General features: G+C 41.8%; 47 protein-coding genes, 1 other RNA gene and 1 pseudogene (2 of these 49 cut by a window edge). 26 read left to right on the plus strand and 23 right to left on the minus strand.

What is annotated here, in order from left to right; translation table 11 throughout:
- Positions 1-7,606, plus strand: the 3' portion of a protein-coding gene (locus tag DRF63_RS11165; protein WP_472924570.1) for a YadA-like family protein. Its footprint begins 2,741 nt before the window's first position; only the last 7,606 of its 10,347 coding nucleotides appear in the window; its start codon lies beyond the left edge, outside the window; the stop codon is at positions 7,604-7,606.
- A gap of 240 nt (positions 7,607-7,846) precedes the next feature.
- Here the strand turns inward: DRF63_RS11165 and DRF63_RS00555 are convergent, their stop codons facing one another.
- The 7 genes and pseudogenes from DRF63_RS00555 to DRF63_RS00585 all read right to left on the minus strand — a co-directional run bounded on the left by DRF63_RS00555 (position 7,847) and on the right by DRF63_RS00585 (position 17,000).
- A complete protein-coding gene (locus DRF63_RS00555) occupies positions 7,847-9,073 on the minus strand; it encodes a uracil-xanthine permease family protein (protein WP_005595771.1) in 1,227 nt (408 codons plus the stop codon).
- A gap of 158 nt (positions 9,074-9,231) precedes the next feature.
- Positions 9,232-12,860, minus strand: a pseudogene (gene putA, locus DRF63_RS00560) (bifunctional proline dehydrogenase/L-glutamate gamma-semialdehyde dehydrogenase PutA).
- 102 nt (positions 12,861-12,962) lie between these two features.
- Positions 12,963-14,477, minus strand: coding sequence for a sodium/proline symporter PutP (gene putP / locus DRF63_RS00565; RefSeq protein WP_005618712.1), 1,515 nt, complete (start codon positions 14,475-14,477; stop codon positions 12,963-12,965).
- A 574-nt stretch (positions 14,478-15,051) separates the two neighbouring features.
- On the minus strand, positions 15,052-15,837 hold the full coding sequence (locus tag DRF63_RS00570; protein WP_005595781.1) for an IclR family transcriptional regulator: 786 nt from the start codon (positions 15,835-15,837) through the stop codon (positions 15,052-15,054).
- The gene (locus DRF63_RS00575) at positions 15,834-16,409 is read right to left on the minus strand and encodes a 5-formyltetrahydrofolate cyclo-ligase (RefSeq protein ID WP_005595783.1); all 576 of its coding nucleotides are present in this window, start codon (positions 16,407-16,409) and stop codon (positions 15,834-15,836) included. Before DRF63_RS00575 ends, DRF63_RS00570 begins: the two co-directional genes overlap by 4 nt.
- Before the next feature lie 20 nt (positions 16,410-16,429).
- Positions 16,430-16,611, minus strand: a non-coding RNA gene (gene ssrS / locus DRF63_RS00580) — 6S RNA.
- A gap of 68 nt (positions 16,612-16,679) precedes the next feature.
- Positions 16,680-17,000 carry a cell division protein ZapA gene (locus DRF63_RS00585; RefSeq protein WP_005595785.1) on the minus strand — a complete coding sequence of 107 codons (321 nt, stop codon included), beginning with the start codon at positions 16,998-17,000 and terminating at the stop codon, positions 16,680-16,682.
- Between the two features lie 77 nt (positions 17,001-17,077).
- Between DRF63_RS00585 and DRF63_RS00590 the strand changes: the two genes are divergently transcribed.
- The 4 genes from DRF63_RS00590 to DRF63_RS00605 all read left to right on the plus strand — a co-directional run bounded on the left by DRF63_RS00590 (position 17,078) and on the right by DRF63_RS00605 (position 19,921).
- On the plus strand, positions 17,078-17,629 hold the full coding sequence (locus DRF63_RS00590; RefSeq protein ID WP_005595787.1) for a UPF0149 family protein: 552 nt from the start codon (positions 17,078-17,080) through the stop codon (positions 17,627-17,629).
- 105 nt (positions 17,630-17,734) lie between these two features.
- Complete coding sequence (gene hemE / locus DRF63_RS00595; RefSeq protein WP_005595789.1) at positions 17,735-18,799, plus strand: uroporphyrinogen decarboxylase; 1,065 nt, start codon at positions 17,735-17,737, stop codon at positions 18,797-18,799.
- Positions 18,800-18,922: 123 nt separating this feature from the next.
- Entirely contained in the window at positions 18,923-19,513 is a 591-nt protein-coding gene (locus DRF63_RS00600) for a YjaG family protein (RefSeq protein ID WP_043991702.1), read from the plus strand.
- A 135-nt stretch (positions 19,514-19,648) separates the two neighbouring features.
- On the plus strand, positions 19,649-19,921 hold the full coding sequence (locus DRF63_RS00605) for an HU family DNA-binding protein (RefSeq protein WP_005595795.1): 273 nt from the start codon (positions 19,649-19,651) through the stop codon (positions 19,919-19,921).
- 52 nt (positions 19,922-19,973) lie between these two features.
- Here DRF63_RS00605 and DRF63_RS00610 read toward each other — a convergent pair whose 3' ends face one another.
- Positions 19,974-20,825 carry a thymidylate synthase gene (locus tag DRF63_RS00610; RefSeq protein WP_005595797.1) on the minus strand — a complete coding sequence of 284 codons (852 nt, stop codon included), beginning with the start codon at positions 20,823-20,825 and terminating at the stop codon, positions 19,974-19,976.
- 87 nt (positions 20,826-20,912) lie between these two features.
- Between DRF63_RS00610 and DRF63_RS00615 the strand changes: the two genes are divergently transcribed.
- Both DRF63_RS00615 and bioB read left to right on the plus strand, forming a co-directional pair.
- On the plus strand, positions 20,913-21,497 hold the full coding sequence (locus DRF63_RS00615) for a hypothetical protein (RefSeq protein ID WP_005595799.1): 585 nt from the start codon (positions 20,913-20,915) through the stop codon (positions 21,495-21,497).
- 95 nt (positions 21,498-21,592) lie between these two features.
- Positions 21,593-22,603 carry a biotin synthase BioB gene (bioB, locus tag DRF63_RS00620; protein ID WP_005595801.1) on the plus strand — a complete coding sequence of 337 codons (1,011 nt, stop codon included), beginning with the start codon at positions 21,593-21,595 and terminating at the stop codon, positions 22,601-22,603.
- Between the two features lie 63 nt (positions 22,604-22,666).
- Here bioB and cspE read toward each other — a convergent pair whose 3' ends face one another.
- Entirely contained in the window at positions 22,667-22,876 is a 210-nt protein-coding gene (gene cspE, locus DRF63_RS00625; protein ID WP_005595803.1) for a transcription antiterminator/RNA stability regulator CspE, read from the minus strand.
- A 362-nt stretch (positions 22,877-23,238) separates the two neighbouring features.
- Between cspE and proQ the strand changes: the two genes are divergently transcribed.
- The 5 genes from proQ to DRF63_RS00650 all read left to right on the plus strand — a co-directional run bounded on the left by proQ (position 23,239) and on the right by DRF63_RS00650 (position 28,926).
- Complete coding sequence (gene proQ / locus DRF63_RS00630) at positions 23,239-23,787, plus strand: RNA chaperone ProQ (protein WP_005595806.1); 549 nt, start codon at positions 23,239-23,241, stop codon at positions 23,785-23,787.
- Between the two features lie 91 nt (positions 23,788-23,878).
- Positions 23,879-25,891: a carboxy terminal-processing peptidase gene (prc, locus tag DRF63_RS00635; protein WP_005595808.1), complete on the plus strand. Its 2,013-nt coding sequence runs from the start codon at positions 23,879-23,881 to the stop codon at positions 25,889-25,891.
- 96 nt (positions 25,892-25,987) lie between these two features.
- Positions 25,988-27,553, plus strand: a complete 1,566-nt coding sequence (locus DRF63_RS00640) for a L,D-transpeptidase family protein (RefSeq protein WP_005595810.1) — start codon at positions 25,988-25,990, stop codon at positions 27,551-27,553.
- Positions 27,554-27,724: 171 nt separating this feature from the next.
- Positions 27,725-28,279 carry a peptidoglycan L,D-endopeptidase MepK gene (gene mepK, locus DRF63_RS00645; RefSeq protein WP_005595812.1) on the plus strand — a complete coding sequence of 185 codons (555 nt, stop codon included), beginning with the start codon at positions 27,725-27,727 and terminating at the stop codon, positions 28,277-28,279.
- 17 nt (positions 28,280-28,296) lie between these two features.
- A complete protein-coding gene (locus DRF63_RS00650; RefSeq protein WP_005595814.1) occupies positions 28,297-28,926 on the plus strand; it encodes an MBL fold metallo-hydrolase in 630 nt (209 codons plus the stop codon).
- A 2-nt stretch (positions 28,927-28,928) separates the two neighbouring features.
- Here the strand turns inward: DRF63_RS00650 and DRF63_RS00655 are convergent, their stop codons facing one another.
- The 7 genes from DRF63_RS00655 to rsgA all read right to left on the minus strand — a co-directional run bounded on the left by DRF63_RS00655 (position 28,929) and on the right by rsgA (position 33,816).
- Entirely contained in the window at positions 28,929-29,678 is a 750-nt protein-coding gene (locus DRF63_RS00655) for an LPS biosynthesis choline kinase (RefSeq protein WP_005595816.1), read from the minus strand.
- Positions 29,675-30,049: a YcfL family putative periplasmic lipoprotein gene (locus DRF63_RS00660; protein WP_005595819.1), complete on the minus strand. Its 375-nt coding sequence runs from the start codon at positions 30,047-30,049 to the stop codon at positions 29,675-29,677. The genes DRF63_RS00655 and DRF63_RS00660 overlap by 4 nt, the downstream gene beginning before the upstream one ends.
- A gap of 1 nt (position 30,050) precedes the next feature.
- Complete coding sequence (gene hinT / locus DRF63_RS00665; protein WP_005595821.1) at positions 30,051-30,416, minus strand: purine nucleoside phosphoramidase; 366 nt, start codon at positions 30,414-30,416, stop codon at positions 30,051-30,053.
- Positions 30,417-30,487: 71 nt separating this feature from the next.
- On the minus strand, positions 30,488-31,318 hold the full coding sequence (locus DRF63_RS00670) for a metal ABC transporter permease (RefSeq protein ID WP_005595823.1): 831 nt from the start codon (positions 31,316-31,318) through the stop codon (positions 30,488-30,490).
- Positions 31,311-32,165, minus strand: a complete 855-nt coding sequence (locus DRF63_RS00675) for a metal ABC transporter permease (RefSeq protein WP_043991704.1) — start codon at positions 32,163-32,165, stop codon at positions 31,311-31,313. Before DRF63_RS00675 ends, DRF63_RS00670 begins: the two co-directional genes overlap by 8 nt.
- Positions 32,166-32,759 (minus strand): ribonuclease HII, encoded by a 594-nt coding sequence (rnhB, locus tag DRF63_RS00680; RefSeq protein WP_005618717.1) that lies wholly within the window; start codon positions 32,757-32,759, stop codon positions 32,166-32,168.
- A 22-nt stretch (positions 32,760-32,781) separates the two neighbouring features.
- On the minus strand, positions 32,782-33,816 hold the full coding sequence (gene rsgA, locus DRF63_RS00685; RefSeq protein ID WP_005595828.1) for a small ribosomal subunit biogenesis GTPase RsgA: 1,035 nt from the start codon (positions 33,814-33,816) through the stop codon (positions 32,782-32,784).
- Positions 33,817-34,325: 509 nt separating this feature from the next.
- Between rsgA and DRF63_RS00690 the strand changes: the two genes are divergently transcribed.
- From DRF63_RS00690 to DRF63_RS00705, 4 genes are read left to right on the plus strand one after another with little or no spacing between them, the layout of a single operon-like run.
- Positions 34,326-35,216 carry a transcriptional regulator GcvA gene (locus DRF63_RS00690; RefSeq protein WP_005595830.1) on the plus strand — a complete coding sequence of 297 codons (891 nt, stop codon included), beginning with the start codon at positions 34,326-34,328 and terminating at the stop codon, positions 35,214-35,216.
- Complete coding sequence (yjjG, locus tag DRF63_RS00695; RefSeq protein WP_005595831.1) at positions 35,216-35,896, plus strand: pyrimidine 5'-nucleotidase; 681 nt, start codon at positions 35,216-35,218, stop codon at positions 35,894-35,896. Before DRF63_RS00690 ends, yjjG begins: the two co-directional genes overlap by 1 nt.
- Complete coding sequence (gene cysB / locus DRF63_RS00700) at positions 35,896-36,879, plus strand: HTH-type transcriptional regulator CysB (RefSeq protein WP_005595832.1); 984 nt, start codon at positions 35,896-35,898, stop codon at positions 36,877-36,879. Before yjjG ends, cysB begins: the two co-directional genes overlap by 1 nt.
- On the plus strand, positions 36,880-37,524 hold the full coding sequence (locus DRF63_RS00705; protein WP_005595833.1) for a hypothetical protein: 645 nt from the start codon (positions 36,880-36,882) through the stop codon (positions 37,522-37,524). It begins immediately after the preceding gene.
- A gap of 78 nt (positions 37,525-37,602) precedes the next feature.
- Here the strand turns inward: DRF63_RS00705 and ansB are convergent, their stop codons facing one another.
- Entirely contained in the window at positions 37,603-38,652 is a 1,050-nt protein-coding gene (ansB, locus tag DRF63_RS00710) for an L-asparaginase 2 (protein WP_005595834.1), read from the minus strand.
- Between the two features lie 303 nt (positions 38,653-38,955).
- Between ansB and pyrG the strand changes: the two genes are divergently transcribed.
- Together pyrG and DRF63_RS00720 are read left to right on the plus strand one after the other, a co-directional pair.
- A complete protein-coding gene (gene pyrG / locus DRF63_RS00715) occupies positions 38,956-40,593 on the plus strand; it encodes a glutamine hydrolyzing CTP synthase (RefSeq protein ID WP_005595836.1) in 1,638 nt (545 codons plus the stop codon).
- A gap of 99 nt (positions 40,594-40,692) precedes the next feature.
- Positions 40,693-41,199: a DUF2301 domain-containing membrane protein gene (locus DRF63_RS00720; RefSeq protein WP_005595838.1), complete on the plus strand. Its 507-nt coding sequence runs from the start codon at positions 40,693-40,695 to the stop codon at positions 41,197-41,199.
- 45 nt (positions 41,200-41,244) lie between these two features.
- Here the strand turns inward: DRF63_RS00720 and leuD are convergent, their stop codons facing one another.
- Together leuD and leuC are read right to left on the minus strand one after the other, a co-directional pair.
- The gene (leuD, locus tag DRF63_RS00725) at positions 41,245-41,847 is read right to left on the minus strand and encodes a 3-isopropylmalate dehydratase small subunit (RefSeq protein WP_005595839.1); all 603 of its coding nucleotides are present in this window, start codon (positions 41,845-41,847) and stop codon (positions 41,245-41,247) included.
- Positions 41,848-41,857: 10 nt separating this feature from the next.
- Positions 41,858-43,267, minus strand: coding sequence for a 3-isopropylmalate dehydratase large subunit (gene leuC / locus DRF63_RS00730; protein ID WP_005595840.1), 1,410 nt, complete (start codon positions 43,265-43,267; stop codon positions 41,858-41,860).
- A gap of 341 nt (positions 43,268-43,608) precedes the next feature.
- Here leuC and DRF63_RS00735 point away from each other — a divergent pair, with 341 nt between their 5' ends.
- From DRF63_RS00735 to DRF63_RS00750, 4 genes are all read left to right on the plus strand, one after another.
- Positions 43,609-44,724, plus strand: coding sequence for a CdaR family transcriptional regulator (locus tag DRF63_RS00735; protein ID WP_043991706.1), 1,116 nt, complete (start codon positions 43,609-43,611; stop codon positions 44,722-44,724).
- 127 nt (positions 44,725-44,851) lie between these two features.
- Positions 44,852-46,114, plus strand: a complete 1,263-nt coding sequence (locus DRF63_RS00740) for a GntP family permease (protein ID WP_043991707.1) — start codon at positions 44,852-44,854, stop codon at positions 46,112-46,114.
- A 10-nt stretch (positions 46,115-46,124) separates the two neighbouring features.
- Positions 46,125-47,258 carry a glycerate kinase gene (locus tag DRF63_RS00745; protein ID WP_005595849.1) on the plus strand — a complete coding sequence of 378 codons (1,134 nt, stop codon included), beginning with the start codon at positions 46,125-46,127 and terminating at the stop codon, positions 47,256-47,258.
- Positions 47,259-47,276: 18 nt separating this feature from the next.
- On the plus strand, positions 47,277-47,549 hold the full coding sequence (locus tag DRF63_RS00750) for an acylphosphatase (protein ID WP_005595852.1): 273 nt from the start codon (positions 47,277-47,279) through the stop codon (positions 47,547-47,549).
- A 70-nt stretch (positions 47,550-47,619) separates the two neighbouring features.
- Here DRF63_RS00750 and DRF63_RS00755 read toward each other — a convergent pair whose 3' ends face one another.
- From DRF63_RS00755 to dusA, 3 genes are read right to left on the minus strand one after another with little or no spacing between them, the layout of a single operon-like run.
- Complete coding sequence (locus DRF63_RS00755; protein WP_005595853.1) at positions 47,620-49,179, minus strand: DUF2813 domain-containing protein; 1,560 nt, start codon at positions 49,177-49,179, stop codon at positions 47,620-47,622.
- 3 nt (positions 49,180-49,182) lie between these two features.
- A complete protein-coding gene (gene ppnN / locus DRF63_RS00760; protein ID WP_012478293.1) occupies positions 49,183-50,562 on the minus strand; it encodes a nucleotide 5'-monophosphate nucleosidase PpnN in 1,380 nt (459 codons plus the stop codon).
- Between the two features lie 59 nt (positions 50,563-50,621).
- A complete protein-coding gene (gene dusA / locus DRF63_RS00765; RefSeq protein WP_005595856.1) occupies positions 50,622-51,599 on the minus strand; it encodes a tRNA dihydrouridine(20/20a) synthase DusA in 978 nt (325 codons plus the stop codon).
- Between the two features lie 352 nt (positions 51,600-51,951).
- Between dusA and DRF63_RS00770 the strand changes: the two genes are divergently transcribed.
- On the plus strand, positions 51,952-52,929 hold the full coding sequence (locus DRF63_RS00770) for a ribonucleotide-diphosphate reductase subunit beta (RefSeq protein ID WP_005595859.1): 978 nt from the start codon (positions 51,952-51,954) through the stop codon (positions 52,927-52,929).
- Complete coding sequence (locus DRF63_RS00775) at positions 52,916-54,580, plus strand: ribonucleoside-diphosphate reductase subunit alpha (RefSeq protein ID WP_005595861.1); 1,665 nt, start codon at positions 52,916-52,918, stop codon at positions 54,578-54,580. Before DRF63_RS00770 ends, DRF63_RS00775 begins: the two co-directional genes overlap by 14 nt.
- A 134-nt stretch (positions 54,581-54,714) precedes the next feature.
- On the opposite strand, the gene nfuA is transcribed toward DRF63_RS00775, so the two are convergent.
- Positions 54,715-55,314 carry a Fe-S biogenesis protein NfuA gene (nfuA, locus tag DRF63_RS00780; protein WP_005595862.1) on the minus strand — a complete coding sequence of 200 codons (600 nt, stop codon included), beginning with the start codon at positions 55,312-55,314 and terminating at the stop codon, positions 54,715-54,717.
- Positions 55,315-55,768: 454 nt separating this feature from the next.
- Here nfuA and DRF63_RS00785 point away from each other — a divergent pair, with 454 nt between their 5' ends.
- Both DRF63_RS00785 and DRF63_RS00790 read left to right on the plus strand, forming a co-directional pair.
- Positions 55,769-57,118 (plus strand): Na(+)-translocating NADH-quinone reductase subunit A, encoded by a 1,350-nt coding sequence (locus tag DRF63_RS00785; RefSeq protein ID WP_005595863.1) that lies wholly within the window; start codon positions 55,769-55,771, stop codon positions 57,116-57,118.
- 4 nt (positions 57,119-57,122) lie between these two features.
- Positions 57,123-57,671: the 5' end (the start) of an NADH:ubiquinone reductase (Na(+)-transporting) subunit B gene (locus DRF63_RS00790; protein ID WP_005595864.1), read on the plus strand. It continues 684 nt past the right edge of the window; the window shows 549 of its 1,233 coding nt (coding positions 1-549); its start codon is at positions 57,123-57,125; the stop codon falls past the right edge of the window.

The raw sequence follows: 57,671 nt of genomic DNA on the forward strand, positions 1-57,671 counted from the left end.
AAACTTTATTAGCGGTACGAATATTCAATTAACAGGTACTAAAGAGGGTATTACTGTTGCAACGAAAGAAAGTGTTGATTTTACAACCGTAAATGCAACCACTGTGAATGCGACGACGGTAAACGGCGATACGATTAAATCCGGCGATGTAGTGATTACGAAAGACGGTATTAATGCCGGAAATCAAACTATTTCTAACGTGAAAGACGGTACTATTTCTGAAAATAGTAAAGAAGCGGTAAATGGTAGCCAACTTTATACAACTAACCAAAATGTCACTAACAATACTGCCAATATTACGAAGAATGCAACGGATATTGCTAAAGGTACTGTTTATGAAGGTGACCATGCTCAGACAACAACAAATGAATTCAAACGTGCTTTAGGCGAGAAAACTAAAGTTGTTGGTGGTGCGGCTAAAGATGACTTATCAGATAATAACATCGGTGTAGTATCTAATGGTGTAGATACGCTTACAGTTAAATTAGCTAAAACTTTAGAAAATTTAACTAATGCAACTTTTGGTAGTAATAGTGATAAAACCGTAATTGATAAAGATGGCGTAACCATTACTAATGGTACTGAGCCGAATAAAACTGTAAGTTTAACGGAATCAGGCTTAAATAATGGCGGTCAGAAAATTACTAATGTAGCCAAAGGTGAAAAAGATAGTGATGCGGTCAATGTATCTCAATTAAAAGAATATGTTGGAGACAATTCATATAATTGGACTATCTCGGATGGTACTAAAAATGAAGCGGTAGCGGATAATGGAATAGTATCCGTTAAAGGTTCTGCAAATGATAATTCAGCGACGACTCCTGGTATTGTGACTACATTAACCGGTACGGATATTACGGTTGATTTAAGCACTAAAACGAAAGACGATATCAAACAAGGTGTTGATGCGAATACGACAGTGAATACCAAAGGTCTGACCTTTACGGCAGATAACGCAGGTGTTAAAACAGAACGTAAATTAGGCGAAACATTAGCAATTAATGGTGATGCAACGCTAATTAATACGAAAGTTGAAGACGGAAAAGTGTCTGTTACAGCGACAGATAAATTGCAAACGGCGGTAACCAGCGCGGAAAGTGCGTTACAAAGTATCATCACAACAGCGAATGGTGTTGATGCGCAAACAGTTAATAAAAATAGTAATAAAGCTAATTTTACAAATGGTAAAAACATTGTATTAACGCCATCTACTACAGGTATTGAAGTTGCAACGAAAGATGAAGTTGATTTTACGACTGTTAATGCAACGACATTAAACGGTACAACGATTAAGTCTGGTGATGTGGTTATTACGAAAGATGGTATTAATGCCGGAAATCAAACTATTTCTAACGTGAAAGACGGTACTATTTCTGAAAATAGTAAAGAAGCGGTAAATGGTAGCCAACTTTATGCAACTAACCAAAATGTAACTAATAATACCAACAATATTGCGAAAAATACGGCGGATATTGCTAAAGGTACTGTTTATGCTGGTGATGTAGGTAATAGTTTCACTCGCCCATTAGGTGAAACAACCAATGTAAAAGGTGGCGCTACAGATAATCTTTCTGATAATAACATCGGTGTTGTATCAGACGGTAAAGATACATTAACTGTTAAATTGGCTAAAACTTTAACGGATTTAACCAGTGCCGAGTTTGGTGAAAAAGACTCATCGGATAAGACGGTTATCAATAAGGACGGCGTGACGGTTTCATCAGATAAACCTGAGAAAGAAGTTAGCTTAACGGATAAAGGCTTAAACAACGGTAATAACCAAATTACTAATGTGACAAGCGGCTTAGTTAAACGTGACGGTAATCCGGTTGAGTTATCGAAAGCGGAAGGTGATGTATTAACTAATGCAGTTAATGTCGGTGACTTGAAAACAACCGTAACCAACCTTACCGAAGAAGGTAAAGGCGGCGGATTCGGTTTAACGGCGGAAGATAATAAAGACGTTAAAGCGGATTTAGGTAAAACGGTGAAAGTACAAGGTGACGGCAGCGTAAAAACCACTGTCGTAGAGAAAGACGGTCAAAGCGCGCTTCAAGTTGGCTTAACAGAAAATGTGACTGTAGGCGGCCAAGACAAACCGGGTACGATTACCGTTAAAGGTGAGAACGGCAAAGACGGCGTATCGATTAACGGCAAAGACGGTTCAATCGGTTTAACCGGTGCACCGGGCAAAGACGGTCAAGATGCACAAGCGACGATTAAAGTGGTCGATGGCACGAAAGGTCTGGACGGTAATAACGGTAAAGACGGTGAATCAAAAACTCGTATCGTTTACGAAAAACCGAACGGCGGCGGCACGGAAGAAATCGCAACGCTTAACGACGGCTTAAACTTTGTCGGCGATAAAGGTCAAGTTATTCAGAAAAAACTGAACGAAACGTTAGCGATTAAAGGTAACTTAGATGCAGCGGCAGTTGTTACGGATAAGAACTTGCGCGTGGATAACGATAAAGACAAAAATGGTGAGTTAATCATCAAGATGGCGAAGTCTTTAACCGATTTAACCAACGCCACCTTCAGTTCGGATGATAGCAATACGGTGATTGGCGGTAACGGCTTAACGATTACGCCTAAAGCCGGCGATGAAGTCAGCCTAACCGATAAAGGTTTAAACAACGGTAACAACACGATTATAAACGTGGCGCCGGGTGTAAACGGCACGGATGCAGTGAATAAAGACCAATTGGATGGCGTGAATGCGACAGCCAATGCGGGTTGGAACCTCACCACAAACGGCGACAACACTAACGCATCGAATGTTGCGCCGAACAGCACGGTTGATTTAGCGAATACGGACGGCAATATCGTTATCACGAAAGCGGGTAATAACGTTACGTTTGACCTAAATAACAACTTAACCGTAGGCGGTCCGGGTAAAGACGGAAAAGACGGTGTGGACGGACAGCTTGGCGTACAAGGTAAAGACGGTAAAACCGGCGTGACCTTAAACGGCAAAGACGGTTCAATCGGTTTAACCGGTCCTAAAGGTGCTGACGGCAAAGACGGAGCGAATGCGACTATCTCTGTGGTTAATGGTCCGGTAGGTGTAGACGGTACGGACGGTAAAGATGGCAAAGACGGCATGACCCGAATTGTTTATACCGACCCGAAAGGTACGACACACAATGTCTCTACCTTGAACGACGGCTTAAACTTTGCCGGTAACCAAGGCGATACTATTGTTAAGAAACTGAATGAAACCTTAACTGTGAAAGGCGCATTGGCAAATACTGCGGACGCAAGTTCAGAGAACTTACGTGTGGATAGCCAAGACGGTGCATTAGTGGTGAAATTAGCGCAGAACTTAGCAAACTTAACGACTGCGACATTCGGTAATACTGATACGGATAAGACGGTGGTAAGCAAAGACGGCGTGACCATTTCAAACGGTAGCGATAAAGATAAAACCGTCAGCTTAACCGATAAAGGCTTAAACAACGGTAATAACCAAATTACCAATGTGACAAGCGGTTTAACCGACAGTACAGGTCAAAAATCCGATTTAGCGAATGCAACGACGACAAATGCAGTGAATGTGGGTGACTTAAAAGACACCGTAAACAACCTCACTAACGCAACCACCGGCGGCTTTGGCTTGAAAGACGATAATAATACCGAAGTGAAACAAGACTTAGGTAAGACTATCCAAATTAAAGGTAAAGACGGCGTTACGGTAACATCAAATGTTGCGGATAAGTCATTAGAAGTTGCTTTACAAGGTGATGTCACGGTAAACGGTAAGGACGGTAAAGACGGTTCAATCGGCGTGAAAGGCGCAGATGGTAAGGACGGCACTAAAATTACTAAAGATGCGGTGGTGTTTAACGGTGTAGATGGCAAAGACGGTAAAGACGGTCAAGTGTCAATCAAAGTTGAACAAGGCGAGAAAGGCATTGCCGGCAACGATGGTGCAAATGGCACAACTAAAACCCGTATCGTTTACGAAAAACCGAATGGTGATAAAGAGCAAGTGGCAACGCTTAACGACGGCTTAAACTTTGTTGGAGATAAAGGTCAAGTTATTCAGAAAAAACTGAACGAAACGTTAGCGATTAAAGGTAACTTAGATGCGAATGCAACGGTGACTGATAAGAACTTACGCGTGGATAATGACAAAGACCAAAATGGTGAGTTAATCATCAAGATGGCAAAATCTTTAACCGATTTAACCAACGCTACTTTCAGTTCAGGTGATATTAATGCGACTATCGGCGGTAACGGTTTAACGATTACCCCTAAAGGTGGCGATGTTGTTAGCTTAACCGATAAAGGTTTAAACAACGGTAATAACACCATTACGAATGTGGCACCGGGTGTGAACGGTACGGATGCGGTGAATAAAGACCAATTGGATGGCGTAAATGCGACAGCCAATGCGGGTTGGAATCTCACGACAAACGGTGATAACACTAACGCCTCGAATGTTGCACCGAACAGCACAGTTGATTTAGCGAATACGGACGGCAACATCGTTATCACGAAAGCGGGTAATAACGTCACATTTGACTTAAATAACAACTTAACCGTAGGCGGTCCGGGTAAAGACGGAAAAGACGGTGTGGACGGACAGCTTGGCGTACAAGGTAAAGACGGTAAAACCGGCGTGACCTTAAACGGCAAAGACGGCGCAATCGGCATCAACGGTAAAGACGGCTCTAACGGCTCTATCACGGTTAAACAAGGTAAACCGGGTGTAGATGGTAAAGACGGCGAAACGAAAACGCGTATCGTATATGAAACCAAAGACGAAACCGGCAAACCGACAACTGAAGAAGTGGCAACCCTTAACGACGGCTTAAAATTCGTGGGTGATACGGGTGAAGTGATTGCGAAGAAACTGAACGAAACGTTAGCGATTAAAGGTAACTTAACTGCGACGGCAGCCGTTACTGATAAGAACTTACGCGTGGATAACGAAAACGGTCAGCTTATCGTTAAGATGGCGAAATCGTTAACGGATTTAACCAATGCGACATTCGGTTCGGATAACAGCAATACAACTATCGGCGGTAACGGCGTGACAATTACCCCTAAAGGCGGTGATGCAAGCAATACCGTCAGCTTAACCGATAAAGGCTTAAATAACGGTAATAACCAAGTGACGAATGTCAGCACCGGCTTAAAAGACCGTGACGGCAATAACGTAACCTTGGCGAATGCAAGCGGTGACGTACTCAATAACGCAGTGAATGTCGGCGACTTAAAAGATTCGGTGAACAACTTAACCAACGCAACTACCGGCGGTTTTGGTTTAACGGATGAAAAAGGTAATGATGTTAAAGCGGATTTAGGCAAAACTGTGACGGTTCGAGGTGACGGTAGCGTGAAGACGGAAGTTGTTGAGAAAGACGGTAAGAAAGCACTTCAAATCGGCTTAACCAATAACGTCACTGTGGGTAACGATAAAGAACCGGGTACGATTACCGTTAAAGGTGAAAATGGCAAAGACGGTGTTTCTATCAGCGGTAAAGATGGTATCAGCATTAAAGGCGAAAATGGCCAAGATGCAGTATCAATCAATGGTAAAGACGGTAACGGTGCAATTGCAGTTAACGGTAAAGACGGTAAAACCGGTGTTGGTTTAGATGGTGCGAACGGCACAATCGGTATCAACGGTAAAGACGGTTCTAACGGCACCATTACTTTAGCTAAAGGTGAACCGGGTGTTGATGGCAAGGATGGCAAAACCCGTATCGTTTATGAGACTAAAACTCCGGACGGTAAAACGGTGACCGAAGAAGTTGCAACCCTTAAAGATGGCTTAAAATTCGTAGGTAACGACGGTAAAGTAATTACTAAGGAACTTAACGAAACGTTAACCATTAAAGGTAACTTAAGCACTGCGGCAGATGTTACTGATAAGAACTTACGTGTTGATAATGTAGATAACGCACTCATCATTAAGATGGCAAGAACGTTAACGGATTTAACGAACGCAACATTTACTAACGCAGGTGGTGATAAATCAGTAGTTGACGGTAACGGCTTAACGATTACTCCGATAAACGGCGGTAAGACAGTAAGCTTAACCACTAAAGGCTTAGATAACGGCGGTAACAAAGTTATTAACGTTGCAGCAGGTGACGTGAACGCAAACAGTACGGATGCGGTAAACGGTAGCCAATTGTATGCGGTCAGCGAAGTGGCAAATAAAGGTTGGAAAATCCAAACTAACGGTAATGTTTCAACTAACGTTAAACCGGGTGACACAGTAAACTTTGCAGACGGTAAGAACATCGCAATTACTAACGATGGAACTAAAGTCACTGTTGGCCTAGTGAAACAAGTTGATTTAGGTACAGACGGTAGCATCAAAGCCGGCGACACCTTTGTGGACAAGGATGGTGTGAAAGTCGGTGATAAAGTGAGCCTAACCAAAGACGGCTTAACTGCGGGTGATGTGAAAATCTCTGCGGAAACCGGCATTAATGCGGGTAACAAACAAATCACCAATGTGAAAAGTGGTTTGGATGGTAAGAAACTGTCAGAAGCTGAGGGTGATACTTTAACCAATGCAGCGAATATCGGCGACTTACAAACGGCGGTATCGAGCGTAACGGATGCCTCACAAGGCGGCGGTTTTGGATTAGCGGATGACAAAGGTGCGAACGTGACACAAAACTTAGGCAAGACTATTGCGGTGAAAGGTGACGGTAAGAACATCAGTACGGTGGTAAAAGGTGGTGCCTTAACCGTGAACTTGAACAAGGATGTGGATTTGGGTAAAGACGGTAGCGTAACCACGGGCAATACAAAAGTATCTGATAAAGGTGTAAGTTTTGCGGATTCTCTTGTAAACCTAACCTCAAATGGTTTGGATAACGGCGGTAACAAAGTTACTAATGTTAAAGCCGGTGATGTTAATGCAAACAGTACGGATGCTGTAAACGGTAGTCAGTTATATGCAACTAACCAAAATGTGACGAATGTACAAAATGAAGTTGCGAAAGGTTGGAATATTGAAGCTGGCACAGTTGATGGCGGTAAAGTGTTTAATGCATCGAAAACTAAAGTTGCTATGGGTGATACGGTAGGTGTTAAAGCAGGTAAGAACATTGAGATTACTCAAGACGGTTCGAATATTGCTATTGCAACTTCGGCTAACCCGACATTTGAAACCGTAACGACAGAATCTGTGAAAGTAGGCAAAGGTGATAATACCGTAGCTATTGAAACAGTAACGGATAAACATGGTAGTGCCTTGAAAGTATCAGGTGCTGACGGTAAATCCGAAACTCGTATCAATAACGTTGCCGATGGTAAAGCTGATAATGATGCTGTGAACGTACGTCAGTTAAGAGGTGTTGCTCAAAACGTAGCGAACATTGACAATCGTGTATCTAAACTAGATAAACGTGTTCGTGGTATCGGTGCTAATGCGGCAGCCGCTTCATCGTTACCACAAGTTTACATACCGGGTAAATCTATGGTTGCTTTAGCAGGCGGTGCTTATAGCGGTGCATCTGCTGTAGCGGTAGGTTACTCAAGAGCAAGCGATAACGGTAAAGTTATCCTTAAAGTGAACGGTACTGCAAATAGTGCGGGTCACTATTCCGGTGGTGTTGGTGTCGGTTACCAATGGTAATAACCTATAATTGAATGAATAAATGCGACCTTTCGGGGTCGCATTTTTTTATGATATGTAACCTAAAAATTAGGTCTGTATATAAAGAGAGATATGGAAAAGGGTAGAAGAGTTAAATGAATAAGGCTGGATAAATGTTTCCGAATATTTAAAAAAAACGGTCGAATTTCCTAAATCTTTTGCAATTTGCAAGTTTTTAGTGAAATTCGACCGCTTGTTTTAGAATGGAATCGTTAGCAATTATTCCGCTTTTTTAGCCGCTTCTTTTGGAAGAAGTAGGTTCATAATAATTGCAGCGATAGCACATAGGCTGATGCCTTTCAGTGAGAACTCACCGACGTTAATCAACATACCGCCGATACCGAAGGTCATTACCACGGAAACGATACAGAGGTTGCGCGCTTCGCCCATATCTACTTTGGCACGAATTAATGTACTCATACCGACCGCTGCGATAGAACCGAAAACTAACATCATAATACCGCCCATCACTACGCCCGGAATGGTTTGTAAGAATGCACCCACTTTGCCGCAGAATGAAATTGCAATTGCCCAGATCGCGGCAAAAGTCATTACACGCGGATTAAAGTTTTTGGTCAGCATAACCGCACCGGTAACTTCCGCATAGGTAGTATTCGGCGGACCGCCTAAGAATGCGGCGGCAGACGTAGCAACACCATCACCTAATAAGGTACGGTGTAAACCCGGTTTCGTCATAAAATCTTTACCGGTTACCGAGCTGATCGCCATAATGCCGCCGACGTGTTCGACAGCCGGTGCAAGGGCAATTGGTAATAGGTAAAGAATCGCTTCTAACTTAAATTCCGGCGTAGTGAGTTTCGGTAAGCTAAACCAAGCGGCATTAGTTACCGGGCTAAAATCAATGATACCGAACACGAGCGAAAGGATATAACCAACCACAATTCCGAACATAATCGGGACTAATTTCATTAAACCTTTGGCAAATACCGCCACGATAAGCGTGGTGATTAAGGTTGCCATCGAAATCAGTAAGGCGGTATTCGGTTCAATCGTTGTACCTTTGCCTAACGCCATATCAACCGCAGTCGGGGCTAAGCCTAAACCGATAATAATGATTACCGGACCAACCACCACCGGTGGGAAAAGTTTTTCGAGGATATTTGCCCCTTTCCATTTCACTAACGCACTTAATGCAAAATAGACAAAGCCGGTGAATACCAAGCCACCCATAGTGGTTGGGATACCCCATTGCTGTACGCCGTATTGAATCGGTGCGATAAATGCAAAGGAAGATGCAAGGAAAATAGGCACTTGACCTTTAGTACAAAGTTGGAAAAGTAGGGTACCGATACCGGCGGTAAGAAGGGCTGTATTAGGATCTAAGCCGGTAATTAACGGCATTAATACTAAAGCACCAAATGCCACAAATAGCATTTGTAAGCCAACGAACACCTGTTTAGGTGTGCTGATAGTTTGATTTGTCATTTTTGTTTCAACTCTCGGTTTGAATTAACATACGTAAATACTACCTCACGGGATAGTCGGCGCATTATAGCTGAAAAGAAAATGACTTGCTAAACAGAAAATAAAAATCCCCTCAGTTTATTGCTAAGGGGATAAATATTAAGCTGATTTGGATAATGCTAATCCATTTCACTCATAAGCGTTGCATTACCGCCGGCAGCTGCGGTGTTAATGCTGACAGACTTTTCATGTACCAGCGGTAATAGTGAGAGTGCCAAGTCAAGGCTTTCCACATAAGTTAAAATCGCACCGTTACGCTCGGCATAATGTTGGCGTTCTGCTGCAGAAAGCGGCTCAAGTACAATCATCACGCTTAATGCAGGAAGACGATTGAAGTCGTCCGCTACCGTTACGTATTCGGTAAATTGATGTGCATATTCCGCTAACGGTGAATCTTTTTTTATCACCGCTTTGCTGCCGCATACCACAATCGCTATCATTGCTTTGATTTGTTCGAGCAGTGAGCCATTACTTACTGCAATCATTGGGCGAGCTTCAAAGCGTAAATAGTTGTTTTCACCGGTAATACCTTGCATTTTAAACACTTTTGCAAGCGGTGATTTTTGGCGTAAAGTTTGTAAGAGAGCTAACGCTTCGCTTTGTTGTTCACCGCTAAGCGTTTGGCGAACGGCTTGTGCAAGTTTATCCGTTTCTATAACCGTTTCGCCTTCTAAATCCGCAAGCGTCCAAGCTTCGCTTTTTACCAAACGTTGTAAATAAAGCGGTCCGCCGGCTTTTGGCCCTGTACCGGAAAGTCCCATGCCGCCGAACGGTTGTACGCCTACCACCGCACCGACCGTATTACGATTCACATATAAGTTACCGGCGTGTACTTTGTCGAGCCATTGAGTAACGGTCGCATCAATACGGCTATGTAAACCGCTGGTTAAGCCGAAGCCGGTTGAGTTAATGTCATCAATAATTTGTTCGAATTGGTTGGCATTAAAACGAATCACGTGTAGTACCGGGCCAAATACTTCATGTTCGATTTGTGAGATATGATCGATTTCAAGTAAAGTTGGCGGTACGAAAATCCCGTTCTGTTCCACCTCTGTTGCAATCGGCACTTGATAGTACGATTTTGCCACCGCTTTCATTTTTTCAATATGCGCTAGTAAGCGACTTTGTGCCGTGCGATCGATCACCGGACCGACATCGGTATTCAGTAATTGCGGTTTACCGACACGTAATTCCGCCATTGCACCTTTAAGCATCGTGAGAATGTGATCGGCAACATCTTCTTGCAGATAAAGTACACGTAGTGCCGAACAGCGTTGTCCTGCCGAATCAAACGCTGAGTTAAGCACATCCGCCACCACTTGCTCGCTGAGCGCAGAGCTATCCATAATCAAGGCGTTTTGTCCACCGGTTTCCGCAATCAGCGGTACGATTTTGCTTTGTTTTTGCAAATTGCGGTTGATGGTTTTTGCAAATTGCGGTTGATGGTTTTGGCAGTTTCGGTCGAGCCGGTAAAAATCACACCGTCCACTCGGGGAGCGGCAGTCAATCTATTACCGATTTCAGCTCCGCTGCCCGGTAAGCATTGTAAAACGCCTTTTGGAATACCGGCTTGGTAACATAATTCCACTGCATAATGTGCCATTAAGGAAGTTTGTTCCGCCGGTTTTGCCAACACCACATTACCGGCAACTAAAGCGGAAACGACTTCACCGGTAAAAATCGCCAACGGGAAGTTCCACGGGCTAATTGCAACGATAATCCCTCTCGGATTTTGATAAGCCTGCGGGTTGCACTTCACTTCGTTTGCATAATAACGGCAAAAATCGACCGCTTCTCTGACTTCGGCAATTGCATTATTCAGCGTTTTACCCGCTTCTCGCACCGCTAAATCGAATAAAGTCGGCATATTGTGTTCCATTAAATCGGCGAGCTTTTCTAGAATCGCCGCTCTTTGTGCCGGCGGAGTCGCTTGCCAAGTGGTCTGATTTTGTTCGGCAATTACAAAAGCTTTTTCGACATCGGCTTCATTGGCGTAGGTGACTTCTCCGACGATTTGAGTTTGATCAGCCGGATTGTAAATTACTTTTCTCTGCGCACCTTGATAGAATTGCTCGGCAATTTGCGGAACGGCACGGTACTGATTGTGATTCGCCAATTCGTTTAATTGTGCGCTTAATTGTACTAAATGGTGCATATCGCTTAGTTCGTATCCGGCTGAATTTTTACGATCCGTAAATAGATTTAGCGGTAACGGCGTTTTCGGGTGCATCGTTCCTGCAGTAGTACCGGCTTTTGCTACCGGATCTTCAAGTAACTTATCAATACTGACTTTTTCATCGACAATCTGATTTACAAATGAACTGTTTGAACCGTTTTCCAATAAGCGGCGAACCAAATAAGCCAATAAAGTTTGATAAGATCCGACCGGTGCATACACTCGGCATTGAATATTGAGATTTTCTTGACCTACCACTTGATCATAGAGTGTTTCGCCCATGCCGTGTAAACATTGAAATTCAAAGCGTTTACCTTTAGCTAAGTGATAGATAGTGGATAAGGTTTGCGCATTATGGGTGGCAAATTGCGGGAATACCACATCTTGTGCCGCTAATAGCTTTTTCGCACAAGCAATGTAATTCAAATCGGTATGCACTTTGCGCGTGAACACTGGATAGCCGCTTGCTCCTTCCGCTTGAGCCTGTTTGACTTCGGAATCCCAGTAAGCACCTTTTACCAAGCGAATCATCAACTTACGGTTGTTTTCCCTTGCTTTGGCGATTAAATAATCGATAACGGAGCGACAACGTTTTTGGTAGGCTTGCACGACAAAACCTATCCCGTCAAAATCGGCTAATTCGGGTTCGCTCAATAGGCGATCCATTAAATCTAATGAAATTTCTAAACGATTCGCTTCTTCCGCATCAATATTTAAGCCGATGTTATAACGTTTTGCTAACAGAAATAAATCTCGCAAGCGGGGATAAAGTTCATTCATCACACGATCATACTGTGCCAGACTATAACGAGGATGAATCGCCGAAAGTTTAACCGATACGCCGGAAGAATGATAAACGCCTAACCCTTTTGAGGCTACGCCGACCGCATGGATCGAATTCACATAATCTTGATAATAACGTTGTGCGTCTTGCTCGGTAAATGCGGATTCGCCCAACATATCGTAAGTAAAACGGAAACCTTTATTAAAACGCGCTTCGCTATTTTTGAGGGCAAGCTGAATCGTTTCGCCGGTCACAAACTGTTTACCGAGTAAACGCATGGCAAGGTCGATACCTTTGCGAATGACCGGTTCGCCCGCTTTACTAATCAGCTGATTTAGACTACTTGATAATGCTTGCTGATTCAGAGACAGTAATTTGCCGGTAAAGACCAATCCCCATGCGGAGGCATTAACAAATAAGGAAGGGCTGTTTCCGATATGTGATTTCCAGTCGCCTTTGGCGATTTTGTCTTTAATCAGCTTATCTCGGGTCACTTGATCAGGAATACGCAGTAAGGCTTCGGCTAAACACATCAACGCGATACCTTCTTGGCTTGAAAGCGAAAACTCGTGCATCAATGCATCGACACCGCTGGCTTTTTGGCGGTTGGTACGTACTTTTTCGATCAGCTTACGGGCGAGATTTTTGATTTCGGGCTGTAATGTTTCCGTTTCCGCCTCAATTAAGAGCTGCTGAACTAATTCCGCCTCATCAATACGATAATGTCGGCTGATATTTTCACGAAGGACGGCTGAAGAAGGAAGAAGTTGATAAATGTTTGTCGGCATAAAGGACTCCTGTTTCGCTTTAACAAGCGGTCGTTTTTATGAAAAAGTTTGCATTTCGAAAACAAAAAAGCGACTTGCCGTTGCCGGCAAATCGCTTTGTCTTTATTGAAGCTCTGCTAAATAGGCTTTATCCGCACGCTCAAATGTGTCCGTTACCTTTTTGCTCGGCGGCGGAGTAATGAGCGAAACCAAGACAATCGCTAACGTCGCTAGAATGAAGCCCGGAATCATCGAATAGACTTCTGGTAAATTAGCCCAGAGGGTAATGTCTTTCCAGAAGTACACGATTAACGCTCCTACTAACATACCGCTAATTGCCCCGAAGCCGTTCATACGTTTCCAGAATAATGACAGTAATACCACCGGACCGAAAGCACTACCGAAGCCCGCCCAAGCGTCTTTTACTAAGCCGAATACTTGGCTGTTCGGATCTTGTGCGATATAGATTGCTAATGCGGCAACCGCTAACACCATAATGCGACCGAGCCATACTAATTCTTTATCGGTTGCGGACGGGCGAAGGATACCTTTATAGAGATCTTCGGTAATCGCGCTCGAACAAATTAATAACTGTGCCGAGAGGGTACTCATTACCGCCGCTAAAATAGCGGACAGTAAGACGCCTGCAATCCACGGGTTAAACAGTAATTTTGCCAATTCAATAAAGATTTGTTCTTTATTTTGATTAACGACGGTAGCTTGTTCCGGATGAGTAAAGAAATATGCCATACCGAAATAACCGATGCCGATAGCACCCGCTAAACAGATAATCATCCACGTCATACTGATACGGCGAGCTTTCTCAAGCGATTTTACGCTTTCCGCCGCCATAAAACGTACGACGATATGCGGTTGCCCGAAGTAGCCTAAACCCCAAGCCAGTAGGCTTAATACGCCGAGTACGGTCGTACCAGCAAAAATGTCGTTATAATCTTTTTGCGCTAATTCGCCGGCTTTCGCAATCGTTTCTTGCATCACCTCAAAACCGCCTACGTTTATGATGACGAAAACGGGCGTTAAAATTAAAGCGAATAACATTAGCGAAGCTTGAATGGTATCGGTCCAACTTACCGCTAAGAAACCACCGATAAAGGTGTAAAGAATGGTTGCGACCGCACCGTACCAAATCGCATTTTCATAAGGTACGCCGAAAAGGTTTTCAAATACGCGAGCACCGGCAACTACGCCCGAAGCGCAATATACGGCAAAGAAAAGTAAAAAAATGATTGCGGATAAAATTTTGATAATACGCGTTTCGTCATTAAAACGGTTATGAAAATATTCGGGCAACGTAAGCGCATCGCCGCTATGTTCGGTGTGTGAACGTAAACGACCGGCGACCAGTTTCCAGTTAAGATAAGCCCCAATAGTAAGCCCGACAGCTAACCAGCCTTCAATTAAACCGCTTGAATAAACCGCACCGGGTAGCCCCATTAATAACCAACCGGACATATCCGATGCGCCGGCGGATAGGGCGGTGACGAAGCTGCCTAAACGACGACCGCCGAGGATATAGTCGGATAAATTATTTGTAACACGATAGGCGATAAAGCCGATCGCAATCATTCCAATAATATAAATTATGAATGTAATGGTTGTCGGATCGAAGTTGAACATAGTTATTCCTCTTATTCTTTCTATGTTGCTAATTTAATTAACGCTATGCAAAAGTCGTGAATTATAGCAAAAGATAGGATGGAAATGAATTTTTAACAAAATTTCATGCGTTTTTATGCAGTACTTACGAATTAAATCAAATTTTCGGCAAATCGCAGAAGATTTGTTCATTCGGGAACATAGCGGAAAAAATAAGGGAATGCAAATTATTTTTTAATGAAATGTTTAAAATGTTAAATTTTAGTTAAGTATTATTGGGGTATTTTATAAATACCAAAGCAGAAAAAAATAAGTTTTACACAGGCGGAAATTGTCAAGCATCTTTACAAGAAAAATTTTCTGCTTTTTTAACTAAAATAACTGGAAAAAACATAACCAATTGATTTTAAAGGATAAGATATTTTGTATCCAGTTAGCCGAAGAAGCTGATAAAGTCAGATTCCATCTAGGGTTAAGCGATTTTTCAAAAAGAAATCCACAAAGTTATCCACAGGCTTTGTGGATAGAAAAAACACCTGAATATACAATCAGCTCTTCGTTGAGATTTTACTAAAAATGTTGAAAAATGCACCGCTTATTGGAAATTCCAGCCGAGTTCTTCCGAGATCTTATGGGCCGTCGCTTGAATTTCCGCACGTAACGTATCAATCCCGACTTGCATAAGTCTTGCCGTAGAAAGAGAAATGGAGATGGCGTAATTCACACGTCCCTGATGATCAAAAATAGGACAGGCGATACATGAAACGCCCATTTCGTTTTCTTCGTCATCCATCGCAAATTGTTGTCGGCGGATCTTTTCAAGCTCGGCATTCATCGCCGGCACCGTAGTAATCGTATTCGGTGTTAATTGTTGAATGGTATCGTGTTGGATTTCCCAATAATGCGGAATGTATTCCGCTTTATCATAGGCTAAAAATAGTTTTCCCATACCGGAACAATAAAGCTGAAGCCTTTGTCCGATATAGGCACGAGTTTTCATCATACCGGTTGTCGGCTCGAGTTTATAAATCAAGATGGCGTGATTGCCTTCTCGCATAGCGAAATTCACCGTTTCGCCTAACTTTAGGTTAAGCTCCTCCAAATGCGGTGCGGCGATATGTAGGATATTAAGGGAACTGAGCGCGCGCTGACCGATGGCTAAACATTTGGTCGATAAACGATAGCTTCCGGTGGTCGGGGCAGGACGAACGAATCCTTCTTGCTGAAGGCTTTGCAATAAGCGATGAACCGTACTTTTGTTTAAATTCGCCAGTTCGGAAAGTTGAGCTAACGGACAACCGTTCGGGTATTGGGAGAGCAATTCAAGTAATTTAAGACCTCGAACTAATGTTTGACTTCCTGCGGATTCTTTGTCTGTCACTTTATATCTCCTATGATCAAGTGGTTAAGCGGTATATCCCAAGGTTCCGTCGGTAAATTCTCAACAAATTGAAACGGATATGCAAGCCCTACGCTTATCGCTTGCGGAGTTAGGGCAAGCGTTCTGTCATAAAAACCGCCTCCGTAACCTAACCGATTACCGGTTTTATCACAAGCGAGTAACGGTGTAAATATCATCTCGATTTCATTAAGCGGTTTTACTTTACGTACGTCCGGCTTAGGCTGTTGCATACCGAATTTATGCGTGATGAATAGCGTTTCTGCATCATATTGTTGAAAGAACAGATGACCTTTAGCAAACGGATGGAGAATAGGCAGATAGAGCGATTTGTTTTGTTGTTGTAATCGTTCAATCAACGGAAGCGGTGAAATTTCGCTATTAAAAGGCAAATAGAGTGCAATATGTTCGGTGTGATATTGATTGATAAGAGCAAGTGCTTGCGGAATCAGATTAAAAGAAGCGATTGATTGTTGTTCTAAAGCTAATTTAGCTCGTTCGTTCAGAATGGATTGACGAAGTTGTCTGCGAGTTTGTACGGAATGTGATTGCATATTGAGAATACCTTAATGCAAAAGAACCCGAAGTGCCGTTACTTGTGGTGGTCCTTGAACCAGAAGGTTCAAGGGAGTCGAACTTAATTGCCTTTAGGCTTCTTACTCAAGGTAAGCCTGCTCACCGGCATTTAGATGTCCAACTCAAAGTTTCAAATTATCGGCTCAGGGACGTAACGAGTAACGCACACCTCAGGCAAGTCTTATACTAACGGAAATTCACGTTTTTTCCTAGTCTTGAATTGAGAAAAATTCTCAAACGATCAGCTTTTAAACACTTTCTTGATTAATCGCAACGGAACTGCCGGTAAGCAACTTACTCAGAGAGTTATCTAATTGATGAATACAAGATTCCAAAACCGCTTTGTTATTGGCATTCTTTTGTTTTTCTTGTTCAAGTTCATAATTGAGGTTGAGAGCGACAATCGCCAATACTTTTTCCAGCTGAATGATACCGGACTGATCTTTTAACAGTGCAACGCGTTCTTCCAAACGTTGTGCAGAGGCAAGTAAATTTTCTTGTTGATCCGGTGGACAATGTAAACGAAGCACCTGCCCAAAAATTTGAACTTCAATATAATTTGCCGACATAGTCGCGAAATCCTCACAAGTAATATAAATTTTTTGCTATTATGCCATTCTTTAACAGAATCACAAATAAGACAACTATGGCTATTACACAATCAACCGAATTTAATCAATTAATTGCGCAGCTTCAAATCGCCGAAAGCGTCGCGGAAGTGCATGGATTTTTAAGCGGATTAATTGCGGGCGGCGTACAGGACGAATCTTGGAAAACCCTAACGTATCAATTTTTAAATGACGGGCATGCTTTTTCACAAGCTCCTTTAGCGGAGTTGAGTGCCTTTTACCGACAATTGAGCGAAAGTTTTGACGAAGCCAATACCTTATTTTCGCTTTGGACTCCGAATAATGAAGATGGTTTCGCCTTGGCGGACGCTATAGCCGACTGGAGCAGCCAATTCTTATTAGGTTTGGGGCTTGCGCAACCTAAATTAAGCCGTGAAGCGGATGAAATCGGCGAAGCGTTAGATGATTTAGAAGAAATATCCAAATTAGGTTACAATGAAGACGATGATAATAACGAGTTGTTGGAAGCCGGAGAAGAAGTGGTCGAATACCTTAGAGTATTAACGCTTTTCTTACACAGTCATTTTGCCTTAAACGTAAAAACAAGCGAGAAACCTCAACTTCACTAATCCCAACGAGTTATATACAAGCGGTGACTTTCTGGCAAAATTTTGCAAATTTTTTATAAAATTTAACCGCTTGTTTCTACTTTGAATTGATATGCAAGGAATATTATGAACCAATTAAAAAATGATCGTTACTTAAAAGCGTTACTACGTGAACCAGTTGATATGACACCGGTATGGATGATGCGTCAAGCGGGGCGTTATCTACCGGAATATAAAGCGACACGTGCGGAAGCCGGCGATTTTATGGCTTTATGTCGCAATGCAGATTTAGCTTGTGAAGTGACGTTACAGCCGCTACGCCGCTATGCATTGGATGCGGCGATTTTATTCTCCGATATTTTAACCGTTCCGGATGCAATGGGCTTAGGTTTAAGTTTCGGTGCGGGTGAAGGGCCTAAATTTGCTCGCCCGATTGAAAATAAAGCGCAGGTGGACAACTTACCGATTCCGGATCCGGAAAGCGAATTACAATATGTGATGAATGCGGTACGTACTATTCGCCGTGAATTAAAAGGCGAAGTGCCGTTAATCGGTTTTTCAGGCAGCTCGTGGACATTGGCGACTTATATGGTGGAAGGCGGCTCAAGCAAAGCGTTCACCAAAATTAAAAAAATGATGTATGCCGATCCGAAAATTTTACACGCATTATTAGATAAATTAGCCGATAGCGTGATCTTATATCTGAATGCACAAATTAAAGCCGGCGCGCAAGCGGTGATGGTGTTCGATACTTGGGGCGGCGTGTTGGCGCATAACGAATATAAAGAGTTCTCGCTACGTTATATGCACAAAATCGTGGACGGTTTAATTCGTGAAAACGAAGGCAGAAAAGTGCCGGTAACTTTATTTACCAAAGGTGGCGGTTTATGGTTGGAAGCGATTGCGGAAACCGGTTGTGATGCGGTCGGTTTAGACTGGACGGTCGATATTGCCGATGCGCGTCGTCGTGTCGGACATAAAGTGGCGTTACAAGGCAATATGGATCCGAGCGTATTGTATGCGCAGCCGGAGCGTATCGAGCAGGAAGTGAAACAAATCTTAGCCGGTTTCGGTCAAGGCTCCGGTCATGTGTTCAACCTCGGACACGGTATTCATCAAGACGTGCCGGAACAAAGCCCGAAAGTGTTTGTTGATGCGGTTCACGAGTATTCAAAACAATACCATAAGTAATCTTCTAGCCGATTTGGCTTAAACAAGCGGTTAAATTTCCGAAAGATTTTGCAAAAAATGATGAAAATTCGACCGCTTGCGTTAAAGGAAAATTGTCTTTGAATCGAAAAAACAGAGGAAAAAATGAGAAATCCTATTCATAAACGTATGGAACGTTTTGAATCTTGGCAGCATTTAACGTTTATGGCGTGCCTTTGCGAAAGAATGTATCCGAATTACCAACTTTTTTGCGATGTAACGCAACAACCTGAAAAAGCAAAAATTTTTCAAAATATTCTGAACCTTATTTGGGAATTTTTGACAATAAAAGGAGCGAAAATTAATTTTGATAACCAGCTGGAAAAATTAGAAGAAATTATTCCCGATGTGAACGATTACGATTTTTTCGGCGTATTACCCGCTCAAGAAGCGTGTGAAGCGTTATCGGAATTATTACACGGCATTATTGCAGGTTCCAGTTTGGAGCAAGCCGTCCGTATCAGCCAGATCTCTCTCGGCACGGTGGCAAGCTACCTTGAAATGCAAAATGAAAAAGAACTGAATGAGCAAGAATTGAAAAATTCGGAAGAAATTCAAGACGAGTTGGACGTGCAATGGCAAATCTATCGTTTATTGAATGAATGCGAAGCGCGTGACATTGAACTCATTTCAGGGCTGAAAGAAGATATTCGTACTAGCGGAATTAGTAATATTGGGTTAAAATTTAACCAATAAATTAAAATATCGACAATTTTATCACGAATCCCCTTTGCGAAAAGGAAAGTTTCAATTAAGCTAGTAAACGTTTTACGCAACAATTTCGGACGTGTAACGTCATTTAATCTAAAATAAATCTTAGAGGATACAATCATGAACAAAACTGAGTTAATCGATGCAATCGCAGCTGGTGCAGAGTTAAGCAAGAAAGACGCGAAAGCGGCATTAGAAGCGACTTTAAATGCGATCTCTGAAAGCCTAAAAAATGGCGACACCGTTCAGTTAATCGGCTTCGGTACTTTTAAAGTAAACGAGCGTAATGCACGTACGGGTCGTAACCCGCGTACCGGCGAAGAAATCAAAATCGCAGCATCTAAAGTGCCGGCGTTTGTTGCAGGTAAAGCATTAAAAGATTTAGTAAAATAATTCTTTGCAAAGTTTTTAAAGCCTAGATTCATTCTAGGCTTTTTTGTTTCTCTTATACCGAGAACGGATATTGGATTGCCGGATGATATTCGTAACTTTCGACTTTAAAATCATCGAGCGTTACCCAAGTTTCTAAATCCTCTAATGATTTAATTGCCGGATTAATCCAAAGTTTAGGAGAAGCCAGCGGCTTTCTTTTCAATTGTACGTCACGCATCAATTCAAATTGGTCTTCATAAATATGCGCATTTACGATTTTATGAAACGCTTGTCCGGCTTTATGTCCGGTAATTTGCGCCATTAAAGCCAAGAAGGTATAGCATTGGATCATATTCCAATTGAGCCCAAGCGGTACATCGGCGGAACGTTGCGTACTGTTTAAATAAAGCGTGCCGTCTAAAAGCGAGAAATGATGGCTATATAAGCAGGGACGTAAACAGCCCATATGGAATACGCCCGGATGATAAAAGGTATAAATTTCGCCGCGATTATCCACTCCCTTTTTTAAATCATCGACAATCTGGCGCAATAAATCGACGGAACCTCCGTCCGCTTTCGGGAAGTTACGTCCGACCGCGCCGTAAACCAAACCCATATCATCTTCGCCTTTACGATACGGATTGGCTAACCAAGCCGAGTTTTGATTTGCATTGGCATCCCATGATTTTGTTCCCAGTTTGCGGAAATCGGCGGCATTATCATAGCCTCGAATATAACCCAATAATTCCGCAATCGCCGCTTTCCAAAAACTTCTTCTTGTTGTAACAAGCGGAAACTCTCCGGTTGCAACATTGTAGGTTAAATCGGCATTAATTACGGTTAAACAACGCTTACCAGTACGTTCGTTCTCTACCCATTTTCCTTCGTTTACGATACGATGGCATAAATCTAAATACTGTTTCATGGTGACCTCTTAAAAAAACTTAAGTAATTTTGCCATTTATTCGGTAAAATGGATAATAAATTTTTATAAAGCGATAAGGAGTGCGATATGAAAAAACTGATGAAACCGATTTTTGTCTGCTTAACCTTGGCGGTTCTGACCGCTTGTTCGAGTAAAAGTAGTTGGACTCGTTTAAACGATTCGGAAGTAGATCAAAAATCCTATGCGATAGCTTATGGCGCAACGGCACAAACTTACGCGGATCGAGTAAATGAAAGTTATGATATCGATTCATTTATGAACGGTGTTGATGATTGGTATAACAAAAAAGTTAATCTGCCGGTAGAACAAATTCGAGCAATGATTTTGAATCGCTTAATGGATCATAATATTTACGCTTATTATAGCGGTGTGCTTTATGCTGCGGATTTACAAGGCAATTTTAATCATTTGGATCCAAGTTGTTGGGATTTGGTACAAACGCCGAGTATGACGCAAGGTATCCACGATGCAATGCTTGATATTCAAAAAAATAAGGTACGTGGCGACGAATATATTAAAAACGGAGTGGAACAAATTCTTCATCTTTGCGTGAAAACGATGGTGGAAGACGAGCATAAGCAGGAAGTTAATTCAAAAGCTAAAGGCAAAAAATCGGCGAAAGCGGCTCAGAAACAGAAATCGGCTAAATAACGTCAGTTAATGTATTGTATAAGCGGTCTATTTTTCTCAATAAATTGTAAGATTTTGAGAAAATACGACCGCTTCGGTTTATTTAAGGAGATGACATGACAACCTATAATTTGCGTTTAAAAGCAAAAAGTGAACTTACCCCCCACCCTACGGCACAATATTGGCGTAAATGCCAAGTCGAAGAATTATTCGAAATGCCTTTTATGGAACTTATTTTTAAAGCGGCACAAGTCCATAGAGAGCATTTTGATCCGCAAGCGATTCAATTATCGACGTTACTTTCGATTAAAACCGGAGGATGTCCGGAAGAATGCGAATATTGTCCTCAGTCCGCTCGCTATGATACCGGGCTTGAAAAGCAAGTGATGATGGATGTGGAAGAAATTGTCGAGAAAGCCAAAATAGCCAAAGCGAGAGGCGCGAGCCGTTTTTGTATGGGCGCCGCTTGGCGTGGACCGAAGCCGAAAGACATTAAAGTGGTGTCTGAAATTATCGGTGTGGTAAAAGCGTTAGGTCTAGAGACTTGCGGTACTTTCGGTTTACTGGAAGACGGGATGGCGGAAGATTTAAAACAAGCCGGATTAGACTATTACAATCACAATTTGGATACCGATCCGGAACGCTATAATAAAATCGTACATACGCGTAATCATGATGATCGGATGGATACGCTCGGTAAAGTGCGTCATGCCGGTTTAAAAGTATGCTGCGGCGGAATTGTCGGGATGAACGAAACTCGTCCGGAACGTGCCGGACTTATCGCAAGTTTAGCGAATCTCGATCCGCAACCGGAAAGCGTACCGATTAACCAATTAATTAAAGTCGAAGGTACGCCGTTGGAAAATGCCGAGGATCTGGATTGGACCGAATTTGTCAGAACGATTGCGGTTGCGCGTATTACTATGCCGAAAAGCTATGTGCGTTTATCGGCAGGTCGAACCTCAATGCCGGAAGCAATGCAAACGTTATGTTTTATGGCGGGAGCGAATTCGATTTTCTATGGTGAGAAGTTATTGACAACTTGCAATCCGGAAGAAGACTCCGACCGCTTGTTAATGGATAAATTGGATTTGTATCCGCTGGCGTATGAGCCTAGCGACGCTTAGTCCGAAGGAATGAAAAAAGCCAGCATTTGCTGGCTTTTAGATTCTTTATATACACGTTTAAAATTAAAGTGTTTTTACGTTTACCGCTGAAGGACCGCGCTCTGAATCTTGAACTTCAAATTCAACTTTTGCACCTTCTTCTAACGTACGGAAGTTTGAACCAACGATACCTGAGAAGTGAACGAAAATATCTTTACCGCCTTGATCCGGAGTGATAAAACCGAAACCTTTAGTTGAATTGAACCATTTAACGATACCTGTTGCTTTAGACATAGGATTTTCCTTATAAAAATTTGATGAAAAGAATTGCTGCACGTTTGTTTGGAGATTAGAGATTTATTCGCGAAGAACTCTCAGAAAATCAGAAGATTTATAGAAAGGAAAACATCGATAAAGCAATCGTACTCAAGAACGCTACGAGAAGCGTTTTCGATTAGAACATTAAAAAAACATTAAAGCAAATATTTTTTGAACTTATTTATCGGAATTGAAACATAGAAATATATGAACGTAACAAAATAGCGTAATGACTTGATTTTATATAGACGGGAATCCGTAAATAAAATATAGTAGCGGGCTAAGACTCTGTATTGGGTCGGCATCTATTTGGACTTAAATTTAAAGAGAAAAACAATATGTCAGAACAACAAGTAAAAATTCAAAATGGCAATAAAACTAATCCTAGCGTAAAAGAAGTGATTACGTATTTAGCGGAGAAGTTTCCACTTTGTTTTAGTGTTGAAGGAGAAGCAAAGCCACTCAAAGTCGGACTTTTCCAAGATTTGGCCGAAGCGCTGGCTAATGACGAAAAAGTCAGTAAAACATTACTGCGTCAGGCGTTACGTACTTATACGATGAGTTGGCGTTATTTGGCTTGTTGTAAAGCAAATGTCCAACGTGTCGGTTTACAAGGCGAAGAAGCCGGTATTGTGGATGAAGCGCAAGCAGAGCATGCGGCACAAACTTTAACGGTTGCCAAAGAAGCTTATGCGGCTCGTAAAGCGGAACAGCGAAAAGAGCAACGCAAAGAATTCTTTAAGAAAAAAGCTCAAGAAGAGAAAGCGAAGAAAAATGCTGCAAATCAAGTGAAGAAGACTCCTCGAGTTGCGAAAGAAGCTTCTGTAAAAGCGACCGCCGAGAGTTTAGCGGCATTAACAAGCAAATTTGGTAAGGGAAATAAATAATTTGCAGGTCTAGCGGTCGGTTTATTGTCGTTTTACAATACGTAACGTTTTTTTGACCGCTTGCATATCTTTATAATGAATCAGGATTTTTATGAAAATAAATCAACTTAGCCGTCTTATTGCTATTTGTTTCGGGACTATCGTAAGCAGTGCATTTGCGGTAGAACCGCAAATTCAAGAGAGTGCGTTAGTAACCCCGAAACCGACGGAACAACACAGCCTTTCAACTAAACGTGTTACAGCGCGTTTGACACAATCTCACTACCATAAGTTTAAATTAGACGATGAGTTTGCGGATAAGATTTTTAACCGATATATGGATTGGTTAGACGGAGCGCATAATACTTTTTTACAATCCGATATTGATGAGATGCGCGCCAAATATGCGGCGAAATTAGATGATGAGCTGTATGAAGGTAAGTTGGATTCCGCATTTGAAATCTATGATTTAATGACCAAACGTCGTTATGGACGTTATAAGTATGCGTTGTCTTTATTAGATAAAGAGCCGAATTTAAAAGGGTCGGATCAAATCGAAAATGATCGTGAAAAGGCGGCGTTTCCCGCAACGGTTGAAGAAGCCAATCAGCTATGGGAACAACGTGTTAAAAACGATGTAATTAATCTCTATCTTAAAGATAAAAAATGGCCTGAAATTAAGAAAACGTTAATTAAACGCTATAATTTAGCAATCAAACGTTTGACGCAAATTAAAGCGGACGATGTATTGCAAACGTATTTAAATGCGTTCGCACGTGAAATTGATCCGCACACAAGTTATCTTTCGCCTCGTGCGGCAAAAGCATTCCAAGAAAGTATGAATTTGTCTTTGGAAGGTATCGGTGCGACGCTTGCTATGGAAGACGACGTAACCACGATTAAATCTCTCGTGCCGGGTGCGCCTGCCGCTCGTAGTAAAAAACTGGTGGTCGGCGATAAGATCGTAGGTGTCGGTCAGGATAACGATGAGATTGAAGATGTTATCGGCTGGCGTTTAGATGATGTTGTCGATAAGATCAAAGGTAAAAAAGGTACTAAAGTCCGTTTAGAAATTGAACCGGAAAAAGGCGGTAAAACGAAAGTTATCACTTTGGTTCGAGATAAAGTCCGTTTAGAAGACAGTGCGGCGAAATTAACCGTTGATAAAATTAACGGTAAAAATGTCGCGGTAATTAAAATTTCAACGTTTTACATCGGTTTGACCAATGATGTGCGTAAATTATTAGATGAAATGAAAACTAAAAAAGTGGACGGTTTAATTATCGATTTACGTGAAAACGGCGGCGGTTCTCTGACGGAAGTTGTTGAATTAACCGGACTCTTTATTAAAGACGGGCCGGTTGTTCAGGTTCGAGATGCGTTCAACCGTATTAAAGTGCATGAAGATCCGGAAGCGGATAAATCGCTTTATGACGGTAAGATCATGGTTATGATTAACCGCCACAGCGCGTCGGCATCCGAAATTTTTGCTGCGGCGATGCAAGATTACAATCGTGCAATTATCGTAGGGCAACAAACCTTCGGTAAAGGTACGGTTCAACAAAGTCGTTCGTTAAATTTTGTATATGACTTGGATCAGGAACCGTTAGGCTTTATTCAATACACAATCCAAAAATTCTATCGTATTGACGGCGGCAGCACTCAATTGAAAGGCGTCGAAGCGGATATTAAATTCCCTGAAATTATTAATGCGGAGAAAACCGGCGAAAGTTTTGAAGATAATGCTTTACCTTGGGATAAAATTCCTGCGGCAAGCTATCAAGAAGCCGGACATGCAAGAGATGCGGTTTCCGCATTAACTGCTAAGCATGAAGAACGTATTGCGAAAGAACCTGAGTTTATTACGTTAAACGAAGATATTGCAATCCGTAAAGAAAGAGGCGCTCGCAAGTATTCGTCACTGAATCTGGAAGAGCGTTTGAAAGAAGATCGTGCCGACGAAGCGAAACGTCTGAAAGATCTGAATGCACGCTTTGCAAGGGAAGGGAAAAAAGCGATTAAGAATATTGACGCCTTACCGAAAGACTATGAAGCGCCGGACTTTTTCTTAAAAGAAGCTGAAAAAATGATGGTTGATTGGTTAGAAATTGATAAGAAGTCATAAAATAGCTTATAATGTATTAAATTAGCTGCCGCTTAATGAAAGTTAGGCGGTTTGTTTTTATTGATATTTTATAATCTCGGAGCTAAGGATTTTTATATGAGTAAGGCGAAAACCTTCAAATTACTGCCGTTAGTAATGCTTTCAAGTGTCGTTTTAGCCGAAACTAATGCAACTCATCTTCAGGCTGCATCAACAGAAAACGCAACGGTTAATCATGCGACATCGGATGCAATTTTACCCCAGCTAAGTTTTAGCGCTCAGCAGGCTAGAGCGGCTGAACTTGCAAAACGTGCGGATTATGTTTTTGAGCAAGAGCAGATTCGTTTGGAAGAAGAACGTAAATTGCAAGAAGCGGTGTTGAAAGTAAAGCAAACGGTCGGAGATAATCAGTTATTACTAACTAAATCGGTTGCTAAAATTTATTTGGATAACGATTATGCAAGTATGTGGAATGACAAGCATGCGGAGAAGCAATTCCTCAAGGAATACGCATTATTTGCCGCAAGCGGCGTATCAAGCAAATCGGCCAAAGCATTACAACAGATTTTAAATCATCCGGAAGGTTTGGGCAGAGATATCTTATTAACCGACGGTTTCTTAGATTATCTCTATTACAATAAAAACGTGTATAAAAATGCGAATCAATGGTTATACAACCTTGGCAGCTATAGCCCTAAATCACCTAGCTCGGAACAAATAAATCAATGGGTGGAATCGACTAAGAACGGTGATTCGGCTCAGTTCGTGGCAAATTTAGTGCCTCGTAATCATATTTATCAAGAAACGGTGCAACGCGTCTTAGCGATGTCTGCCGGCGGTAATACGGAGAAAGTAGCAAAAGCAAAGAAAACAAAAACGCCTGAGCTGGCAACGGCAACCGGTAACGATACGTTCTATAAATTAGCGTTAAATGCGCAAAGATTACGTATTATTCCGAGTTTTAATAACGGTATCTTTGTTAATATCCCCAGTTATCAACTATTTTACTTCCGTGACGGTCAGCTTGCATTACAATCAAAAGTGATTGTCGGTCGCGATGATCGCCGTACGCCGGTTATGTATAGTAAGCTTAGTAACGTAGTGGTTAATCCGCCTTGGAATATTCCGCCGACAATTTTAAATAAAGATATTGTGCCGAAATTGGCTAAAAATCCGGGATTCGCAGATGCCGCAGGTTATGAAATTTTTGACGGAAAAGGCAATAAAATTAATCCTCGCAGCGTGAATTGGGCACAATATGTGAACAGCAAAAATCTTCCTTACCGTATTCGCCAAAAAGCCGGTGATGACAGTGCATTAGGTCGTTTTAAATTTAATATGCCGAGTTCGGATGCGATTTATTTACACGATACGCCGAATCGCGGCTTATTCGGTAAAACGGATCGCGCGTTAAGTTCCGGTTGCGTACGTGTGGAACGTTCGGATGATCTGGCAAGTATTTTGCTGAAAGAAGCCGGTTGGAGTATGGATAAAAAACAAAAAGTATTGGCAAGTCAGAAAACCACTTCGGCTAATATTCGTTCGGACAATCCGGTTTATTTATACTATGTTACCGCATGGGTAGAGAACGGTAAGGTATATACGTTACCTGATATCTATAAATTTGATACCTCTATTCCGAAAAATGCGGTGAATTGGAGTAAAGTTAAAAGTGTGATCTAATTCACAAATATAAAAATTTCCGAGAAGTTTTACTTGCTTCTCGGAACTTTCTTTTTTAGATTAAACCTAATGGGCTTATTACTTAATAAGCCTTTATTTATGGTCGATAGTAAATAATTTGTGATAAATCATTTACTATCAATCATTACTCGTGAATAATGAGGAATAGCAATGAATCAAATCAATGTTCAACGCCGTAAGTGGTTATCGCTCGGCGGTCTTGTTTTAGGAGCAAGTTTATTGCCAAGCAAAGTAATGGCGCTTCTTTCCACTCCTACTCCGTTAGCGTTACGTTTTCGTAATATCAATACGGGCGATACGTATGCGGCAACATTCAGTAACGGTTCTCTTTCAAGCGGCGATTTAGGGAAATTAAATTACCTTATGCGTGATCGTCATACCAATCAAGTTAAACGAATCGACCCGATGTTATTCGTGAAATTAAATCAAATTCAGCAGCGTTTAGGTTTCCGTAATGCGGAAGTATTAGTGCTAAGTGGTTATCGTTCCGCACAAACCAATGCAAGAATGCATAGAACGCGACGCGGCGTAGCAAGTAACAGTTATCATATTCGCGGACAAGCGGTTGATTTTAGAATCTCCGGTGTTCCTTTGGCAAAATTAAAAGCGGCTGCGGAAAGTTTGCATAATGGCGGTGTCGGTTATTATCCTCGCAGTAATTTCGTTCATGTAGATACCGGCCCTGTTCGTACGTGGCGCGGTTAGGTAAGCGGTCTAATTTTATGTTTAATTTACAAATTATCCCGGTCAGTGCGTTTCAGCAAAATTGTAGCGTTATTTGGGATGATAATAAGAATGCCGCAATTATTGATGCGGGTGACGATGCGGATAAAATCATTCAGTTTGTCGAATCACAAAATTTAAAAGTACAAAAGCTATTACTTACCCACGGTCACTTAGATCATATTATGGCGGTTGAAAAAGTCAGAGATCACTTCGGTGTGGAAGTATATGGCTCTCATATTGATGATAAACCGTTATTTGAACAATTGCCGCAAATGTGCGAAATGTTCGGTATTCCGCCGGTTAAAGCGTTTTTACCGGATCATTGGTTAAGTGAAGATGATAGGGTGGAAGTCGGTGCATTACGATTCTCCGTCCGTCATTTACCGGGACACGCACCGGGGCATATCGGTTTCTTTGATTTTGAAAACAAAATCGCTTTTAGCGGCGATGTGTTATTTAAAGACAGTATTGGACGAACCGATCTTTATCTCGGAAATTTAGATGTGTTACTCAACACGATCCGCACTAAGATGTTCGATTTGGACGATGATTTTATTGTAGTTGCGGGTCATGGTCCTCATACTACAATTGGGCGTGAGAAACAGCATAATCCGTTCTTAAAATAGTTTTATGGCTCGAGAATCGTAAACCATAATTGATTTAACTGATAAATGGCAGAATGATATTCTGCCATTTTTCGTTTAAATTTCCCTTCATTGAATTGTGTTTCTTGCAGATATATACGGAGAAACTCGGTCTGTTGCTGTTGGTTGATTGCAGGATTGGCACTGAAAAGCATCGCAATCTCTAATGCAGGATCCGACACGGCACTATATTCCCAGTCAATCAAATACAAGCGGTCATTTTTTTCAATAAAATTACCTAAATGCAAATCATGGTGGCAGATTGCTAATGTGAAAGGTTGAATCGTTTGAAATGGAGGGCGAAATCTCAATGTCGCTTGTTTTGTAACAGGGAGTTTTTGCCATAAAAATTGACAACGCTTGGCAAGATCGAGCTTTGGTAATGATTCGGTAATTGGAAAAAGATGTAATTCGGCAAGTTGCAATGCCAGTTTGTTTAATAATGATGAACTGAAACAGTTAGCTGTATTACCTTCAATCCAAGTCAATAAACTGGAATTTTCATTGTGGTAATAGACTTTTGGAGTGAAAGTCAAGCGTGTTAGATAGTGTAAAATTTGTGCTTCTTGAGCGTAATTGATCCCGAAAGCTGTCGCTCGATCATTTTGTTGGCGTAAAACAAATCGCTCGCCGGAGGCGAGCTGAATCTGTTGGCTGCAAGCGGTCAAACCTGCTAAATTTTTGCAAAAAACGACCGCTTGTTGTTGGCTTTCAAGCCAATCAAGTGTATTCATCGGTTACCACGTAAATAGATACGATAATTGCTGCTTTCAGCGGTTGGTTTTTCAAGTGAAAGTGTTTGTGACTGTTTACCATTTAGCCATAAACTCAACCAAGGTTGCATCGATATATTGTTATTGGTTTGTGTAATGCCTTGATTATCATACCAAAACAATTTATAGGATAAGTTAAGCGGATACTCAGTTAAATTCGTAACGGAAACTTTTTCACTTTTCGCATCAATTTCAATCTGTGTCGCAATTTGAGCTTCAACATTTACAATCGGAGCGGATTTCCCTTTGATATAACTTTGCGGATTACTGCCGCAAGCGGTTAAAAAAAGCGAAAAAACTGCCAATGACCAATAAGATTTTAACTGTTTCATACTATTTGTTGTTTAACATTTTGCCTAAAGGCTCGCCGCCGACTAAATGCATGTGGATATGGAATACTTCCTGACCGCCGTGTACGTTACAGTTCACAATTAAACGATAACCGTCTTCAGCAATGCCTTCTTCTTTAGCAATTTTTGCCGCCACAGTAAATAAACGACCTAATGCTAATTCGTCTTCTGCTTCAACGTGGTTTACGGTCGGGATTAATTTATTCGGCACGATAAGAATGTGAGTCGGTGCTTGTGGGGAAATATCACGGAATGCAGTCACTAGTTCATCTTGATAAACAATTGCCGCCGGGATTTCTTTGCGAATAATTTTACCGAAAATTGTTTCTTCAAATGTGGTGTTTGACATAGGTATTCCTTATGAGAGTGTTGTTTAGAAATAATAATTCTCTAATTTTTTGGCAAATTTTGCAAAAAATTTTACCGCTTGCGCTTTTGAAAGTGCTTGCTAATTAGCACAATCACAAAAACAATCGATTGAATTAGAATAATTGTCGGGCCGGTAGCCGCATCAATATGATAACTCAAGATCGTACCTAAAGCGGATGAACTTATCGCAATCGTCATCGCTATTGCTAACATATAGTCGAATCGGTTTGATAATTGGTAGGCGGTAATTCCGGGAGCAATGAGCATTGCAACGACTAAAATCACACCGACAACCTGCATTGCACTAATGATGGTTAAGGCTAACAGTGCAAGTAAGCCGTAATGTAACCGTTTTACCGGTAAACCGATAACTTTGGCATGATTACTATCAAAGCAATAGAGCAAGAAATCTTTACGTTTAAAGATAATAACGCTGAAAGTTAGCGTGCAAATGATGATAGTTTGAATTAATTCGTTTTGAGTTACCCCGAGCAAATTACCGAATAACAAGTGAGTGAGATGTTGGTCGCTCGGCAAGGCGGTAAATAGCACGATACCAAGCGCAAATAAGCCGGAAAACATAATGCCCATAATGGTATCTTCTTTTAAACGAGAATTCTCTTTGAGATAGCCGACGGAAATCGCACAAAATAATCCGGAAGTAAATGCCCCTATAGCTAAAGGTAAACCGAGTAAGCTGGATATTACCACTCCCGGCAATACTGCATGAGAAATTGCATCGCCCATAAGCGACCAGCCTTTTAAAATCAAATAACAAGACAATACCGCGCAAACGGAAGCGACTAATACCGCAGTAAACAAAGCGGTTTGCATAAATTCAAATGCAAAAGGCTCAACGAACCATAGCACTAACTCATTCATTGATTGCCCCCAAACGCTTACTTTTTTGGCTAATCAAACCGTATTTAGGCGCAAAGCAAAAAGCCAATAAAAAGATACAGGTCTGTAAGCAAACAATCACACCGCCGGTCGCACCGTTTAAAAAGTAACTGAGATAGGCACCGATGCCACTGCTGAGGCTACCGATAAGAATGGCGATAATAACTAAACGAGGGAATTTGTCTGTCAGTAAGTATGCTGTTGCGCCCGGGGTAACAACCATTGCAATTACTAAAATTGCGCCGACCGTTTGCAATGCGACCACGACACAAGCACTTAATAAGGTGAAGAATAAAATTTTGTAGCGAAGAGGAGAGAGCCCTACAGACAACGCATGATGTTCATCAAAAAAAGTCAGTAGTAGATCTTTCCAGAAAAAGATAAGACCAAGCAGCGATAACCCGATAATGATCGCAACTTGCCATAGATCTTCGTCTGCAATGCCGAGGATGTTGCCCATTACAATCGCATTAACATCAACTGAGGTTGGGTTAAGCGATACAATAAACATGCCTAGTGCAAAAAATGTGGTAAAGATAAAGCCGATAACCGCATCTTCTTTTATTCGAGTAATACTTTTTACCCATAAAATAGCAAGAGCGGCGAGAATACCGGAAAAAAATGCGCCGAAAGCATAAGGGAGTTTTAACGCATAAGCGATGGCAATGCCCGGCACTACGGCATGTGAAAGGGCGTCACCGATTAAAGACCAACCTTTTAACATTAAAAAGGCGGAGAGAAAGGCACAAACCACACCAACGCCCATACTGACGAAAATCGCTTTTTGCATATAGTTATATTGGAAGGGTTCGAGTAGTAGTTCTAGCATTTATAAACCTAAGATTTTCTTCACCGGGGCGAAGCTCTTTCGGTGAAAAGGGGTTGCCCCGAATTGTTCCAGTTTTTCAAAATGTAGTTTAGTCGGATAGCCTTTATGCTTTGCAAAGCCGTATTCCGGATATTGCACATCTAATTCAGCCATTTCCTGATCTCGGGCAACTTTGGCTAAAATGGAAGCTGCGCTGATCTCGGCAACTAAACTATCTCCTTTTATGACCGCTTGTGCCGGCATCGGTAAAGTTGGAATACGGTTGCCGTCCACCAACACGAAATCGGGCTGAATATTGAGTCCGGCAACCGCCCGCTGCATAGCGAGCATTGTTGCGTGCAAGATATTCAACCGATCGATTTCTTCCGGTTCGGCACGCCCTAAAGACCAACAAAGCGCTTTTGCTTTAATTTCCTCCGCTAAAAGCAAACGCTTCTTCTCCGACAGTTTTTTAGAGTCGGCTAATCCTTCAATCGGATTATTCGGAGCTAAAATCACGGCAGCGGTGACCACCGCACCGACTAACGGGCCTCTACCGACTTCGTCCACACCTGCGATCAAGTGGGCATTAGGATAAATGAAATTTGTACTCATTGCTATTGATTCTTATTTAATTTTATTCTTCCGTTCTAAAATGACGCTGACTTTTGGTTTCATCACGGCTTTCAATTAATCGATGATAGTTTTCGAAACGAATTGCATTAATTTCACCTTTTTCGACCGCTTCTCTCACCGCACAGCCCGGATCCGATTTATGTTTGCAATCTCGGAATTTACATGTGCCTAATACCGATTGAAATTCACGGTAACCAAGCGTGATTTGTTCCGGCTCTAAATGCCATAAACCGAATTCACGAATCCCCGGCGAGTCAATTAAATTACCCCCTTGCGGTAAATGGTATAAGCGAGAAGATGTGGTCGTATGCTGACCTAATCCCGAAATATCGCTTACCGCACCGGTCAAAGCATTAACCTCCGGTAATAATTGGTTGATTAGGCTTGATTTTCCTACCCCGGATTGTCCGACGAAAATTGAAGTGCCGCGTGATAAATAGCGGTCTAATTTTTCCATATTTTCACCGGTATCGGCAGACAGACAAAGGGTTTCATAACCGATATTTTCATAAATGGCTAATTGCTTTTGCACTTCTTGTCGTTCGGATTCCGAAAGCAAATCAATTTTATTTAGCACAATAAGCGCAGGAATTTTAGCGGTTTCACAAATCACTAAGTAGCGATCAATAATATTAAGCGAAAGTGTGGGTAATACGGCGGAAACAATAATGATTTGATCGATATTTGCCGCCATCACTTTGATACCGTCATAATAATCGGGACGGCTCAATTCATTTTTACGCGGATAAATTGCTTCAATCACACCGCTAATGCCTTGTAACTGCTCGTTGCCTTTTCGCCAAGACACCTGATCGCCGACCACCACGTTTTTTAAAGTACGGCGAAGATTACAACGATAAATTTCACCTTGTTCGGTTTCTACATCGGCGTGTTTGGCATGGCGAGTAACCACAATACCTTGTTGAACTTCGCCTAGCATTTCGTTTTGCCATTCCAATTCGGGTTTTGCGATTTTTTTATGATGATTCGATTTGATTCTGCGTTGTTGGTTTTGGGTCAGTCTGCGTTTACTCAAAGGATTTCTCTTAGATGATCGAAATAAGTTGAAAGGATACTATAAATCGCTTTGTTTATGTAGTATCGGAAGAATGAAGTTATCGAAGCTGACGGATAAAAAATGCTATCATTTATACGCACAGATAAGAAATTTTAATGAAAATAGCGCTCTGATACTGGCGGGATTTATTCATTCTGATACAATAGAAAGGCTCTAAACGAAAAAAACCGTCCAAAATGGACGGTTATAAACCAAAAAGGTTCAAAATATACAGGAAGTGAAACGAGTAACTTGATGTTACTCCAGTCTAGTTTCCTAGACCAATATGCAAACACAACATCATACTTAAAAATCTGAAATAGCTGAATTTACCGTAATAAACCGGAAACTTAAGCTATCACTATCCGTCTAAGTACGGCGCGCATTATAGTGATGTTCGACCAGTATGACAAACTAAAAAATTTAATTTTATCTATCAAAAAAAATAATGTAGTCACATTCCGTTTATTAACCAAGAATAATTATCTATGAATAAAAGACTTCCCCCTCTCAACGCGTTAAAAGCATTTGAATCTGCCGCGCGCCATTTGAATTTTACTAAGGCGGCGGACGACTTATTTGTAACGCAAGCCGCAGTCAGTCACCAAATCAAGTTATTGGAAGACTTTCTGGGCGTTTCGCTTTTCCATCGAAGAAACCGCTTGCTGGAGCTTACCGAAATCGGTGCGCAATATTTTGAAGAAATTCAACCGCTTCTCGAACAGATTGCAGTGGCGACCGAAAAGGTTAAATTAAAAAACAGCCGACAAATTTTATCGATCAGTACCACGCCGTCATTTGGTATGCATTGGTTGGTACCTCGTTTAAACAAGTTTCATAAAAAATATCCGGATATCGAAGTGCGTTTAACCACCGCTTCTCAAGATGAAGGCTTATTAGGCAAAGATATTGATGTCGCGATTTATTACGGTTCGGGCAATTGGCAAAATCTGGAAGCGATTGAACTCGTTCAAGCGCGTATCATGATTTTAGCCTCGCCGGAATATTTGCGAGATCATCCGATTACCAAACCTGAAGATTTAGAAGGTAAAAATTTAATTCACGTTTGTTCGCATACCAAATGGAAGCAAATGGCGGAGCATCTTAATTTAAATAATTTAGAAGTCGAATCAGGCCCGATGTATTCGAATACTTCAATGGGAATGCAAGCGGCGAAACACGGTCAGGGCGTTGTGGTGGCAAATAGAATACTCGCGCAAAATGCCATAGAAGAAGGTTCGGTAATCGAGGCTTTCACGACGGACGTTTATGACGAGAAGGCGTTTTACGTGGTTTATCCTCCGCAAATGGCAGAGATTGCGAAAGTTAAACATTTTGTCGAGTGGATTACGCATGAAATCAAAGGAAGTTATAAATAATGAAGTATGATTGGGTTTTATTTGACGCTGACGAAACGCTTTTTTCGTTTAATTCGTACTTAGGTTTAACCTCTATGCTGAAGCGGTACGGTATTGAATTTACGCGAGAAGACTATGAAGCGTTTCAGGCGGTCAATAAACCGCTTTGGGTGGCTTATCAGAATAATGAAATTACCGCTCAAGACATTCAAACCCGCCGTTTTGCCAAATTATCGGCGCAAACCGGCATAGACGCATTGCAACTTAATCAAGAGCTAATGGCGGAAATGGCATTGGTCAGTAAACCGTTGGACGGTGTAATGGCTATGTTGGAACAGCTATACGGTAAAGTAAAGATGGGGATTATCACTAACGGCTTTACCGAATTACAGCAAAAGCGATTAGCGAATACGCATACCGAGAAATTTTTTGAGATTGTCGTCGTATCGGAACAAATCGGTGCAGCCAAGCCGGATCGACAGGTGTTCGATTACGCTTTTACTTTGATGGAACAGGAAGACAAAACCAAAGTGTTAATGGTTGGTGATACGCTTGCATCAGACGTTTTAGGCGGTAATAATGCGGGTATCGATACCTGTTGGTTTAATCATTCGAAAAGTAAGAATGAAACACAGATTCGCCCGACTTATGAAATTAGCTCAATGGATCAGCTTATTGAGATTGTTAAAGGAACCGAATAATGAAATTACAGCAATTACGCTACATCGTTGAAATTGTAAATCAAAATCTGAATATTACCGAAGCGGCGGAAACACTTTACACTTCTCAACCGGGCATTAGTAAGCAGGTACGTCTATTGGAAAGCGAACTCGGAATTAATATTTTCGAACGAAACGGTAAGCATATTAAAGGATTAACGCCGGCGGGAGAAAAAATTGTCGCGATTGCCCGCGAATTACTGGTAAAAGCGCAGAGTATTAAATCGGTGGCGGAAGAACAGACTCGTCCGAATCGAGGCGTCTTACGCATTGCAACGCCGAATACGCAAGCGCGCTATGTTTTGCCGCCGATTATTGAGAAATTCAAAGCGAAGTATCCGGAGGTCAGCCTACAATTACATCAAGGTTCGCCAAGTCAAATTTACGATGCCTTAATGGCGGGCGAAGTGGATCTGGCGATTACGACCGAAGCGCAGCATTTATTTGAAGATGCGATCTTATTGCCGTGTTATTTATGGAATCGTTCCGTCATTGTGAAGCCGGATCATCCGTTAGTAAAATTTGTGAACCAAAGCGAGAATTTAACGGTCGAAGAACTCGGTAAATATGATTTGATTACTTATACTTTCGGCTTTACCGGACAATCCGATCTCGACCATGCGTTTAATAAAGAAGGTATCTTACCGCATATCGTGTTTACCGCGACGGATGCCGACGTCATTAAAACTTACGTGCGTTTAGGCTTAGGGGTCGGGATTATGGCGTCAATGGCGCATACGCCCGCGGACAGTGATTTGGTGGCGATTGATGCAAGTCATTTATTCCAATCGAGTATGACGCAAATCGCATTTAAACGCGGCACTTTCTTACGTAATTATATGTATGATTTTATTAACTATTTCTCGCCGCATTTAACAAAGATGCAAGTAGAGAAAGCGGAACAATTAAGAGAGAGCAATGCTATTCTTCGTTTGTTCGAAAGCACTAAATTAGAGGAAAAATAGATGGGATTTATTAAAAAAATCGCACTTTCGTTTGTTGCAATTTTTGCATTAATTTCAACCACTTGGGCGGATGATTTTAATATAAAATATAGTTCTAATTACCTAATGCCGGCTTATGTGCATTTTAAAAACGGCGGCGGTCAATATTCGATTCAATCGAAAATTAACGTGCCGTTATATAACATTGTTTTTTCAGCGAAAGGCACGGAGCGTAACGGTCAATTTAATATGTTGAGCTATCGCGATACGCGTAACGGCAAAACTTACGCCTTAGCTGAAATTGATTCCAGTACGGTGAAGTACGGCAAAGCGAAAGATCCGTTAAAACAAGAGGCATTAACTATGCCGACATTCGATTTATTTACCACCGCATTTCAGTTAAGTTATTACGATCAATTACCGACAAGTTTCCAAACGACCAACGGTAAGAAATTATATCCGACACCGAATGTAAAATTGCATAAAGTACAAAAAGCGGTAACGGTAAAAGGTCAAACTTATCAAGAAATTACTTATAGTTTTAAAACCAGTGATCACAAAGCGATTACCGTGAAAAAATACGTAGGTGAAAAATTCCCTCGTTATATTTCATATAATCGTGACGGTGATAACTACGAGCTAACCTTTGATAGCTTTGTAAAATAGGCGACGGTTACAAAAAGACAAGCGGTCTATTTTTCGCAATTTTTTGCAAGAAATAGACCGCTTGTTTATAAGCGAAAACTAGAAGTCTTCAAAATATTGTTGAATCGTATTAATGTCTTTGGTTTGGGTTAAGGCAAGTTGTAATAATACACGTGCTTTTTGCGGGTTGAGCGTACCGGATGCCACAAAACCGTATTTAGAATCGTCCACTTCCGCATCACGAGTGGTATAGCCGGTCGGCACTCGTGAAGAGCGAACCACCGCAACACCGTTTTTCGCCGCTTGTTCCAGTAACGCTAAATTCGCCGCATTCATATTACCGTTACCGACACCGGCAACCACAATCCCTTGATAGCCCGCATCCAATAAGGCTTTAAGCGGCTCGGTCGGCATATTTGAATAAGCGTAGATAATACCGACTTTCGGCAGTTCATTGAGCTTATCAACCGTAAACGGGGTATTTAACGTGTGTTTACTTTCCGGCGCACGTTCGTAATCGACTTTGCTGTTATGAATATAGCCGAGCGTACCGAAGTTCGGCGAACTGAATGTTTGCACGGCGGTAGTACTGGTTTTTGTCACGTCTCTCGCACCCAGTACCACATCATTCATTGCGACTAACACACCACGTTTTGCCGATTTTTTATCTTTCGCTACTACAATTGAATTATATAAATTCAGCGGGCCGTCCGCACTTTTCTCCGTTGCCGGACGCATTGCGCCGACCAACACCACCGGTTTATCGCATTTTACCGTCATATCGAGGAAATAAGCGGTTTCTTCCATCGTATCCGTGCCGTGAGTAATGACAAAACCGTCCGTATTAGCGCACTGACTATTTACGGTTTTGGCTAATTTCAGCCACACTTCGTCACTCATATCTTGTGAACCGATTTTGACTACCTGTTCGCCTTTAATATTAGCGAGCGTTTTCATTTCCGGTACGGCTTCAATTAAGGTATCAATGTTCAATTGTCCTGCTTGGTAAGCCGAACTCACCGCACTTTGTCCGCTGCCGGCAATCGTTCCGCCGGTTGCCAATATCGTGATATTCGGTAACTCCGCGGCATACACACTCGAAATTGCCATAGAAAGAACAGCAGATAAAGCAAGTTTTTTGAGTTTCATATAAGCTCCTTAAGATTTGAGAAAGATAAAATAATTATCCCATGGAACGCAGAACGGATAGAAACACTTGCCTCTTATTCTTTGATCTTGTTCACAAAATTTATCCGTAAAAGAAGCGGGTGAATTTTTCGTTTTATTGCGAAACAAAGTTGTAAAAAATTGGTTAAATTTGACCGCTTGTTGATTTTTCCGATAGCCAAAAAATACGTTTTACTATATACTAGGCTCCCGTCCTGATAGTTTTTATTTACTATCCATTCCGAATTTCTTATCTATTTAACTGATTAATCAAAGGCAGACAAAATGGCAACGAATTATATTTTCGTGACGGGCGGTGTTGTTTCATCTTTAGGCAAAGGTATTGCCGCTGCATCTCTCGCATCAATTCTCGAAGCTCGTGGTTTAAACGTAACCATTATGAAGCTGGATCCTTATATCAATGTCGATCCGGGTACAATGAGCCCGACGCAACACGGTGAAGTTTTCGTTACGCAAGACGGTGCGGAAACCGATTTAGACTTAGGTCACTATGAGCGTTTTATTCGTTCTAAAATGAGCAAAGCGAACAACTTTACCAGCGGTAAAATTTACTCCGAAGTATTACGCAAAGAACGCCGCGGCGATTATTTAGGTGCGACTATCCAAGTAATCCCGCACATCACTAACGAAATTAAAGAACGTGTGATTGAAGGCGGTAAAGGTCGTGATGTGGTGATCGTGGAAGTCGGCGGTACGGTAGGCGATATTGAATCATTACCGTTCTTAGAAGCGTTACGTCAGTTAGCGGTGGATGTCGGTCGTGAAAAAACCTTATTTATGCACTTAACCTTAGTGCCATACATCCCAACTGCCGGCGAAGTGAAAACCAAACCAACGCAACACTCGGTAAAAGAATTACTTTCAATCGGTATTCAACCGGACGTGTTAATTTGCCGTTCGGATCGTGCGATTCCAAGCAACGAGCGTAAAAAAATCGCATTATTCTGTAACGTGCCGGAACGTGCGGTAATTTCCTTAAAAGACGTGGATTCGATTTACCGTATTCCTGAATTACTCAAATCACAAGGTTTGGATACTTTTGTTTGCGATCGTTTCCGCTTAGATTGTCCGGAAGCGGATTTAAGCGAATGGGAACAAGTGCTTTATCGCCAAGCGAACCCGACCGGTGAAGTGACTATCGGTATGGTAGGTAAATATGTGGAATTACCGGATGCGTATAAATCGGTAAACGAAGCGTTAAAACACGCCGGTTTAACCAATCGCTTAACGGTCAATATCAAGTATATTGATTCGCAAGATATCGAAACCAAAGGCGTTGAATTACTCCATGGCTTAGATGCGATTTTAGTGCCGGGCGGTTTCGGCTACCGTGGCGTAGAAGGTAAAATCCGTACCGCACAATATGCGCGTGAAAACAAAATCCCTTATTTAGGTATTTGTTTAGGTATGCAAATCGCACTGATCGAATATGCACGTAACGTAGCAGGTTTAACCCAAGCAAATTCATCCGAGTTTGATAAAGATTGTCCGCAACCGGTAGTGGGTTTAATTACCGAATGGCAGGATGAGTCGGGTAATGTGGAAACACGTTCCGATGAGTCGGATTTAGGCGGCACAATGCGTTTAGGCGCACAACAATGTCACTTAATCGAAGGCACTAAAGCACGTGAAGTTTATGGTGCGGAAACGATTGTTGAGCGTCACCGTCACCGTTATGAAGTAAACAATACTTTATTACCGCAAATCGAAGCGGCAGGCTTAAAAGTGAGCGGTTTATCGGCAGACCGTAAATTAGTGGAAATTATTGAAATTCCAAACCACCCTTGGTTTATTGCGGCGCAGTTCCACCCGGAATTTACTTCGACACCGCGTGACGGTCATCCGTTATTTGCCGGATTTGTAAAAGCGGCGAAAGACTATCAAGATAGCCATAAAGCGTAATCAACTATTGCTATAAAGTGAGGCGAGTTTTATACTCGCCTTATTTTTTACAAAAAATAACCAAAATTTAACCGCTTGATTACATAAAAGGAGAAAATTATGGCAGATCCGCATATTAAATCCCCAATGGATTTTTGGGATTACTTTACGGTAATTATGTATCGTTTAGGTTTTGTAGTCGCGAGTATTATGGTCTTGTTACTGCCTTACCAAACGGAATGGGCTTCGTTCGGCTTGTTAATCGCCGGTACGATGTTAGCTTCTTCACTTCATCTTTATCTTAAGCGATTCCGCCTTATTTTTCAGTTTGTCGCATGGATAGGGTTGCTTTGCCAAATCTTCGGTTTGCCGATATTTGCCTTGGGCGCAATGCTGTTGGTTGTCGGTGGGCTGAGTTACAAAGAATATTTCTGTTTTAGAGTATTCGGTTTAAATGCTCAACCGTTATTAGTCGCCGTCATTTGGTTGGCCATTCTGTTAGATCAAATGCTCTTACTCCAAATTTCAAGCGGCATTAGCGGCATATTGTTAGTGGTATTAAGTATTCAGAAGTGGCGAATGCCGTTACATTTCGATATCGGCGATAAGACGAAATTTGAGGTTTAATCATAAAAAAACGGCGTTTAAGCCGTTTTTTTATCTCAATTACTCTTAACGTAAAAATGCCGGAATCTTACTTTCGTAAGCAGTGATGGCATCTTCGTGTTGTAGGGTTAAACCGATATTATCCAAACCGTTTAGTAAACAGTGACGGCGGAATTCATCTAGTTCAAAACGATAAATTTTGTCACCGACCGTTACCGTCATTGCTTCTAAATCAATATGGATTTGTTTGCCTTCGTTCGCCCATACCCATTGGAAAATTTCTTCCACTTCTTCTTCGCTTAAGCGAATCGGAAGCATATGATTGTTTAAGCTATTGTTATAGAAAATGTCCGCAAAGCTCGGGGCAATCATCACTTTGAAACCGTAATCGGCTAACGCCCAAGGTGCATGTTCACGAGAAGAGCCGCAGCCTAAATTTTTACGAGCCAGTAAAATGGTCGCGCCTTGATATTGCGGGAAATTTAATACGAAATCCGGATTTAATTGGGTTTCTTCCGCATCTAAATAACGCCATTCGTGGAATAAATGCTTACCGAAGCCGACACGAGTAATCGCTTGTAAGAACTGTTTTGGAATGATTGCGTCAGTATCCACATTCGCTGCATCAAGCGGAACGACTAAACCTGAGTGTTGTTTTAATCCTGCCATTTTTTTATCCTTAATTTAATTCCACGTGACGAATATCGACAAATTTACCGAACATTGCCGCCGCTGCCGCCATTGCCGGGCTAACCAAGTGGGTACGACCGTTACGACCTTGGCGACCTTCAAAGTTACGGTTAGAGGTTGAAGCACAACGTTCCCATTCGCCTAAACGGTCATCATTCATACCTAAACACATTGAACAGCCCGGATTACGCCATTCTGCGCCAGCCTCGATAAAGATCTTATCTAAGCCTTCTTTTTCCGCCTGTTCTTTTACTAAGCCAGAACCCGGTACAACTAGCACACGTTTTACGTTATCCGCTTTTTTACGGCCTTTCATTACTGCCGCCGCTGCACGTAAGTCTTCAATACGAGAGTTAGTACAAGAGCCGATAAATACTTGATCCACAGGGATGTTTTTCATATCGGTATTAGCGTCTAAACCGATATAGGCAAGCGCTTTTTCCGCTGAAGCTTTAGTGACCGGATCCGCCATTTCTTGTGGATTCGGTACCACTTGGTCAATACCGATGACTTGTCCCGGATTGGTTCCCCAAGTGACTTGCGGCGCAATATCTTTCGCTTCTAATACAACGACTGAATCAAAGACCGCATCATCGTCGGATTTTAAGGTTTTCCAATATTCAACCGCATCGTCCCAATCTTTGCCTTTCGGTGCGTGCGGACGATCTTTTAAGTAAGCGAAGGTGGTTTCGTCCGGTGCGACTAAACCGGCTTTAGCGCCGAATTCGATCGCCATATTACATACCGTCATACGGCCTTCCATCGATAAATCACGAATCGCTTCACCGCAGAATTCCACCACATGACCGGTACCGCCCGCCATAGTTGTTTTACCGATGATTGCCAGCACGATATCTTTGGCGGTAATGCCTGGGTTCACTTTGCCGCGAACTTCCACTTTCATACTTTTCGCACGCTCTTGTTTTAAGGTTTGCGTTGCAAGCACGTGTTCCACTTCCGATGTACCGATACCAAACGCAAGCGCACCGAAAGCACCGTGTGTTGCGGTGTGTGAGTCACCGCAGACAATCGTCATACCCGGTAGGGTTAAACCTTGCTCCGGCCCCATAACGTGTACGATACCTTGTTCTTTGGTTTGCATATCGAATAACGAAATCCCGTTCGCTTCACAGTTTTTCGCTAATTCTAAAACTTGGATTTTCGCCTGACCTTCTAATTTATTGACGTCACGCACTTGGGTTGAGATGCTGTGATCCATTGTACCGAACGTTTTACCGATTTGGCGTACTTGACGACCGGCGACACGTAAACCGTCAAACGCTTGCGGGCTGGTAACTTCGTGAATTAAGTGACGGTTGATATAAAGAATCGGCGTTTCGCCTGCGGCTTCATATACAACGTGGGCATCAAATAGTTTTTCGTATAATGTTTTTGCCATAATATTGTCCAACTCTGAAAGGATATTGTGAATGCATATAATAGGCGGTGAAATTTGCAAAATTTTTTGTAAAAATGACCGCTTGTGTAATGTTGATAACGAATATAACTGCTAAAAAATATAATGTAAAATGCTATTTTTATAAAAAATTAAGATTTTTATTCTGTTTAATAAGCTGATTAATGCTTGTTTTTATATATATATAGCATATTGTTCCGTTTTTTCTTTAAAGTATAGAGGCTTATCTATCGTTTTCGTTGTTTTCCAGCGCGATACCCTAAATGCTATTTTAACGGACTCGGTTACACTAAAAAGTAATTCATATCGAAAGAAGGTTAGTTATGATATTAAAGCTTGATATACCCACCGCCCAAACGATTGTAAAACGCACTATGCAAATTATTCCCAATTCCGTAAATGTTATGGATGAAGAAGGAATCATTATTGCTTCGGGGGATCCTTCTCGGTTAGGCGAACGCCATACCGGTGCGGTGATTGCTTTGCGTAAGAAACAATCGGTTGAAATTGATGAAAATTTAGCAAAACAATGGAATTACGAAGCGAGAGAGGGATTGAATCTCCCCATCGCTTATTTAGGTAAAACCGTTGGGGTAATCGGTATATCCGGCAAGCCGAATGAAGTTCGGCAGTACGGCGAGTTAGTGAAAATGGCGGCGGAATTGATCGTAGAGAAGTCGGTTTTACTGGCGAAAGAGCGTTGGCAACAACGCTACAAAGAAGAATTTATTCGTCAGTTATTACGAGGAGCATTAAGCGAAGCGGAAATTACGCAGCAAGCGGTCTTTTTTAAACTGGATTCGACCAAGCCGTTAGTGGCAATGATAATTAAAATGGAGCAACCGGATGCCGAAAAACTGCAGTTATTGCTAAATCATTTGGAACTGAATTCTAAACATATTGCTTTGGCGGTAATGGATTTGGATAAGCTGGTCTTACTGAAAACGGAAGAAGAATTTCAGCGTTTATCTAAAGATCGGGGTTTATTATCTTTATTGCCGGAACATAACCGCAATCAAGAATATAAAATTGTGGTCGGAGCAAAGGTCACGCATTTTCATCAGGCGAGTTTTTCTTATCAATCGGCATTACATACCTTATCTTATGCGGAACAATTACGTTTGAAGAAGCAAATCTTACTTTTTTCCGATTATAAATTACCTGCCTTATTGGCTGATTTCGCCAAAACATGGCAAAGCGAAGAATTGCTCTCGCCGTTTAAGATCTTGTTAGCGCAAGACGGCAAAGCGACGTTATTTAAAAGTCTGCAACAATATTTTTTGTCAAATTGTGATCTGGCTCACGCTTCGGAAAAATTGTTTATTCATCCGAATACGCTACGTTATCGTTTAGAAAAAATTGAGCAAATAACATCCTTATCTTTCAATAAGATAGAAGACAAATTTATTCTTTATTTAGGCGCTTCCCTGTTAAAATAATTTGTATTTTTATCTAAAAAGATGCAAATATTTTATTTGTTTTTTGTTCTTTTTAATAACGACTTTTGGGGTGAAATTTAGATAATAAGTGCCATTCGTTGGTTCATCTCTCTTATAGGGGCTTATTATGGTAACAGTAACAGCAATTGGAGCAGTCGTTGCCCTTTCCGTGGCAATCGTTCTCATCTTGAAAAAAGTACCGCCGGCATACGGAATGTTAATCGGCGCATTAGTCGGCGGTTTAATCGGCGGGGCGGATCTGTCGCAAACCGTGAGCTTAATGATCGGCGGAGCGCAAGGAATTACCACGGCGGTAATGCGTATCTTAGCTGCGGGTGTATTAGCCGGTGTATTAATTGAATCCGGTGCAGCAAGTACCATCGCCGAAACCATCGTGAAAAAATTAGGCGAAACCCGTGCGTTACTTGCTTTAGTGCTTTCCACTATGATTTTAACCGCGGTTGGGGTATTTGTGGATGTGGCGGTTATTACCGTTTCACCTATTGCATTAGCATTAGCGAAACGTAGTGATTTATCTAAGCCGGCAATCTTATTAGCGATGATTGGCGGTGGTAAAGCCGGTAATATTATGTCGCCGAACCCAAATGCGATTGCCGCTTCAGACGCTTTCCATCTACCGCTTACTTCTGTGATGGCGGCAGGTATCATTCCGGCTATCTTCGGCATTATTCTGACCTATTTCTTAGCAAAACGCCTTATCAACAAAGGTTCAAAAGTGGCGGACGGCGAAGTTTCTGCAAATAGTTCGCAAAATTTACCCGCTTTCCTACCGGCAATTGCCGCACCGCTTTGTGCAATTATTTTATTAGCATTGCGTCCTATCGCCGATATTAAAGTTGATCCATTGATCGCATTACCACTTGGCGGCTTAGTCGGTGCATTGGCTATGGGCAAATTAAAACAAGTGAATCAATTTGCCACTTCAGGTTTATTAAAAATGTCACCGGTTGCCGTGATGTTATTAGGTACTGGGGCATTAGCCGGCATTATTGCCAATTCGGGTTTAAAAGATGTGTTAATTGAAGCGCTTACCGCTTCGGGCTTACCATCCTATTTACTTGCACCGATTTCAGGGGCTTTAATGTCATTGGCTACAGCTTCAACCACAGCCGGTACGGTGGTTGCTTCAAATGTATTTAGTGCGACTTTAATCGAATTAGGCGTAAGTGCATTAGCAAGCGCGGCAATGATTCATTCCGGTGCGACAGTTCTTGACCATATGCCGCACGGATCTTTCTTCCATGCTACCGGTGGTAGTGTCAATATGGATATAAAAGAACGTTTAAAATTGATTCCGTATGAAACAGCGGTCGGTTTAATTATGGCTATCGTTTCAACCTTGGTGTTTGGTGTGTTTAAATTATTCTAAGAGGTAAAATATGAAAATTGTTATTGCTCCCGATTCATTTAAAGAAAGTCTTACGGCGCTTGAAGTGGCACAATCTATCGAAGGCGGTTTCAGACGTATTTTCCCTGATGCGCAATACATCAAAGTGCCAATGGCGGACGGCGGTGAAGGTTCGGTTCAGTCATTAATTGATGCGACTAAAGGTGAGTTGTTAGAAGTTGAAGTGACTGCGCCGCTCGGTAATAAAGTGACCGGTTTTTTAGGCATTTCCGGCGATAAACAGACCGCTTTTATTGAAATGGCGGCGGCTTCCGGTTTACATCTGGTGCCTTTTGAACAACGTAATCCGCTGAAAACCACCAGTTTCGGTACCGGTGAATTAATCAAAAAAGCGTTGGATTTGGGCGTGAATAAAATTCTGTTAGGTATTGGCGGTAGTGCGACCAATGACGGCGGTGTCGGTATGTTGCAAGCGCTCGGTGCTTCTTTCAAAAATGCAGCCGGTGAGGAAATTGGTTTTGGGGGCGAACAGCTACAACAAATCAGCCGAATTTCGTTAGAAAATTTAGAGCCTCGTTTACAAAGTGTTGAGTTTGAAGTGGCGTGTGATGTAAATAACCCGTTATGCGGTGAGCGTGGCGCTTCGGCAGTATTTGGTCCACAAAAAGGTGCAACGCCGGAGATGGTGCAAACTTTGGATAATGCGTTGGCGCATTTTGCGGATGTCGCATTAGCTCAACAGGGGATTGCGATTGCTAATCATGCCGGCGCCGGTGCGGCAGGCGGTATGGGCGGCGGTTTATTATTACTGCCGAATGTGCAGCTTAAAGCAGGCGTACAAATCATTATCGAAGCGACTCGTCTGGCGGAGCATATCCGAGATGCGGATTTAGTGATTACCGGCGAGGGGCGTATGGACGCACAAAGTATTGCCGGTAAAACACCGGTCGGTGTGGCAAAAACAGCAAAACAATTTAATGTGCCGGTAATTGCGATTGTCGGTTGCTTACGAGAAGATTACAATGTGGTTTATCAGCACGGCATTGATGCGGTATTCCCGATTATTCGTCAATTAAATTCACTTGAAGAAACTTTAAAACAAGGACGAGAAAATTTGGAGTCCAGCGCAGAAAATGTCGCTCGTTTAATTAAACTGAAAATGTAGAAATTGACGGAGGGCTTTATGCAACAGAAGCTATTTATTGTGACAGGACACGTCCAAGGTGTCGGCTTTCGATTCTTCACGCTACAAGAGGCAGGAAAAATCGGCATTAAAGGTTATGTGAAAAATCGCCCTGAAGGTTCGGTGGAAGTGGTTGCCGTTGGTAGCGATGCGCAAATGGCAGCTTTCAGAAACTGGTTACAAAAAGGCCCTCCGACATCGGTTGTATGTAATTTGATTGAACAGAGTTATCAAGGCTCGGAACAATTCGAACACTTTGAAATTCGACGTTAGTCATAGCGGGGTTTGAATCAGACCAGCGGTTAAATTTGCAAAAAATCTTGTAAATTTAACCGCTTGTGATTTATTGCTCTTTGATAAGTTGCAAGACTTTAATAAACAGCTTTTTAAATAAGCGAGGGATCGCTTGATTGCCTCGTTGTTTGATTTCGCTTGAAATCGCAATTGCCAAATCCGGTTTGGAGGTGTACTGAATCGCGCGTTTGATAATGGTTTTTGTCGGGTATTTGTGATCTCTCGGTTGCCAACGAGCAAGATGTACAAAGACTTCTCTAAGTCCTTCGTGATAGAAAAAATGCTCGATATCTTGGCGTGGGATCACGGTCAAACGTTTGCTCGGGTGTTCGTCTTCCTGTAGCATACTTTTGGCAATATCGGCATATTTTTCGCCCGCTTGATCGCCGTCGGTCAGCACATACCATTCAATGCCCATCGCTTTGGCGTATTTAATTAACGGACGTAAGCCGCATTGGGCAAATTCCACAATCCGAATCCCTTCCATTTCCAAATTAATATCCAGTAAATTCGCCAGCTCGGTTAGAATCCAAACTTCCGTTTCGCCTTCGACTAAAATCCACGCACGAGAAAATAATGCTAAACCTCGATTGTAGTGAATGTGGAAGGTCAATTTGCGCAGATCTTCTTTGCCTAATGAACTGCGTGCAAGCGAATAGGCTTCGGTTCGATCCCGATAACGTACTAAGCGGCTAATTTCGCGCAGCGGTACCTGCGAGAGCAATTCCATCGAATTGGTAGTGGTAATGCGTTGTACCGGCAGATAAGTGACCAGTTCCCAAAAGATAGCAATCATACGAGGATGTAAACGAGCTTCGAGATCTTCAAATAAGATAATCGGCGTTTTAATTTGATTATGCTTTTGATTAAGCACAAAGAGCGAAGAAAGCTGCGTGCGAACTTGTTGTATCAGCTGTTGATCGTTATTCTGTTTTAAACGTTGGCACAGCGATTTGACTTTATTCCATAATTGGCTGGTATCCAACATTGAATTCGGATGATGTTTATTGGTATGCGTACTTAAAAAGTAATATTTTAATAGGAATGAAAGCGCTCTAAGCTCATCCGCCAGCTCACTTTGCGCCAAATTATCCGATTGAGAGAGTGCCTCTAAATTTGCAAATTTGTTTAAGCGCGCATCACGGAAACGATAGACCGGCGTATGGCTAATGACCGAACGCACCACTTGTTGCAGATTATCAATGTCTAATCGAACGCCTTGGCTGTCTAAAAACTGATATTCCGTTTTTACGCCCTGATCGGTAAGCGTACCGCTAATTTGCAGATAAACGTGCTGTAATCCGGCATCGTTTAAATGAAAAATATCGTAATAATGATTTTCTTCATTTTGCCCGAAGGTCTCGTTTTCCTCTTCACAGAAAGTAAAGCACAATTTTATCGGTTGTGCTTGTTGATGATCCCTTAAATGAAAATCCTGTTCGCTAAATTGGTAAAGTTCGTCTTTAACGTTAAAAATATGGCTTAACGCATCCAGCAAACTGGATTTCCCCCACGCATTTTCGCCAATCAAGACCATATTCGGGCGTAGCGTGAGAGAAAGATGATTAATGCCGCGAAAACCCGAAATTTCAATTTGTTGTAAATACATATCCTATTTCTCCGTATTCGGCAGAATTTGGTAGCATGGTTTATAAGCTTCTCCGGTCGGCAATTTCATTCGGTGTTGAGTAATAAACGTTTGTAACAAGCGGTCGATTTTATCCAATAATTTGCGATCGCCTTGTAATTGGAACGGGCCGAATTGTTCGATCAAATCTTGTGTTGCCGGTTTGATATTACCCGCCACAATACCGGAAAACGCTCGGCGTAAATTCGCCGCAAGCCGTTCGGTCGGCTGATCAAAATGTAAATTCAAATCGCTCATATTTTGATGGGTCGGCTCAAACGGATGGGTAAATTCATCGGAAATATGCAAAGACCAGTTAAAGCTATACGAATCGGCAAGCTCTAAGCGTTGTTGTTTGATTTCTTTCATCGCTTTCGCCATTCTTTGTGCGACCAATATCGGATCATCGATGATAATTTCATACATTTGTTGCGCTTCTTTACCTAAGGTTTCACCGATGAATCGGTCGATAGCGGTAAAATAGTCGGCACTTTCTTTCGGTGCGGTAAGAATAACCGGCAGTTTTTGCGCTTTATTCGCCGGATTCAGTTTCACGCCTAAAATATAGAGTAACTCTTCTAATGTGCCGGGACCTCCGGGGAAGATCACAATACCGTGTCCCATACGCACAAATGCTTCCAGACGTTTTTCGATATCTGGCATAATGATTAATTCGGTTACGATCGGATTCGGCGGTTCGGAAGCAATAATCGACGGCTCGGTGATACCGATAAAGCGACTGTGTTTATAACGTTGATTGGCATGACCGATGGTCGCCCCTTTCATCGGTGCTTCCATTACGCCGGTGCCGCAACCGGTAACGATATTAAATTGGCGTAATCCGAGTTCGGTGCCGACCGCACGACAATATTGATATTCGGTTTGGTTAATCGAGTGTCCGCCCCAGCAAACAATCAGATTCGGATCCGATCCGATTTCCAACGCTTTGGCGTTGCGTAAAATCGAAAACACAAGATTAGTAATATATTTATTATCTTCCTGCGGCGAAGTATGTTGCCCGATGTATTGGTAAAGCGCATTGACAAACACAATATCGCGTAACACCGCAAATAAATGGTATTGAATATTGACGATCATTTTGCCATCGACAAAGGCGGATTTCGGCGGGTTATGCAATTCAAGCGATACGCCTTTTTCTTTAGTAAGCAAGTTAATGTCGAAGTCGGGATATTGATTAAGAAGTGCGCGACTATCGTCGGTTACCGCACCTGAGTTCAGTACGGCAAGAGAGCAGTTTCGATAGAGTGAATAGAGATTGCCTTGCGCATTTTTGGTGAGTAATTCCATCTCTAAGTGAGATAGTTGGTCAAGGCTACCTTTTGGATTGACGCAATGAACGGTCATAAGTTTTCCCTTAAATCCAAATAAAAACATTATCTGAATTTAAGGGGGAAATAGCAAATTTAATTACTTTCTTGTACAAAGCTAAGCGCTTGTTCCACCACTTCAACGCCGGCGCCTTGTTTAGTCGCATTTTCGCTTAAATGACGACGCCACTGACGAGCGCCTTTACAGTTTTGGAATGCGCCTAACATATGACGAACGATATGATTTAAATAAACCCCTTTTTGTGTTTGCGCTGCAATATAAGGGAGCATTTTTTCCACCGCTTCACGGGCGGTGACAAGCGGTTGATTTTCACCGAAAATTTGCGAATCGATTTCACCTAATAGTGACGGATTCTGATAGGCTTCACGCCCCACCATTACGCCATCGACAAATGCTAAGTGCCGTTTGATTTCTTCAATAGTTTTAATCCCGCCGTTAATTGAAATATTCAAATGCGGAAAATCACGTTTCAGTTGATAGACACACTCATAATCAAGCGGTGGAATTTCACGATTTTGTTTCGGACTTAAACCGGACAACCACGCTTTGCGAGCATGAACGATGAAATCGTTGCTATACGGCTGTACTTTCTCAATAAAATCACATAAAAATTCGTAACTGTCCAAGTCATCAATACCGATACGATGTTTAACCGTCACTGGAATTTGCACCGCATCTTGCATCGCTTTGATACAGTCGGCAACCAAATCGGCTTTTGCCATTAAACAAGCGCCGAACATCCCGTTTTGCACACGGTCGGAAGGGCAACCGACGTTTAAATTGATTTCGGCATAGCCGCGTTCTTCAACTAATTTGGCACAATGCGCAAGCTGTGCCGGATCGCTACCGCCGAGCTGTAACGCAACCGGATTTTCACTCGGATCGTATTCAAGTAGATCGTATTTGGCGTGAATGATCGCCGGCGCGGTGATCATTTCGGTATAAAGCAAAGCGTGTCGGCTGAATTGACGATGGAAGTAGCGACAATGACGAGTGGTCCAATCCAGCATTGGCGCAACGGAAAAACGTCCGCGATAAAATTGATTTTGCATAAGATTATTCATAAATAAAAATAACAAGCGGTGGAATTTAGCCGATTTTTGGTAAATTTGGGGCTAAATTTGACCGCTTGTATAGAGTTCAAAATTTTATTTATCATACTATAAAATACGGGCGAATTCACGGTTTTTAGGCATTACAAAATATTTGATTATAATTAATACGATACAATATCTAGTATATTTTTAGCGGTAAAACACTAGATATGGGTTTGTAAATTAATAAAACTTTTTTCCTTTATAAATCAAGAAACTAACTAAAAAGAGAGTTTGTCAAGACTTGTGATTATAAAAATTTTTGCCTAAAATCCACGCCCATTACAACTTAGAATCGAGTCAAGGAATTATGTCTAGAAATCTCTTTGAAAAACGCTTGAATATCAAGCCGTATGAATACCCCGAATTATTGGAATTTAAAGATGCTATTCGCCATTCCTATTGGCTACATACGGAATTTAATTTTACCGGTGATATTCAGAACTACCGTATCGATATCAATGATCACGAACGTCACGTATTGACTCGAGCGATGTTGGCGATTTCCCAAGTGGAAGTGAACGTAAAACGCTTCTGGGGTGAGTTGTATCGTTATTTTCCGAAACCGGAAATGGATGATGTCGGCGGTACTTTCGCCGAATCGGAAGTTCGTCATAAAGACGCCTACTCGTTTTTATTAGAAAAATTAGGCCTAAACGAAATGTTTAGCCAAATCCAAGATATTGAACCGTTAATGAACCGCATCCGTTATATGGAATCGTTCATGAAGGATAAAGATGCGGGTAAAGGCGAATTCGTACTTTCACTCGTTTTATTCTCACTTTTCGTAGAACATATTTCCTTATTCGGTCAGTTCTTGATCATGATGTCGTTCAATAAGCATAAAAACCTGTTTAAAGGGATTTCGAATGCGGTTGAAGCGACCTCAAAAGAAGAAGAAATTCACGGTAAATTCGGTATTGTGTTATACGAAATTTTACGCGAAGAACACAGCGAACTGTTCACACCGGAATTTTTTGAAGATTTAAAAACCTTATCAAGCCAAGCATTTGAAGCGGAATGCGGGATTTTAGATTGGATTTTTGAAGAGGGCGATTTAAGTTTTATCAGCCGTGAAGAAGTAGAAAACTACATTCGTAGCCGTTATAACAACTCGTTAATGACGCTCGGTTTAGAACCGCCGTACGATGTAAATCCAGAATTATTAAAAGAAACCGAGTGGTTTGATATTGAAATTCTATCGACGAAAGAAACGGATTTCTTTAACAAACGTAGTACCGATTACAGCAAAAAAATGAAGCAGATTACCGCAGATGACTTATTCTAATTCTCGTCCTGATTTTGAATGGCTGAACGAAGACAGCCGCTTATTTTTACAACGTGGTTATTTACTTGAAGGAACAACCGCATTAGATCGTATCCGTTTTATCGCAGAACACGCCGAGCGTAAGCTAGGTATTGAAGGCTATGCGGATAAATTTTATCACTATATGGGACGCGGTTATTTCTCGCTTTCCTCACCGATTTGGTCGAACTTCGGTTTAGATCGCGGGTTACCGATTTCTTGCTTCGGTAGTTATATCGGCGACTCAATTCATGAAATTATGGTCACGACCGCCGAAGTCGGTATGATGAGTAAAATCGGCGGCGGTACGTCGGCTTATTTCGGTGATATTCGTCCGCGCGGTTCGGCGATCAGAAATAACGGTAAATCGGACGGTTCGTTTAACTTTAGTAAACTATTTGATACCGTTATTGATGTTATTTCTCAAGGTACTTCTCGTAAAGGTCAATTTGCCGGTTATATCGATATCGAACACGGCGATATTGACGAATGGCTAGATATTCATACCGAAGGTAATCCGATCCAATTAATGTACTACGGCGTATGTGTCGGTCATGATTGGTTGGAGTCAATGAAAGCGGGCGATCCGTATAAACGCCAGCTTTGGGCGAAATTGTTACAACGTAAAACCGAAACGGGTATTCCGTATTTATTCTTTAAAGATAATGCGAATGCCGGCCGTCCGGACGTTTATAAAGATAAAAATATGACGGTACACGCTTCTAATTTATGTACCGAAATTATGTTGCCGTCAAGCTCGGACGAAAGTTTCGTTTGTTGTTTATCTTCAATGAACCTGCTTTATTTTGATGAGTGGAAAGATACCGATGCACCGGAAGTATTAACTTACTTCTTAGACGTGGTAATGAGCGAGTTTATCGAGAAAAGTAAAGATATGCCGTTCTTAGAGCGTGCGAATCGCTTTGCGACTCGTCACCGCGCGTTAGGTTTGGGCGTATTGGGCTGGCACAGTTATTTACAATCGCATAATATTGCGTTTGACAGCTTCCAAGCGATGCAGAAAAACAATTTAATCTTTAAAACGCTGCAAGAGAAAACCTTAAAGGCTTCGCAAGAATTAGCGAAACGTTTCGGTGAACCGGAACTTTTAAAAGGTTATGGTCGTCGTAATACCACTCTAATGAGTATCGCACCGACTAAATCAAGCAGTTTTATTTTAGGTAGCGTATCGCCGTCGGTCGAGCCGTTTAAATCTAACTACTATGTAAAAGATTTAGCGAAAATCAAAACCGTGTATAAAAACCCGTTCTTAGAGAAATTACTTCAGGAAAAAGGTTTGGATACGGAAGAAATTTGGGAATCGATTTTACATAATGACGGCTCCGTACAGCATTTGGAACAATTAACCGACGAAGAAAAAGAAGTATTTAAAACTTTCTCTGAAATCAGTCAGTTAAGCGTGATTCAGCAAGCGGCACAACGTCAGAAATATATCGACCAAGGTCAAAGTATTAATATTATGGTTCATCCGGCAACACCGGCACGTGATTTAAACCAATTATACTTAACCGCAGAAGAACTCGGTTTAAAATCAATTTATTACCAATACTCAATGAGTGCGGCGCAAGTCTTTAACCGTAACTTATTAAGCTGTTCTAGCTGTGAAGGTTAATTAGAAGCATTAAAAACACCACCGAAAGGTGGTGTTTTTATATCTGTCTTTAGCATTTGATAACCTGTCGGTTTGCCCGATTAAAAAAAGCACGAGTAAATTACTCGTGCTTTCCATTTATAACTTATCTAGGCTTAGTAGTAAGAATGTTCGCCGCGTTGATGTTCGGTTACATCTTTTACGCCCGCCAATTCATCATGGAACATTGCTAACAATTGTTTCTCAATCCCTTCTTTTAAAGTGACGTCCACCATTGAACAGCCGTTACAACCGCCGCCGAATTGCAGAATCGCATATTTATCTTCGGTTACTTCGATTAATGTCACTCGACCGCCGTGGCTTGCCAATTGCGGATTTACTTGAGTTTGAATGACATAATCCAAACGTTCGATGAAAGGGGCGTCATCGGCAACTTTACGCATTTTCGCATTCGGCGCTTTTAAGGTAAGCTGCGATCCCATCGGATCCGTTACATAATCAATTTCGGCTTCATCTAAAAACGGTAAGCTGATTTCATCGACAAAAGCGGAGAAACCGTTGTATTCGAACTGAGTATCGGTTTCTTCAACCGCATTCGGCGGGCAATAAGATACGCCGCATTCGGCATTAGGCGTACCCGGATTTACTACAAAGATACGAATGTTGGTATTTTCTTCCTGTTGCTCTAAAAGACGGCGAAAATGTGTTTGCGCCGCTCCCGAAATTGAAATATGAATAGTTTCTTGTTGTTCCATTAGTTTTGTTCCAAGTGTAATAAATTAATTGACTAAATTTATCGGACATTCTACGCCTTACAGGCGGTTTTTTCTACTCAAAATTTTACAAATCCGAATTGTTACAAATTTTGCAAAAAGTTCATAAAAACGTACCGCTTATGAAAGCGAAAGGTTTAACTCTTAAGGGGTAATTGTTAAAAAACTGAGTAATAAATATTGATTTATTTCAAATTTTCAAGGGCTAGAGGATAAAAAAACCGTGTTTTTGTGGAAAGTGAGCCGATATTTAGGGTAAAATAGCTTGTTTATTTTATCTTGTGAAAAAATACAGGAAAAATCAGATTTGAGAACTTTATGTAGCTTCGGAAATAAGTGGGGGAATTCGTTTATTTCTATCTAAGTTACGGCTCAAGAGAAGCGATTGCGATTTTCGCAATCATATTTTTAACCCAACAAAAGTAGTGCAAATAATATGATTACAATCAAGAAAGGCTTGGATTTACCTATCGCAGGTACACCGGCACAAGTAATCCATAACGGCAATACCGTTAATGAAGTTGCGATGCTTGGCGAAGAATATGTGGGTATGCGTCCTTCAATGAAAGTTCGTGAAGGCGATGTAGTGAAAAAAGGTCAAGTTCTTTTTGAAGATAAAAAGAATCCGGGCGTTGTATTTACTGCTCCTGCAAGCGGTACCGTGGTTACTATTAACCGCGGTGAAAAGCGTGTTCTTCAGTCGGTCGTGATTAAAGTTGAGGGTGATGAGCAAATTACCTTTACTCGCTATGAAGCTGCGCAATTAGCGTCGCTATCAGCCGAGCAAGTGAAACAAAATCTTATCGAATCGGGTTTATGGACTGCATTCCGTACTCGTCCGTTCAGTAAGGTTCCCGCATTGGACGCGATTCCGTCATCAATCTTTGTCAATGCAATGGATACCAATCCGTTAGCGGCGGATCCGGAAGTGGTTTTAAAAGAGTACGAAACCGATTTTAAAGACGGTTTAACTGTTTTAACCCGTTTATTTAACGGTCAAAAACCGGTTTACTTATGTAAAGACGCGGACAGCAATATCCCGTTAAGTCCGGCGATTGAAGGTATCACAATTAAGTCGTTTAGCGGTGTTCATCCTGCCGGTTTAGTCGGTACGCATATCCACTTTGTTGATCCCGTAGGGGCGACCAAACAAGTTTGGCACTTAAATTATCAAGATGTGATTGCTATCGGTAAATTATTTACTACAGGCGAACTCTTTACCGACCGTATTATTTCGCTTGCCGGTCCGCAAGTGAAAAATCCTCGTTTAGTACGTACGCGTCTTGGTGCGAATCTTTCCCAATTAACCGCAAATGAGTTAAATGCCGGTGAAAACCGTGTGATTTCAGGTTCGGTATTGAGCGGTGCGACTGCGGCGGGTCCGGTTGATTACTTAGGCCGTTACGCATTACAAGTATCCGTACTGGCGGAAGGTCGTGAGAAAGAGTTATTCGGTTGGATTATGCCGGGTTCGGATAAATTCTCCATTACCCGTACCGTGTTAGGCCACTTCGGTAAAAAATTATTTAACTTCACTACGGCAGTTCACGGCGGTGAACGTGCAATGGTGCCAATCGGTGCGTATGAGCGTGTAATGCCGTTAGATATTATTCCTACGTTATTACTTCGTGATTTAGCTGCCGGCGATACCGATTCTGCACAAAACTTAGGTTGTTTAGAGCTGGATGAAGAAGATTTGGCATTATGTACTTATGTTTGCCCGGGTAAAAATAACTACGGTCCGATGTTACGTGCTGCGTTAGAGAAGATCGAGAAGGAAGGTTAAGAAAATGGGTTTAAAAAATCTTTTTGAAAAGATGGAACCTGCGTTTCACAAAGGTGGAAAATATGAGAAATGGTACACGCTTTTTGAAGCGACATATACCATTCTCTATACACCAGGTACAGTGACTCGTAAAGATTCACACGTACGTGATGCGTTAGATTCTAAACGTATGATGATTATCGTATGGTTAGCGTTATTCCCGGCAATGTTCTGGGGGATGTATAACGTTGGCCATCAAGCGTTATTAGCAACAAATCATTTAGGTACATTAGCTGATACGATTGCAAATAACTGGCATTATGGCTTTGCTGATGCGTTAGGTGCAACGTTAACGGCTGATGCAGGTTGGTGCAGTAAAATGTTCCTTGGTGCAACTTATTTCCTTCCAATCTACTTAACCATTTTCTTAGTAGGTGGTTTCTGGGAAGTTGTATTTGCCATGGTGCGTAAGCATGAAATTAACGAAGGTTTCTTTGTTACTTCTATCTTATTAGCCTTAATTGTTCCGCCGACTCTACCATTATGGCAAGCAGCACTTGCTGCAACATTTGGT

Origin of the sequence: Actinobacillus pleuropneumoniae (genome assembly GCF_003290385.1) — a bacterium.
GTDB lineage: Bacteria > Pseudomonadota > Gammaproteobacteria > Enterobacterales > Pasteurellaceae > Actinobacillus > Actinobacillus lignieresii.

Bases quoted from the DNA above. Each gene is read 5' to 3' on its own strand.
- DRF63_RS00575 (WP_005595783.1), bottom strand. From the start codon at position 16,409: ATGCAATCACATTCCGTACAAACTCGCAGACAACTTCGTCAATCCATT.
- DRF63_RS00670 (WP_005595823.1), bottom strand. From the start codon at position 31,318: ATGAATGAGTTAGTGCTATGGTTCGTTGAGCCTTTTGCATTTGAATTT.
- DRF63_RS00770 (WP_005595859.1), top strand. From the start codon at position 51,952: ATGTCTAGAAATCTCTTTGAAAAACGCTTGAATATCAAGCCGTATGAA.
- cysB (WP_005595832.1), top strand. From the start codon at position 35,896: ATGAAATTACAGCAATTACGCTACATCGTTGAAATTGTAAATCAAAAT.
- DRF63_RS00745 (WP_005595849.1), top strand. From the start codon at position 46,125: ATGAAAATTGTTATTGCTCCCGATTCATTTAAAGAAAGTCTTACGGCG.
- DRF63_RS00655 (WP_005595816.1), bottom strand. From the start codon at position 29,678: ATGAATACACTTGATTGGCTTGAAAGCCAACAACAAGCGGTCGTTTTT.
- DRF63_RS00735 (WP_043991706.1), top strand. From the start codon at position 43,609: ATGATATTAAAGCTTGATATACCCACCGCCCAAACGATTGTAAAACGC.
- DRF63_RS00750 (WP_005595852.1), top strand. From the start codon at position 47,277: ATGCAACAGAAGCTATTTATTGTGACAGGACACGTCCAAGGTGTCGGC.
- pyrG (WP_005595836.1), top strand. From the start codon at position 38,956: ATGGCAACGAATTATATTTTCGTGACGGGCGGTGTTGTTTCATCTTTA.
- mepK (WP_005595812.1), top strand. From the start codon at position 27,725: ATGAATCAAATCAATGTTCAACGCCGTAAGTGGTTATCGCTCGGCGGT.
- leuC (WP_005595840.1), bottom strand. From the start codon at position 43,267: ATGGCAAAAACATTATACGAAAAACTATTTGATGCCCACGTTGTATAT.
- DRF63_RS00600 (WP_043991702.1), top strand. From the start codon at position 18,923: ATGAGAAATCCTATTCATAAACGTATGGAACGTTTTGAATCTTGGCAG.
- hinT (WP_005595821.1), bottom strand. From the start codon at position 30,416: ATGTCAAACACCACATTTGAAGAAACAATTTTCGGTAAAATTATTCGC.
- DRF63_RS00555 (WP_005595771.1), bottom strand. From the start codon at position 9,073: ATGACAAATCAAACTATCAGCACACCTAAACAGGTGTTCGTTGGCTTA.
- DRF63_RS00640 (WP_005595810.1), top strand. From the start codon at position 25,988: ATGAGTAAGGCGAAAACCTTCAAATTACTGCCGTTAGTAATGCTTTCA.
- DRF63_RS00610 (WP_005595797.1), bottom strand. From the start codon at position 20,825: ATGAAACAGTATTTAGATTTATGCCATCGTATCGTAAACGAAGGAAAA.
- DRF63_RS00605 (WP_005595795.1), top strand. From the start codon at position 19,649: ATGAACAAAACTGAGTTAATCGATGCAATCGCAGCTGGTGCAGAGTTA.
- cspE (WP_005595803.1), bottom strand. From the start codon at position 22,876: ATGTCTAAAGCAACAGGTATCGTTAAATGGTTCAATTCAACTAAAGGT.
- ansB (WP_005595834.1), bottom strand. From the start codon at position 38,652: ATGAAACTCAAAAAACTTGCTTTATCTGCTGTTCTTTCTATGGCAATT.
- bioB (WP_005595801.1), top strand. From the start codon at position 21,593: ATGACAACCTATAATTTGCGTTTAAAAGCAAAAAGTGAACTTACCCCC.
- prc (WP_005595808.1), top strand. From the start codon at position 23,879: ATGAAAATAAATCAACTTAGCCGTCTTATTGCTATTTGTTTCGGGACT.
- proQ (WP_005595806.1), top strand. From the start codon at position 23,239: ATGTCAGAACAACAAGTAAAAATTCAAAATGGCAATAAAACTAATCCT.
- rnhB (WP_005618717.1), bottom strand. From the start codon at position 32,759: ATGAGTACAAATTTCATTTATCCTAATGCCCACTTGATCGCAGGTGTG.
- DRF63_RS00720 (WP_005595838.1), top strand. From the start codon at position 40,693: ATGGCAGATCCGCATATTAAATCCCCAATGGATTTTTGGGATTACTTT.
- hemE (WP_005595789.1), top strand. From the start codon at position 17,735: ATGAACCAATTAAAAAATGATCGTTACTTAAAAGCGTTACTACGTGAA.
- DRF63_RS00675 (WP_043991704.1), bottom strand. From the start codon at position 32,165: ATGCTAGAACTACTACTCGAACCCTTCCAATATAACTATATGCAAAAA.
- DRF63_RS00785 (WP_005595863.1), top strand. From the start codon at position 55,769: ATGATTACAATCAAGAAAGGCTTGGATTTACCTATCGCAGGTACACCG.
- leuD (WP_005595839.1), bottom strand. From the start codon at position 41,847: ATGGCAGGATTAAAACAACACTCAGGTTTAGTCGTTCCGCTTGATGCA.
- yjjG (WP_005595831.1), top strand. From the start codon at position 35,216: ATGAAGTATGATTGGGTTTTATTTGACGCTGACGAAACGCTTTTTTCG.
- DRF63_RS00660 (WP_005595819.1), bottom strand. From the start codon at position 30,049: ATGAAACAGTTAAAATCTTATTGGTCATTGGCAGTTTTTTCGCTTTTT.
- DRF63_RS00650 (WP_005595814.1), top strand. From the start codon at position 28,297: ATGTTTAATTTACAAATTATCCCGGTCAGTGCGTTTCAGCAAAATTGT.
- DRF63_RS00775 (WP_005595861.1), top strand. From the start codon at position 52,916: ATGACTTATTCTAATTCTCGTCCTGATTTTGAATGGCTGAACGAAGAC.
- DRF63_RS00740 (WP_043991707.1), top strand. From the start codon at position 44,852: ATGGTAACAGTAACAGCAATTGGAGCAGTCGTTGCCCTTTCCGTGGCA.
- DRF63_RS00590 (WP_005595787.1), top strand. From the start codon at position 17,078: ATGGCTATTACACAATCAACCGAATTTAATCAATTAATTGCGCAGCTT.
- DRF63_RS00705 (WP_005595833.1), top strand. From the start codon at position 36,880: ATGGGATTTATTAAAAAAATCGCACTTTCGTTTGTTGCAATTTTTGCA.
- putP (WP_005618712.1), bottom strand. From the start codon at position 14,477: ATGTTCAACTTCGATCCGACAACCATTACATTCATAATTTATATTATT.
- DRF63_RS00585 (WP_005595785.1), bottom strand. From the start codon at position 17,000: ATGTCGGCAAATTATATTGAAGTTCAAATTTTTGGGCAGGTGCTTCGT.
- ppnN (WP_012478293.1), bottom strand. From the start codon at position 50,562: ATGACCGTTCATTGCGTCAATCCAAAAGGTAGCCTTGACCAACTATCT.
- DRF63_RS00615 (WP_005595799.1), top strand. From the start codon at position 20,913: ATGAAAAAACTGATGAAACCGATTTTTGTCTGCTTAACCTTGGCGGTT.
- nfuA (WP_005595862.1), bottom strand. From the start codon at position 55,314: ATGGAACAACAAGAAACTATTCATATTTCAATTTCGGGAGCGGCGCAA.
- dusA (WP_005595856.1), bottom strand. From the start codon at position 51,599: ATGCAAAATCAATTTTATCGCGGACGTTTTTCCGTTGCGCCAATGCTG.
- DRF63_RS00690 (WP_005595830.1), top strand. From the start codon at position 34,326: ATGAATAAAAGACTTCCCCCTCTCAACGCGTTAAAAGCATTTGAATCT.
- DRF63_RS00755 (WP_005595853.1), bottom strand. From the start codon at position 49,179: ATGTATTTACAACAAATTGAAATTTCGGGTTTTCGCGGCATTAATCAT.